Origin of the sequence: Streptomyces sp. NBC_00876, assembly GCF_045207435.1 — a bacterium.
Taxonomy (GTDB): Bacteria; Actinomycetota; Actinomycetes; order Streptomycetales; family Streptomycetaceae; genus Streptomyces.
In genome coordinates this window covers 631,657-687,872 of sequence record NZ_CP108800.1, presented here as the reverse complement: position 1 = coordinate 687,872, position 56,216 = coordinate 631,657, and the positions used below count along the sequence as shown (strand labels likewise).

General features: G+C 70.9%; 53 protein-coding genes and 5 pseudogenes (2 of these 58 only partly in view). 26 read left to right on the top strand and 32 right to left on the bottom strand.

From position 1 onward, the window contains the following. On the top strand, positions 1-48 hold the 3' end of the coding sequence (locus OG782_RS03030; protein WP_406447831.1) for a SpoIIE family protein phosphatase. 2,688 nt of this gene lie to the left of the window's left edge; the window shows 48 of its 2,736 coding nt (coding positions 2,689-2,736); its start codon lies off the left edge, out of view; it ends in the stop codon at positions 46-48. A gap of 39 nt (positions 49-87) precedes the next feature. Here the strand turns inward: OG782_RS03030 and OG782_RS03025 are convergent, their stop codons facing one another. Further along, positions 88-1,161 (bottom strand): DUF3533 domain-containing protein, encoded by a 1,074-nt coding sequence (locus tag OG782_RS03025; RefSeq protein WP_406447830.1) that lies wholly within the window; start codon positions 1,159-1,161, stop codon positions 88-90. A 614-nt stretch (positions 1,162-1,775) separates the two neighbouring features. Between OG782_RS03025 and OG782_RS03020 the strand changes: the two genes are divergently transcribed. From OG782_RS03020 to OG782_RS03010, 3 genes and pseudogenes are all read left to right on the top strand, one after another. Then, a complete protein-coding gene (locus OG782_RS03020) occupies positions 1,776-2,333 on the top strand; it encodes an SMI1/KNR4 family protein (RefSeq protein WP_406447829.1) in 558 nt (185 codons plus the stop codon). A gap of 4 nt (positions 2,334-2,337) precedes the next feature. Beyond that, positions 2,338-2,555, top strand: a pseudogene (locus tag OG782_RS03015) (transposase); the annotation flags it as partial. Between the two features lie 41 nt (positions 2,556-2,596). Beyond that, positions 2,597-2,788: a hypothetical protein gene (locus OG782_RS03010; RefSeq protein WP_406459469.1), complete on the top strand. Its 192-nt coding sequence runs from the start codon at positions 2,597-2,599 to the stop codon at positions 2,786-2,788. Between the two features lie 234 nt (positions 2,789-3,022). Here the strand turns inward: OG782_RS03010 and OG782_RS03005 are convergent, their stop codons facing one another. Both OG782_RS03005 and OG782_RS03000 read right to left on the bottom strand, forming a co-directional pair. Next, positions 3,023-4,438 carry an MFS transporter gene (locus OG782_RS03005; RefSeq protein WP_406447828.1) on the bottom strand — a complete coding sequence of 472 codons (1,416 nt, stop codon included), beginning with the start codon at positions 4,436-4,438 and terminating at the stop codon, positions 3,023-3,025. Between the two features lie 368 nt (positions 4,439-4,806). After that, entirely contained in the window at positions 4,807-5,640 is an 834-nt protein-coding gene (locus tag OG782_RS03000) for an oxidoreductase (RefSeq protein ID WP_406447827.1), read from the bottom strand. 103 nt (positions 5,641-5,743) lie between these two features. Here OG782_RS03000 and OG782_RS02995 point away from each other — a divergent pair, with 103 nt between their 5' ends. Continuing rightward, complete coding sequence (locus OG782_RS02995) at positions 5,744-6,649, top strand: LysR family transcriptional regulator (protein WP_406447826.1); 906 nt, start codon at positions 5,744-5,746, stop codon at positions 6,647-6,649. 479 nt (positions 6,650-7,128) lie between these two features. Continuing rightward, positions 7,129-7,794, top strand: a pseudogene (locus OG782_RS02990) (IS5 family transposase); the annotation flags it as partial. Positions 7,795-7,823: 29 nt separating this feature from the next. Here the strand turns inward: OG782_RS02990 and OG782_RS02985 are convergent. Then, positions 7,824-9,028 (bottom strand): IS3 family transposase gene (locus OG782_RS02985; RefSeq protein WP_406447103.1). Its coding sequence is split into 2 segments (ribosomal slippage): positions 7,824-8,737 and positions 8,737-9,028, totalling 1,206 coding nucleotides; the frame shifts between segments, so codons are not numbered across the junction. Positions 9,029-9,151: 123 nt separating this feature from the next. Between OG782_RS02985 and OG782_RS02980 the strand changes: the two genes are divergently transcribed. Beyond that, on the top strand, positions 9,152-9,604 hold the full coding sequence (locus tag OG782_RS02980) for a hypothetical protein (RefSeq protein ID WP_406447825.1): 453 nt from the start codon (positions 9,152-9,154) through the stop codon (positions 9,602-9,604). A 134-nt stretch (positions 9,605-9,738) separates the two neighbouring features. Here OG782_RS02980 and OG782_RS02975 read toward each other — a convergent pair. Beyond that, a pseudogene (locus tag OG782_RS02975) lies at positions 9,739-10,028 on the bottom strand (transposase); the annotation flags it as partial. Between the two features lie 92 nt (positions 10,029-10,120). Beyond that, positions 10,121-11,254: an alpha/beta hydrolase gene (locus OG782_RS02970; RefSeq protein WP_406447824.1), complete on the bottom strand. Its 1,134-nt coding sequence runs from the start codon at positions 11,252-11,254 to the stop codon at positions 10,121-10,123. 469 nt (positions 11,255-11,723) lie between these two features. Between OG782_RS02970 and OG782_RS02965 the strand changes: the two are divergent. Next, positions 11,724-12,080 (top strand): annotated as a pseudogene (locus tag OG782_RS02965) (carbonic anhydrase); the annotation flags it as partial. A 908-nt stretch (positions 12,081-12,988) separates the two neighbouring features. On the opposite strand, the gene OG782_RS02960 reads toward OG782_RS02965, so the two are convergent. Further along, positions 12,989-13,183 carry a hypothetical protein gene (locus tag OG782_RS02960; RefSeq protein WP_406447823.1) on the bottom strand — a complete coding sequence of 65 codons (195 nt, stop codon included), beginning with the start codon at positions 13,181-13,183 and terminating at the stop codon, positions 12,989-12,991. On the opposite strand from OG782_RS02960, the gene OG782_RS02955 reads away from it, so the two are divergent. From OG782_RS02955 to OG782_RS02945, 3 genes are read left to right on the top strand one after another with little or no spacing between them, the layout of a single operon-like run. Next, complete coding sequence (locus OG782_RS02955; RefSeq protein ID WP_406447822.1) at positions 13,176-14,354, top strand: molybdopterin-dependent oxidoreductase; 1,179 nt, start codon at positions 13,176-13,178, stop codon at positions 14,352-14,354. The two genes, OG782_RS02960 and OG782_RS02955, sit on opposite strands and share 8 nt — an antisense overlap. Continuing rightward, on the top strand, positions 14,351-14,911 hold the full coding sequence (locus OG782_RS02950; RefSeq protein WP_406447821.1) for a hypothetical protein: 561 nt from the start codon (positions 14,351-14,353) through the stop codon (positions 14,909-14,911). Before OG782_RS02955 ends, OG782_RS02950 begins: the two co-directional genes overlap by 4 nt. Before the next feature lie 49 nt (positions 14,912-14,960). After that, positions 14,961-15,347: a trehalase-like domain-containing protein gene (locus OG782_RS02945; protein WP_406447820.1), complete on the top strand. Its 387-nt coding sequence runs from the start codon at positions 14,961-14,963 to the stop codon at positions 15,345-15,347. A 244-nt stretch (positions 15,348-15,591) separates the two neighbouring features. Here the strand turns inward: OG782_RS02945 and OG782_RS02940 are convergent, their stop codons facing one another. After that, the gene (locus tag OG782_RS02940; protein WP_406447819.1) at positions 15,592-17,244 is read right to left on the bottom strand and encodes a nickel/cobalt transporter; all 1,653 of its coding nucleotides are present in this window, start codon (positions 17,242-17,244) and stop codon (positions 15,592-15,594) included. A gap of 425 nt (positions 17,245-17,669) precedes the next feature. Here OG782_RS02940 and OG782_RS02935 point away from each other — a divergent pair, with 425 nt between their 5' ends. The 4 genes from OG782_RS02935 to pyrF all read left to right on the top strand — a co-directional run bounded on the left by OG782_RS02935 (position 17,670) and on the right by pyrF (position 22,300). Then, positions 17,670-19,343: a DUF4331 domain-containing protein gene (locus OG782_RS02935; RefSeq protein ID WP_406447818.1), complete on the top strand. Its 1,674-nt coding sequence runs from the start codon at positions 17,670-17,672 to the stop codon at positions 19,341-19,343. Next, entirely contained in the window at positions 19,340-20,035 is a 696-nt protein-coding gene (locus tag OG782_RS02930; protein ID WP_406447817.1) for a class F sortase, read from the top strand. Before OG782_RS02935 ends, OG782_RS02930 begins: the two co-directional genes overlap by 4 nt. 40 nt (positions 20,036-20,075) lie before the next feature. Further along, the gene (locus OG782_RS02925) at positions 20,076-21,416 is read left to right on the top strand and encodes a tetratricopeptide repeat protein (RefSeq protein WP_406447816.1); all 1,341 of its coding nucleotides are present in this window, start codon (positions 20,076-20,078) and stop codon (positions 21,414-21,416) included. Between the two features lie 182 nt (positions 21,417-21,598). Next, positions 21,599-22,300: an orotidine-5'-phosphate decarboxylase gene (pyrF, locus tag OG782_RS02920; RefSeq protein ID WP_406447815.1), complete on the top strand. Its 702-nt coding sequence runs from the start codon at positions 21,599-21,601 to the stop codon at positions 22,298-22,300. Between the two features lie 26 nt (positions 22,301-22,326). Here pyrF and OG782_RS02915 read toward each other — a convergent pair. Then, positions 22,327-22,557 (bottom strand): annotated as a pseudogene (locus OG782_RS02915) (IS630 family transposase); the annotation flags it as partial. A gap of 624 nt (positions 22,558-23,181) precedes the next feature. On the opposite strand from OG782_RS02915, the gene OG782_RS02910 reads away from it, so the two are divergent. Next, positions 23,182-24,219, top strand: a complete 1,038-nt coding sequence (locus OG782_RS02910) for an NUDIX domain-containing protein (protein ID WP_406458806.1) — start codon at positions 23,182-23,184, stop codon at positions 24,217-24,219. On the opposite strand, the gene OG782_RS02905 is transcribed toward OG782_RS02910, so the two are convergent. Both OG782_RS02905 and OG782_RS02900 read right to left on the bottom strand, forming a co-directional pair. Continuing rightward, positions 24,178-24,888 carry an MBL fold metallo-hydrolase gene (locus tag OG782_RS02905; RefSeq protein WP_406447814.1) on the bottom strand — a complete coding sequence of 237 codons (711 nt, stop codon included), beginning with the start codon at positions 24,886-24,888 and terminating at the stop codon, positions 24,178-24,180. The two genes, OG782_RS02910 and OG782_RS02905, sit on opposite strands and share 42 nt — an antisense overlap. A gap of 91 nt (positions 24,889-24,979) precedes the next feature. Then, positions 24,980-26,344, bottom strand: a complete 1,365-nt coding sequence (locus OG782_RS02900) for a dipeptidase (protein WP_406447813.1) — start codon at positions 26,342-26,344, stop codon at positions 24,980-24,982. A gap of 183 nt (positions 26,345-26,527) precedes the next feature. On the opposite strand from OG782_RS02900, the gene OG782_RS02895 reads away from it, so the two are divergent. Further along, positions 26,528-27,742: a geranylgeranyl reductase family protein gene (locus OG782_RS02895; RefSeq protein WP_406447812.1), complete on the top strand. Its 1,215-nt coding sequence runs from the start codon at positions 26,528-26,530 to the stop codon at positions 27,740-27,742. A gap of 212 nt (positions 27,743-27,954) precedes the next feature. On the opposite strand, the gene OG782_RS02890 is transcribed toward OG782_RS02895, so the two are convergent. Beyond that, positions 27,955-28,407, bottom strand: coding sequence for a nitroreductase family deazaflavin-dependent oxidoreductase (locus tag OG782_RS02890; protein WP_406447811.1), 453 nt, complete (start codon positions 28,405-28,407; stop codon positions 27,955-27,957). Positions 28,408-28,535: 128 nt separating this feature from the next. Here OG782_RS02890 and OG782_RS02885 point away from each other — a divergent pair, with 128 nt between their 5' ends. The 3 genes from OG782_RS02885 (at position 28,536) to OG782_RS02875 (ending at position 31,477) form a co-directional block, all read left to right on the top strand. After that, the gene (locus OG782_RS02885; RefSeq protein ID WP_406447810.1) at positions 28,536-29,258 is read left to right on the top strand and encodes a TetR/AcrR family transcriptional regulator; all 723 of its coding nucleotides are present in this window, start codon (positions 28,536-28,538) and stop codon (positions 29,256-29,258) included. A gap of 147 nt (positions 29,259-29,405) precedes the next feature. Further along, positions 29,406-30,815: a sensor histidine kinase gene (locus tag OG782_RS02880; protein WP_406447809.1), complete on the top strand. Its 1,410-nt coding sequence runs from the start codon at positions 29,406-29,408 to the stop codon at positions 30,813-30,815. Continuing rightward, the gene (locus OG782_RS02875; protein ID WP_406447808.1) at positions 30,812-31,477 is read left to right on the top strand and encodes a response regulator; all 666 of its coding nucleotides are present in this window, start codon (positions 30,812-30,814) and stop codon (positions 31,475-31,477) included. Before OG782_RS02880 ends, OG782_RS02875 begins: the two co-directional genes overlap by 4 nt. Here the strand turns inward: OG782_RS02875 and OG782_RS02870 are convergent. From OG782_RS02870 to OG782_RS02860, 3 genes are all read right to left on the bottom strand, one after another. Next, on the bottom strand, positions 31,438-31,719 hold the full coding sequence (locus OG782_RS02870) for a DUF6332 family protein (RefSeq protein WP_406447807.1): 282 nt from the start codon (positions 31,717-31,719) through the stop codon (positions 31,438-31,440). The genes OG782_RS02875 and OG782_RS02870 overlap by 40 nt on opposite strands. A gap of 143 nt (positions 31,720-31,862) precedes the next feature. Beyond that, complete coding sequence (locus OG782_RS02865) at positions 31,863-32,618, bottom strand: maleylpyruvate isomerase family mycothiol-dependent enzyme (protein ID WP_406447806.1); 756 nt, start codon at positions 32,616-32,618, stop codon at positions 31,863-31,865. Positions 32,619-32,729: 111 nt separating this feature from the next. After that, a complete protein-coding gene (locus tag OG782_RS02860) occupies positions 32,730-33,947 on the bottom strand; it encodes an MFS transporter (protein ID WP_406447805.1) in 1,218 nt (405 codons plus the stop codon). A gap of 166 nt (positions 33,948-34,113) precedes the next feature. Here OG782_RS02860 and OG782_RS02855 point away from each other — a divergent pair, with 166 nt between their 5' ends. Continuing rightward, positions 34,114-35,328: an ROK family protein gene (locus OG782_RS02855; protein WP_406447804.1), complete on the top strand. Its 1,215-nt coding sequence runs from the start codon at positions 34,114-34,116 to the stop codon at positions 35,326-35,328. A 30-nt stretch (positions 35,329-35,358) separates the two neighbouring features. On the opposite strand, the gene OG782_RS02850 is transcribed toward OG782_RS02855, so the two are convergent. From OG782_RS02850 to OG782_RS02835, 4 genes are read right to left on the bottom strand one after another with little or no spacing between them, the layout of a single operon-like run. Continuing rightward, positions 35,359-36,264 (bottom strand): phosphotriesterase, encoded by a 906-nt coding sequence (locus tag OG782_RS02850; RefSeq protein ID WP_406447803.1) that lies wholly within the window; start codon positions 36,262-36,264, stop codon positions 35,359-35,361. Then, complete coding sequence (locus OG782_RS02845) at positions 36,258-36,839, bottom strand: DUF4865 family protein (RefSeq protein ID WP_406447802.1); 582 nt, start codon at positions 36,837-36,839, stop codon at positions 36,258-36,260. The genes OG782_RS02850 and OG782_RS02845 overlap by 7 nt, the downstream gene beginning before the upstream one ends. A 10-nt stretch (positions 36,840-36,849) precedes the next feature. Further along, positions 36,850-37,248 (bottom strand): cupin domain-containing protein, encoded by a 399-nt coding sequence (locus OG782_RS02840; protein ID WP_406447801.1) that lies wholly within the window; start codon positions 37,246-37,248, stop codon positions 36,850-36,852. Between the two features lie 48 nt (positions 37,249-37,296). Next, entirely contained in the window at positions 37,297-37,881 is a 585-nt protein-coding gene (locus tag OG782_RS02835; RefSeq protein ID WP_406447800.1) for a TetR/AcrR family transcriptional regulator, read from the bottom strand. Positions 37,882-38,061: 180 nt separating this feature from the next. Here OG782_RS02835 and OG782_RS02830 point away from each other — a divergent pair, with 180 nt between their 5' ends. Genes OG782_RS02830 through OG782_RS02820 form a run of 3 tightly spaced genes read left to right on the top strand, consistent with a single transcriptional unit; the run spans position 38,062 to position 41,692 of the window. Beyond that, positions 38,062-38,352, top strand: coding sequence for an SHOCT domain-containing protein (locus tag OG782_RS02830; RefSeq protein WP_406447799.1), 291 nt, complete (start codon positions 38,062-38,064; stop codon positions 38,350-38,352). Then, positions 38,349-39,125: an ABC transporter ATP-binding protein gene (locus tag OG782_RS02825; RefSeq protein ID WP_406447798.1), complete on the top strand. Its 777-nt coding sequence runs from the start codon at positions 38,349-38,351 to the stop codon at positions 39,123-39,125. The genes OG782_RS02830 and OG782_RS02825 overlap by 4 nt, the downstream gene beginning before the upstream one ends. Then, complete coding sequence (locus tag OG782_RS02820) at positions 39,122-41,692, top strand: ABC transporter permease (RefSeq protein WP_406447797.1); 2,571 nt, start codon at positions 39,122-39,124, stop codon at positions 41,690-41,692. Before OG782_RS02825 ends, OG782_RS02820 begins: the two co-directional genes overlap by 4 nt. A gap of 101 nt (positions 41,693-41,793) precedes the next feature. Here OG782_RS02820 and OG782_RS02815 read toward each other — a convergent pair whose 3' ends face one another. Further along, complete coding sequence (locus tag OG782_RS02815; RefSeq protein WP_406447796.1) at positions 41,794-42,318, bottom strand: ATP-binding protein; 525 nt, start codon at positions 42,316-42,318, stop codon at positions 41,794-41,796. A 187-nt stretch (positions 42,319-42,505) separates the two neighbouring features. Beyond that, a complete protein-coding gene (locus OG782_RS02810) occupies positions 42,506-42,823 on the bottom strand; it encodes a hypothetical protein (RefSeq protein ID WP_406447795.1) in 318 nt (105 codons plus the stop codon). 223 nt (positions 42,824-43,046) lie between these two features. Between OG782_RS02810 and OG782_RS02805 the strand changes: the two genes are divergently transcribed. Continuing rightward, entirely contained in the window at positions 43,047-44,198 is a 1,152-nt protein-coding gene (locus OG782_RS02805; RefSeq protein ID WP_406447794.1) for a PLP-dependent cysteine synthase family protein, read from the top strand. A gap of 104 nt (positions 44,199-44,302) precedes the next feature. On the opposite strand, the gene OG782_RS02800 is transcribed toward OG782_RS02805, so the two are convergent. From OG782_RS02800 to OG782_RS02790, 3 genes are all read right to left on the bottom strand, one after another. Beyond that, entirely contained in the window at positions 44,303-44,782 is a 480-nt protein-coding gene (locus OG782_RS02800; RefSeq protein WP_406447793.1) for an SRPBCC family protein, read from the bottom strand. Positions 44,783-44,926: 144 nt separating this feature from the next. Continuing rightward, positions 44,927-45,379: an SRPBCC family protein gene (locus OG782_RS02795; RefSeq protein ID WP_406447792.1), complete on the bottom strand. Its 453-nt coding sequence runs from the start codon at positions 45,377-45,379 to the stop codon at positions 44,927-44,929. 53 nt (positions 45,380-45,432) lie between these two features. Continuing rightward, a complete protein-coding gene (locus tag OG782_RS02790) occupies positions 45,433-46,275 on the bottom strand; it encodes a DeoR/GlpR family DNA-binding transcription regulator (RefSeq protein ID WP_406447791.1) in 843 nt (280 codons plus the stop codon). Between the two features lie 186 nt (positions 46,276-46,461). Here OG782_RS02790 and OG782_RS02785 point away from each other — a divergent pair, with 186 nt between their 5' ends. Beyond that, entirely contained in the window at positions 46,462-48,858 is a 2,397-nt protein-coding gene (locus tag OG782_RS02785; protein ID WP_406447790.1) for a hypothetical protein, read from the top strand. Here OG782_RS02785 and OG782_RS02780 read toward each other — a convergent pair. The 8 genes from OG782_RS02780 to OG782_RS02745 form a co-directional block, all read right to left on the bottom strand. Next, the gene (locus OG782_RS02780; protein ID WP_406447789.1) at positions 48,818-51,259 is read right to left on the bottom strand and encodes a right-handed parallel beta-helix repeat-containing protein; all 2,442 of its coding nucleotides are present in this window, start codon (positions 51,257-51,259) and stop codon (positions 48,818-48,820) included. The two genes, OG782_RS02785 and OG782_RS02780, sit on opposite strands and share 41 nt — an antisense overlap. A gap of 292 nt (positions 51,260-51,551) precedes the next feature. Next, complete coding sequence (locus OG782_RS02775) at positions 51,552-52,157, bottom strand: hypothetical protein (protein WP_406447788.1); 606 nt, start codon at positions 52,155-52,157, stop codon at positions 51,552-51,554. A 285-nt stretch (positions 52,158-52,442) separates the two neighbouring features. Further along, positions 52,443-52,778, bottom strand: coding sequence for an MOSC N-terminal beta barrel domain-containing protein (locus OG782_RS02770; RefSeq protein WP_406447787.1), 336 nt, complete (start codon positions 52,776-52,778; stop codon positions 52,443-52,445). 66 nt (positions 52,779-52,844) lie between these two features. Next, positions 52,845-53,333 (bottom strand): DUF6643 family protein, encoded by a 489-nt coding sequence (locus OG782_RS02765; protein ID WP_406447786.1) that lies wholly within the window; start codon positions 53,331-53,333, stop codon positions 52,845-52,847. Positions 53,334-53,826: 493 nt separating this feature from the next. Continuing rightward, on the bottom strand, positions 53,827-54,672 hold the full coding sequence (locus OG782_RS02760; protein WP_406447785.1) for an ABC transporter permease: 846 nt from the start codon (positions 54,670-54,672) through the stop codon (positions 53,827-53,829). Continuing rightward, positions 54,632-55,453: an ABC transporter ATP-binding protein gene (locus tag OG782_RS02755; RefSeq protein WP_406447784.1), complete on the bottom strand. Its 822-nt coding sequence runs from the start codon at positions 55,451-55,453 to the stop codon at positions 54,632-54,634. The genes OG782_RS02760 and OG782_RS02755 overlap by 41 nt, the downstream gene beginning before the upstream one ends. Positions 55,454-55,460: 7 nt before the next feature. Then, entirely contained in the window at positions 55,461-55,925 is a 465-nt protein-coding gene (locus tag OG782_RS02750) for a MarR family winged helix-turn-helix transcriptional regulator (protein ID WP_406447783.1), read from the bottom strand. A gap of 88 nt (positions 55,926-56,013) precedes the next feature. Beyond that, positions 56,014-56,216, bottom strand: the final stretch of a protein-coding gene (locus OG782_RS02745; protein ID WP_406447782.1) for an APC family permease. 2,026 nt of this gene lie beyond the right edge of the window; only the last 203 of its 2,229 coding nucleotides appear in the window; its start codon lies beyond the right edge, outside the window — the gene reads right to left on this strand; the stop codon is at positions 56,014-56,016.

Sequence of the window (56,216 nt, the reverse complement as noted above, 5' to 3'; positions counted from 1 at the left end):
CTCGACGGCGAGGCCCTGCTCGACGAGTGGGGCGACGACGAGTGGTGAGCGCTCACGAGCCGGGGCGCTGTGCCGGTGACTCCCGGCTCAGGAACGGCGACCGGCCCGCCCCGCCGGAGCGCGAGCCCGCGACCCGAGGACTCCGCACAGCAGGGCCACCGCCGCGCCGCCGGCCGCCCAGGCGGAAAGCGTCCACAACGGACCGGCGGCGCCGTTGCCACGGAAATAGCCGATCGAGCGGGCGGCCTCCAAGCCTGCGCCGGGCGGCAGCGACGGGCCGAGCGTTCGCCAGAGAGCCGGCAGCAGCTCGGTGGGGTACACCCCACCCGCACTCGGCATGCCGAGGACGATCACGAGCAGGAGTACCAGACCGATTCCCAGCACTCCAGCCAATTCGTACAGCGCGAGTGTGAGCGCTCCGACCGCGAGAACCAGCAGGGACCCGAGCCCCCACAGCGCCCAGAAGTTTCCCGGTACCGCGTTCAGAAGGGGCCCGGCGACGAGTGCACCGAGTAGCCCGGCAAGGACTGAGTACATCAGCAGCACACCCATGTAAACCGGAGTGCGGCGCGGTCCTGCCGGCCGGCAGCCGGCCCCGAATGCCGGCACCAACGCGCACAGGATGCCGCCCGCACACCAGCCCACGACGAGCGAGAAGGAGGAGAGGGAACGTGGGTCGCCCGATGCAATCGGGACCATGTCCTGGACGCGGACAGTGCGCCCGTGGAGCTTCTCGGCCGCGACGACGTGCGAGGCGAGTTGCCCGGCGAGCACGGGGCCCGCCCCGCCGGCGACCAGCAACAGGTCGGCGCTGCCGCGTGGGGCAAGGACGAGCGCGCCGTCCACCTCGCGACTGCGGATCTGTTTGCGTGCCGCGGCCTCGTCGGCCACCCGGCGCGGATCGACCGGCTCGCCGGGGAGGAGTGCGAGCCGGTAGAACGCGTCGTCGGCCATCCGCGTTGTGGGGCCCGTGACGGCCAGTGGAATGCGGTGCGCGGTGTGATCGCGGAATGCGCCGATGCACGACAGCACAAAGGCGGTCTGCAGCACCAGCACCCCGAGGACCAGTAGCGCCGATCGCCCGCTCATATTGCCTCCGATGCCGCGGAGACCGACGGACGAGTGCCCCCCGAGATCGCCGCCCGGGCTCTGCGCTGCCATACGGCCACCTTCGGCGCAAGCCGGTGCCGCTGCAGCCGGGGCGGTCCGAATGGCTGATCACACGAGGGAGAAGCTCATGCGAACAAACGGCTATGCCGACCGCAGACGCTGGCAGGCGGTGTCCACGGTTCAGGGGGAAGCCGCCCTACCCAGGCAGAACGGGCCAGGCAGCGCCAAACGTCAAAGCCACCCCCCGCTGTTGTTCCTCGTCGGCCGAGTCCGTCCCGCCGTAGGTGGCACGTCCGTGTCCTTATCAGCCCTTGCGTCCTGAACGCTGTTCCAGACACTCACTTGCGACTTCCGCGAGGTAGGGAGTCCCAGGTGCACGGGCGGCCCAGATGCGGGCGAGGAGTCGTCGATCTGCCGGATCTTGGACTCCGCCCCGGTGAGGCTTACCTGGAGCCCCTCGATCTCGCCGAGCCAGCCTTGTTGTTCTGCCTCCGTGATGCGGGCGATGAGGTTGTCGCGGATCTCGACGAGGCGCTCACGCTGGGCGGGGTCCGGACGCAGAAGAGAGCAGTGGACGCAAGCTTCTCTGAACATCCTGTCGCCCACCAGTCCGCCCGGCGGTCCTGACCGTCGACGTGTCAGTGGGCTCTGACAGCATCACGGCCATGACCGATATTGATGACCTTGTGCAACGTGTTGCCACCCGGGCCGCATCGGACAGTAAGGACCTTCCCGAGCCTGTCGACGAAGCCCAGATCGCGGAGGCCGAGGGGCAACTGGGCATCGCGCTGCATCCCCTACTTGCGCGCCTGTATCGCGAGGTCGCTGACGGCGGCTTCGGCCCTGACTATCGACTGTTGCCACTGCTTGGTTCGGGCTCCAGCGTCGTTGGCGAATACCTGACGCGACGTGAGGCGTCCGTTGGAGTGGAGCACCCGGAGTGGCCCGAAGGCGTCGTACCGATCCTGACCTGGGGCTGTGCCATGTACGCAGGCGTTGATTGTCTCAGTGAGGACGGTCAGGTCCTGCTCTTCGAGCCGAACCCGTATAGCGGCGGATCGTGGGAGCAGTGTTGGTTCCTCGACTCCGCCAGCCTCGCAGCGTGGCTGGAGACATGGCTCGCGGGGACGGGCTGGTTCGAGGAGGACGCCTTCGACAGGGACGACGTGGTCGAGCCTCAGCCATGGGCCCAGGCCGTGAGCCGGCTGTCCTCCGGTGCATAGCGAGGTGGATCGGCCTTGGTGGCCGTGTCCGCGTCAGAAGTGCAGCGTTGTTCGGGCATGGGGACTTCGCCGTGGAGCGTGTCGGATGACCTGTGGGAGCGGATGGAACCGCTGCTGCCACGCAAGGAACGCCGGTTTCGGCACCCGGGACGGAAGCCGTTGCCGGACCGACAGGTGTTGTGCGGCATCCTCTTCGTGCTGCACACGGGCATCCAAGCTGAGGAGTGGGCGAAGCGTGCGGCTTCGTGGTGTGCCATCAGCCATTGCAGATGCTCGAGGTGTCTGCCGCGGCGCTTGCGTGGCGGGGTGACGACCTGACCGTAGGTTTGCGCCGCGCGGCCCTGGTATCCGGCGTCGGCAAGGATCTGCAGGTCAATGGTGTCAGCGAGCAAGTCGACCAGGCCGGCATCGCGGGCCTGCGTGATGTCGGCGACGGTGGGCGGCGATCCGCGTAAGCAGGCGCTGCGCCCGCGCCAGGTTGCCTTCGTCCAGGTCCACCTCGAGTTCACCCCACTCGATGAGATGGACTTCCGGTCAGGCGGTATGCAGAACAAGCTGGTCTCGCAGGCGGCCGTGCTCGCCGAACTCATGTGCGGCCGCCGCCTGCTCCAGCGGCACCCGCTGAAGCTCGGTCCGCACCGTTCCGGTGGCGAGGAGATGTGCGGCCCTGCCGTGACACACCGCCCGGCCTACGCCTCCGCACCCCGGCGCCCGTCCCGCGGCAGCGTCAGCGTCGCGCCAGCCGTCAGTACGAGCCCGGCCGCCGCGATCAGCATGCTCCACCGCATGCCGGCCAGGAACGTGTCCGACCCTGCCAGCAGCGCCCCGAAGACCGCCACCGCGATCGCTCCGCCGACCTGGCGGCCGGTGTTGAGCACGGCGGACGCCGTGCCTGCCCGGTCTGCGGGTACCGCGTCGAGCAGCATGGCGGTCAGCGCCGGCACCGTCAGCGCCCCGCCGAGGCCGACCGGCACCATCAGCGCCGCCACCACCCACACACTGGTGTGCGGGCCGACGGTGAGCAGGGCCAGCAGTCCGGCTGTCCCCATCAGTTGTCCCGCCATCATCGGCACCCGCGGGCCGAACAGCGAGGCCAGTTTCGCTGAGGCCAGGTTCACCACGGCGACCAGTGCCGTCATCGGAATGAACATCAGGCCCGCGTACAGGGCGGACTGCCCGCGCTCCTGCTGCAGATACAGGCTGAAGATGAACACCCCGCCGTAGTAGGCGGCGTTGAGCATGAATCCGACCACCAAGGACACCGCCACCACCCGCGAGCGGAACAGCGGCAGCGGGAGCATCGGGTGTGCGCCCTCGGCCTGAGCGGCGAGGAAGGCCGCTGCAGCGGCCGCGGCCACCAGCAGCGATACCACCACGAGCGGCCGGCTGAAGCCCTTGTCGCCACCCTCGATCACGCCGTACGTCAGCGCGCCCATTGCGACAACCGCCGTCAGCTGCCCGACCACGTCCAGTCGCGCGGGCAGCCGTGGGGAGGCGGGCACGCGGGTGAGCAGGGCGAGCGCCAGCAGGCCCGCCGGGAGATTGACGAAGAAGATCCACCGCCAGCCCACGGTCGCGGTGAGCGCCCCGCCGAGTACCGGCCCGGCCGCCACCGCGACCGCGCCGCCCACGGTCCAGATGGCGATCGCCCGGGCCCGCTTCGCCTGGTCGGGAAAGCCCTGCCGGACCAGCGCCAGGGACGCCGGCATCATCACCGCCGCCGCGCCCCCCTGCACCAGCCGCGCCGCCACCAGCCCGCCGAGACTGGGCGCCAGCCCGCATGCGGCCGAGGCCAGCCCGAAGAGCACGAGGCCGCCGCCATACGCCTGCCGGGCCCCGATGCGGTCGGACAGTGCGCCCGCGGAGAGCATCAGGGCGGCGAAGATCAGCGTGTATCCGTCCACCACCCACTGCAGGCCGGACATGCCGCCGCCAAGGCTGCGGCCGATGTCGGGCAACGCGACGGTGACGATCAACGCGTCCAGCGAGATGAGGAAGAAGCCCAGCAGGGCGGCACCGAGCACCGTGGAGGATCCGCCCCGGGCCGCCTCCGGAGCCGAGCCCGTGGTGCGGGCGGCCGGGGAGGACTTGAGCAGCGATTTCATCAGAACACTCCTGAGACGTTCTTGAACGTATGCGACCGAGACTGGAAGCCAGGGAGCGACCACGGACAGACCGGCCTGCAGCGGGGAGCCACGTGCCGGGTGCGACAGGGCTCCGCCGCCGGGCGTAGCGGTACGTGCGGCCAGCCTGCTGCCTGTGTGGGCAGTTGCCGTCACCCCAGGCCGCTGTCATCACTGGGCCGGAATGAGCTGGTCGGAGCGCGTCGCGACGATCGCAGCCGGAAGCTACGCGTCGCCGAGCAGGCGCCCCGTATGGGCAGCACACCGTCCGCAGCGCCCGCCGCCTGGGCGTTCCGCCACGCCTGCGTGGAGACGGTGGGCGGGAACAGGGGCGGAGGCGGCAGGAGGTGTCAGTCGTCGAAGTCGGTGGAGCGGGTGAGCTTTTCCCAGGAGCGGAGTTCGGCGTGGGCACGGTCGAGGTGGTCGGTGATCGCGTCGGCGGCGTCGTTGCCGAGCGGCAGACGCAGCGGCGGTTCGTCGGCGTCCAGAGCTGTGAGGATGGCGGCCGCGGCCTTGGCCGGGTCCCCGGGTTCCTGGCCGCTACCGCCCGGCAGCCCAGAAAGGACGGGACCCACGGTGTCCTGGTAGGCGTCCAGGGCCGGGGAGGGCCGCAGTGCTGCGGCGCCGGCGAAGCCGGTTCGGAACGCGCCGGGCTCGACGATCAGCACCCGAATGCCGTGTGGGACGACCTCGGCGGCCAAGGCCTCGGAGAGCCCCTCCAGGGCGAACTTGGTGGCGCAGTAGGCGCCGACTCCGGCGAAGGCGAACCGCCCACCCATGCTGGTCAGTTGCACGATGGCGCCCGAGCCCCGGCGGCGCATGTGCGGCAGCGCGGCCCGGGTGAGCGCCGCCGGGCCGAAGAAGTGCAGGTCCATCAGATCCCGCAGCTCCGCGTCGGTGGTCTCCTCGACCGCCCCCACCATGCCGCGTCCGGCGTTGTTGACCAGGATGTCGATCCGGCCGTGCCGGGCTGCCACGCCGTCGACCGCGGCTTGGACGCCCGCGATGTCGGTGACGTCCAGCGGTAGCGCCTCGACCTGGTCCGGGTGCGCGGCGACCAGGTCGTCGAGCAGCGCAGTGCGGCGGGCGGCGGCGACCACGATGTCGCCCGCAGCCACCGCCGCTTCGGTGATCGCCCGGCCGAACCCGCTGCTCGCCCCGGTGACCAGCCATACCTTGTTCATGTTCTTCTCCTTGTGGCGGGTGATCCGCTGTTCTCGGCGGTCCGTGTGTGAACTACCTTGCAAGGCATACCGGTTGCCCGTCCAAGATCCGCTGTGATAACCGATGGTTATGGACGTTCACGCACGGGACCTGAGGTACTTCGCCGCAGTGGCCGAGGAGCTGCACTTCACGCGCGCAGCCGAGCGGCTGTACGTCTCGCAGCCCGCGCTGAGCAAGCAGATCAGGATGCTGGAGAAACAGGTGGGGGCCGCGTTGTTCGAGCGCGACCGGCGCGAAGTGCGCCTGAGCGCGGTCGGTGCAGCGCTGCTGCCGCATGCTCAGCGCATTCTCGCCGAGTGGGAGGCAGCCCAGGAGGCAGTCGCCCGGGTCGTGGCCGACCAGGCGGCCGTGCTCGTCGTGGGGATGAGTACCAGCCCGGGGCGCGGGGGCGTGCTGCCGGCGATCCGCTCCCGCTTCACCGCCGCGCGCCCCGACGCCCGCCTCAGACTTCGCCAGGTCCCCTGGCACGACTCGACCGCCGGGCTCGCCGACGGCACGTGCGACGCGGCGTTTGTCTGGCTCCCGCTGCCCGATCCGGACCGCTACCGGTGGGTGGTGGTCGCCGAGGAACCCCGCCTGGTCGCCATGGCCGACACTCACCCGCTCGCCGACCGGGAGATCATCGACTTCACCGACCTGCTGGACGAGCCGTTTCTCGCGCTGCCCGACAGCGCCGGGCCGCTGCGGGACTACTGGCTTGCCACCGACGCCCGCGGCGGGAGGCCGGCACTCATCGGCGCGGAGGTGGCGAGCACCGAGGAGACGTACGAGGCGCTCGTCGCGGGTCTCGGCGTGGTCCTGCTGGCGGCCGGGAACACCCCGCTGATCACTCTCGGCGGAGTCATCACCCGTGCGGTGAGGGGCATCTCGCCCAGCCGCTTCGCCCTGGCCTGGCGCGCCGACGACCGCCGCCCGCTGCTGCACGAGTACGTGCGCGCGGGAGAGCTGGCGACCGAGACAACGGACTGAGGCGGGGAGCAGCCGCGAGAAGTGCTGGGATCCGCTCCCGACGACGAGAGAAGGACCGAAGCTGCCCCGTGCCCGACTCCCGGGTTCGGGAACCACGATTGCCGATGCTCAGTGCATACGTCCCGTTCGACGACGCATCGCCCGCGAGCCCTGTGGGGGCTGCGCCTACCTCGGCGCCGCGACCCTGGAACCGGCGGATCTCCTCGGCCCGGCGGCGGGTCCGGTACACCGTCGAGCGGCGCTCGGGGGTGTAGCGCCAGCCAGTTCTGTTCCCGGGCGGCGCGTCACATCACAACAGGGCAAAAGGTTGCTTGATCCGGCACTATCGCCGCATTTCAGAGGCACACCCGCGCCGTTCTGCCAGCCGTGAACACCGGCCCGACCTGGCTCGACGATCAAACGGTCCAGTCTCAGAGGGCGGTAAATGGCCTGATGTCCGGTTCGGTGTCGCCTGATCGTGTGGCTGCGGGGACTCCCGGCAGGGCAACTACGAGATGCGAGAGATCGTCAACGCGCTCCTGTACCAGTCCCCGACCGGCTGCCAATGGGACTACCTGCCCCACGACCTGCCACCGCCTGGCGCGGTGAAGTACTACTTCTACAAATGGCGCGACGACGGTACCGACGAGGTCATCAATGACCTGCTGCGCCGGCAGGTGCGTGAGAGCCGGGGACGATGAGCCGACCCGAGCCAGGTAGTGCTCGACACCCGGAGCCTGCATGCCGCTGCCGGGGTACCCGCGGCCACGACCGGACGGGACGCCGCCAAGAAGGTTCCGGGCCGCAAGCGCGGGCTGGCCGTTGACGTGCTGGGCCTGGTGATCGCCGTGGTGGTACTGGCCGCCTCCGTACACGACAACGTCTTCGGCACCGCGCTGCTGGACATGGTCGCCACCGGGACCTCCACGGTGATGAAGGCCCTGGTGGACCAGGGGTTCAAGGAGACCGTGGTCGACTACGGCGCCGGCCTGGGCATCGCGGTGGAGATCGTCGAGCGCAACCCGGCCGACCGCGGCTTCGTCCCGCAACCGATCCGCTGGAGAGTCGAGCAGACCAACGGGATCTTGATGCTCCACCGCAGGCTGGTCCGCGACTACGAACACCGCCCGGCCTCGGCCGAGTCACGGGTGTACTGGGCGATAAGCGGGCCTTGACCCCGGATCCTGGACACGGGTTATGCGGCTTGTGCCAGCGTAGTTGGTGAGCGGTGGAGGGCGTTCTCGAAGGCGATCGGTGATCGTTGTCCGAGGCGGGAGTGTCGCCGTCGGGTGTTGTAGCGGTGGAGCCATCGGAAGGCGTCGAGTCGGGCCTCGCGCTCGGTCGGCCAGGTCTTTCGTCCTTGCAGGGTCTCGCGTTTGAAGGTTGCGTTGAAGGACTCGGCGAGTGCGTTGTCCGCGCTGGACCCGACCGCGCTCATGCTTCGCCGGACCCCTGCTGACCTGCAGGCTTCGGCGAAGGCCCTGCTCGTGTACTGGGCTCCGTGGTCGGTGTGCATGATCGATCCGGCGAGGCTGCCGCGGGTGCGGATCGCCGCGGCCAGGGCGTCGGTGACGAGGTCCGCGCGCATGTGGTCGGCGATCGCCCAGCCGGCCAGACGTCGCGAGGCGAGGTCGATGACGGTCGCCAGGTAGCAGAACTTCCCGCCATCGATGGGCAGGTAGGTGATGTCGCCGACGTACTTCGTGTTCGGCTTGTCCGCGGTGAAGTCGCGGCCGATCAGGTCCGGGGCCTTGGCCGCAGCCGGATTGGGGACGGTGGTGCGGTGCCGGCGGCGCAACCGGACCCCTTCGATCCCGGACGCCCGCATGATCCTGGCGACGCGTTTGTGGTTGACCGCCTCACCGCTCATCTCGCGGAGCTCGGCGGTGATCCTTGGGGCTCCGTAGGTGCCGTCCGATTCCTGGTGCACCGCCCGTATCTGGACGGCCAGCTGTGCGTCGGCCGTCTGCCGGGCGGCCCTGTCAGCGGCTGTCCGGCGCCAGTAGTAGAAGCTCGAGCGGCTCACGCCGAGGATGCTGCACAGCCGCTTCACGCCGTGACGGCGCTGGAGGTCGGCGACACACTGGAAGCGGTTCACCAGCGCGTCTCCCCGGCGAAATACTTCGCCGCCTTGCGCAGGATCTCGCGTTCCTCCTCCAGTTCGCTGACCTTCTTCCGCAAGGCGGCGTTCTCCGCCTCCAGCGGCGTGGGCTGCTGAGAGGGTTCCTGCGTCCGCCGTCCCCGGGGACGGCTCACCCCGGCTGCCCGAACCCAGTTCCGCAGCGTCTCCGGGTTGATCCCCAGATCGGCTGCGACCGACCTGATCGTCGCTTCGGGCCGCGACTCGTACAGCGCGACCGCGTCCGTCTTGAACTGCGGCGGGTAGTTCTTCATGACCACGAGATGTCCGTTCTCAGATCCGCAGGATCCAGTGTCTCGTGTGTTCAACATCAGGGGTCAAGGCCCAAGCGACGTGATGGCCCGTCGGCTGACGGGCACCTCCACCCCGTCCTGGCGCGGCGAGTGAGCAGCGACACACAGCAGACCCTCGACGCCCTGCTGGCCCGCCTGGAGGTCCGCGAGCGGCAGATCGCCGTGGAAGCGGAGGCCGCTCACGAGCAGATCGCGCAGCTGACCACGCTGCTGGACGGACTCGCCCAGGCCGCCGAACACATCACGATCACCCGCAACACGCTCCTGGAACTGGCCGACGAGGCGCCCCTGGCGCCGGCAGCGCCGGCTGCGGCCCTGCCGGACGGCCCCGCCCACCAGCAGATCATGGCCGTGTTCGCCGAAGCCGACGCCCCCTTGCGAGCGCGCAGCGTGTGCGAGGCAATGGACCTGAACCTCGCACCGAACAACATCAACAACGTCCGCATCAAACTGAAGCGTTTGACCCGGCGCGGAATCCTTGCCGAAACCGAGCCGGGACTGTTCACCAGGCCACGACAGCAATCGCCCGGAAGCCAGCCCTGACCAGCGCGCCTACTCGAGGTCCATGGCCGAGTCGGCCGATGGCTCACGGCCCATCGCCTCGGACGGCGTGGTTTTGATGCTGCCCGGAGCCCAGCCGAGGACTTCCTCGAAGCTTCGGGCAACGGTCGGGCTGCGCACGCCCGCGACCAGTGGAGCTCGCCGGCCGCGTTCAGCTCGGCGAGCAGGACCCGGTGCAGCCGGTCGAGAACCCCTGCCTTCTGCCACCGGTCCAGCCGCCGCCAGCAGGTCTGTCCCGAGCCGAACCCCAGCTTCAGCGACAGCAGTTGCCAGGCTATGTCGTTGTTGAGACGAACAGGATGCCCTGCAGGCAGAGCCGGTCCGACACAGGCCGCGGTCCCGGCGACCGATCCGGCCATCGCGGCGGCAACGGCTCGATCAACGCCCACAACTCATCGTCCACGATCCACGGTCGAGTACCCACACCCTCACGAACGGCCGAATCGTCACACCGGTTACGCCTAACCAGCCCACATCAACGAGTCCCTGTTACGAGCTCTAGGCCCGGCTTTTCCGGGCCGTCACCCACGCAGCGAAGTCCTCGATCCCGTCGATGAGCGCCTCGAACCGGAAAGAGTGGAAGAGGTCGAACGCATGGTGGGCGCCGGGCAGTTCGACGTACACGACCGGCGATGTGGAAACGGAGCGCAGAGCGTTGACAAGGGCCGTGGGATTCTCGGTGTCCACCATCTCGTCCAAGTCCCCGTGGGCGATGAGGAACGGTGGCGCATCCGCCCGGACGAGGTTCACCGGCGAGGTCGCCGGGTCTCCGTCGAAGTACTCCGCAAGAAAGCCGTTGAGTGCGACGGCGGCGGTCACAGAGGTGTCCGCCTCCTCGAACCCGGGCTGGTAGGCCGGTTCATTGGGGGTGAGTGCGGCCTGCGCTGCCATGTGCCCACCCGCGGAGCTCCCCGTCACGAACACGGCCGCCGCGGAAGCCGCGCCGTACTCTACTGCGTGTTCGCGAGCCCAGACGATGACCTTCTTCGCGTCGATCAGATGGGCGGGATGCTGGAAGTCGGGCCGCAGCCGGTAATTGGCGCTGATGCAGATCCAGCCCTGACTGGCGAGCCGGTAGAGCAGGGGCAGCGACTGAGTGTTCTTCCGGCCCTGATCGTAGTGGCCACCGTGGAAGTGGATCATCACGGAGCCGCCCTCGGGGCGCGAGCGGTGGTGGTAGACGTCGAGGAGGTTGCGGCGGCCTCCGTCCCCGTAGCTGAGGTTGCCCACCCGTTTGACGTCACGGCGGCGGCGAAAGACCGGCCTGAGCAGGATGCGTGCCAGCGGCGGCCGACGGTGCGTCCCCGTACGGGCACCGAGCGCGTCGTCCAAGGCGACACGTACCACGGACGCCGCCCGCATTCCGCGCAGGGTGACCACGACAAGCCCGGCAGCCGCGGCCACTGCCACCCCGACGTTCACCCGGTCGGAGGTCGTGGTGATGTCGCCCTCGGAGAAGGCCAGTGCCGTCGAGGCCACCAGCGCGTAGAGAGCGACGTGCGGGATCTCATTGAAGACCAGTCCGAGCCGGTAGCTGAAGTAGAAGAGCGGTTTCGGCCCGCGTATGCGAGCCAGACAGAACACCACTATGAGTACGGCCAACACCACGCTCACCAGATAGCCCACAGCCACCACATCACCCCGTTCGACAGTCGACCTGACAATCCCCCTCTGTGGTATCACGGTTGGGATGATGCGGGAGGGTGAAGTGCTCGCTGCGAAGGTGCACTTGAGGTAGCTGCCCGTCCAAGCCACAGGCGATTCGCAACGGTGGGGGCAACGGTTCGATCAGCATCCAGAGCTCATCGTCCAGGGTCGAGTACCCACACCCTCAGAACGGCTAGCGGGTCTGCTGCAGGGTTGGGTGACAGGTCGGTCGCGCAGACTGGAGGGCCGGTGTGGAGGGTACGTACAGCGAGGTGACGATCGCGATGGAAGAGCGGATCGCTGGGTATCTCCAGGGAGTCTGAGAAGGGGGTGGTGTGAGCCGGGCTGTGGGCACCCTCACTTCCCCTGTCTCTCCCAGACGAACCGGCGAATCCCGCTCCGCCGCTGTCCAGCTGCCTTTCCACCCAGGGGTACCAGTGATTGTTGTCTGGATCTGCTGGGCTGCCCGCTGGTCGTCGTCCTCGGTCACGACTCCTGCGGCGCGGTTGGCGCGGCGTGCGCCGTTCTGGAGAACGGCGCAGTACCGGCCGGATACGTCCGGGACGTCGTCGAGCGGATGGCTCCCAGCGTCCTGGCAGCCAGGGCGGCTGGACGGGTGCAGCCCGGGCAGATCATCGCCGAGCACGTAAGCAACACCACCAACCTGCTGTTGGACCGCTCCCGCGTGCTTGCCGAGAAGGTCGCCGCCGGCCGGACCGCCGTCGTGGGCTTGCGCGACCAGCTGGCCGACAGCAGCGCACAACTCGTCGCCTCCCACGGCCTCGACGTGCAGGACCCGGTTACGCCCTGACCCTCACGAACCCGCTTCGCGCTCACGCCCGGGAGCGGTGAGGACACTGCCCTGTCACCGTTCAGGCGACGGCCTCAGGGACCCGTGTCGGGAGTCCGGTTGGCGATCATGTCTGCGGCGTCGGCGGTGCCGGACCACCGCTCAACGTCCAAAGGGAAACGTGCCCCGTCCGCGCACTGCAGGCAGAGAGGGCCAAGCCCCGAGGTTACGGCGACCGTGTAGGTCTCCTCGTGCCAGGGACCAGGGCTGGTCTCAGGCGACTCCGCTGTACTCACGACGGTCTGGAAGTCCTGAGCTGCAAGTCCGGGCGTCAGGCTGTGCCGATACAGGAATGACAGCGGACTCCCCGGCGCGGCCGGCTGATCGGCTGGCGATTGAGATTGCGTCACTGCCCGGGGAACGATCAGGCTGATTCTTTGCTCCCGTCACGTTGCCAACGGTCGCACAGCGGGGCCCGGGCTCTTCCTGCACACACGGTCTCGTCACCCATTCATACGGGGAAGTTCGGGTTTTCGGATCTCGCGTTGATAAGTAGAACCGACTGGTGCGAGCTGGTTGGGGAACAAATTATTACGGCTGCCCTCAGGAACGCGGCGGATGCAAATTCCAGGGTTACTGTGCGATGCCATTCGGTGATCTTCCGTCTGATGAAGCACAAGGAATCTCATGGGTGACTCGCAAGACCAGGGCCCGAGGCCCCAGGACGCAGGGCATGGAAGCGCGGACGGTCCCGATACGTCCGGCGTCCACGAGCCGCCGCCTCGGGCCGGAGCCGCACCGACCGGTGGTCCCGGTCAGGCTCGGAACCCGGCCCCGCCCCCTGATGGAGGCGAAGAGGGCCCGCGCAGCGGTAGCGGCCGCCTCTCCTCGGCCGGCCCGCCGAACGGGGATGGAGATGCCGGCACTGGCTATGCATCCTCCGCGCCGAGGACCGGCTCGTCCGCACGGCCGGTGGCCGTGGCGAAGAGCTTGCCGCGGGCCCGTCTGGAGGGGCTGTTGCGGGAGGGGCCGCCGTCCGGTCCGACCCGGCCAGGGTTCTGGCGCAGCCCGTTGCGCGGGCCCTGGTTGACGTCGGTGCTCGGTGCGGTGCTGCTGGTGGGCATCACGCTGATGTTCGTCACGGGACTGCTTTCGTACGCGGCGTACAACCCCGACCTCGGTGCCAACGACAAGACTCCGGACCGGGGCTGGCTGGGTTTCTATCTGTTCTCCTGGCCCACTCATCCGTACTGGCTCTACCGGCTCACCCAGGGCGTTCACATCACGCTTGGCATCGTGCTGATCCCGGTGCTGCTCGCGAAGCTGTGGTCGGTGGTCCCCAAGCTGTTCTCCTGGCCTCCGGTGAAGTCCGTCAGTCACGCGCTGGAGCGGATTTCGGTGCTCTTGCTCGTGGGCGGGGTGCTGTTCGAATTCGCCACCGGGGTACTCAACATCCAGCTGGACTACATTTTTCCCGGCTCCTTCTACCCGCTGCACTTCTACGGGGCCTGGGTCTTCATCGGCGCGTTCGTCGTCCACATCGCGTTCCGGATTCCGCTCATGGTCCGGATGCTGCGCAGCGGCGGTCTCCGCGAGGAACTGCGTAGCCGGCCCAAGGCCGGCGAGAGCTCTCCTTCGGATTCCACGGGTCTGGTCAGCCCTCGCCCTGCCGCGCCGACCATGTCCCGCCGCGGTGCGCTGGGAATGGTGGGGGCCGGCTCCCTCGCGCTGCTCGCCGTGACGGCCGGGCAGAGCATCGGAGGCTGGCTTCGGCCCACCGCGCTGCTCGCGCCGCGCAGCCAGGATCCAGGTTCCGGACCCAACGGCTTCCAGATCAACAAGACCGCGGCCAGCGTGGGCATCCGTGCCGTCGACACGGGCGCGGCCTGGCGTCTGGTCGTTCGAGGCGGGGGCCGCGAGCGGATCCTCACCCGTGAAGAGGTCCTGGCGCTCCCGCAGCACAGTGCGGCGCTGCCGATCGCCTGCGTGGAGGGCTGGTCCACCGAGGACCAGGACTGGAGCGGAGTCCGGCTGGCCGACTTGGCCGCCCTCGTCGGGTTCGCCCACGACCCGCCCGGCGTCTTCGTCCAGTCCGCCCAGCTCAGCGGCTCCTTCCGCTCGACCACACTGCGCGACAACCAGGTCCGCGACCCCCGCTCCCTGCTGGCCCTGCGGGTCAACGGGGCCGATCTGTCACCGGATCACGGCTACCCGGCGCGGATCATCGTCCCGGCCAATCCGGGTGTCCACAACACCAAATGGGTCACCAGGCTGACCTTCGGAGAGAACGTATGAACCGCTTCCGCAGTCTCTACGGAGCCTCACCGCTGCATCTGCTCCTGGTGCTGTGCTCCTTCGCGCTGACCGGCTACGCCGGGATCAGGCTGCTGTCCGGTGCCGAGCCGTGGAAGGTGGTCCTCTGGTTCGTCGGTGCGGCCCTGCTGCACGACCTGGTACTGCTGCCCCTCTACACCGTGACCGACCGCGCCGCCCAGACCCTGCTGGGTGAGCGCCGGGAACCTGCCGCGCCGGGTGAGACTCTCCGCCCGGCAATGCGCTGGATCAACTACGTCCGGGTCCCGGTCTTCCTCTCCGGCGTGCTGTTCCTGACCTACTTTCCCCTGATCCTGCAGCGGGTCAGCCACCGCTTCACCCTGTACACGACGCTCTCCACCGACGTGTACCTCGGCCGCTGGCTACTCATCACCGCCGCCTTGTTCGCGATCTCCGCACTCACCCTGCTGATCCGTATGGGGCGCTCCCGCCCCACACCGCAGACGGGCGTGGGCAGATCCGGCGTGACACCGCCGGGGCCTGACAACGGCGCTCCTGGCCACGAGTCCGCCCCGTGACCAGGCCACTGGGATCGGGCCCCATCCGCGCTCGGCAGGCAGGACCAACGTGAGCACGCGCCCGATCGGTGACTACGCACTGCTGTCGGACTGCCGTTCGGCGGCGCTGGTGTCCACGGCAGGTTCCGTGGACTGGCTGTGTCTTCCGCGCTTCGACAGTCCAGCGGTCTTCGCTCGTCTGCTCGACGAGGAGGCCGGGCACTGGACGATCCGGCCCCGCGGACCGAGCGAGGTCACCCGCCGACTACGTACCCGAGACCCTGGCCCCGGAGACCACCTTCCGAACCCCCTCAGGCACGGTGGTTCTCCTCGACGCCCTCGCGATGGGACACCGCGAGCGCGGACACGCACCGGGGGTGTCGTCCCCCGGCGTCCTGCTGCGCCAGATCACCTGTACCAGTGGATCGGTGACGGTGGAGGCCTGCCAGCCGGGTGAGCGAGCGTACTTGCCTGTAACTCTCGCCCAACCAGCCCGGTTGAGATGGCACGTGTGCATGATTCAGCCCTCGGTATGCGCGCTGCGCGTGTCCGGGTACCAGTCGACCAAGACGCGCGCCCTGACCGCCTCCGCCCAGCCAGGTCGGGGCGGTCGTCGTGCCTGGTCCCGTCGGGTGGCGGTGCACGTCGATGAACTCTGGGCTGCCGGGCCGGAGTCGCTGCCGCAGGCGCTTGGCCACGGACTACAGGGCAAGGGGAAGGCTGCGCGCGACCAGGCTGAGTCCCACGACGAGGACGAGTGCCGCGGTCAGCAGCGCGGTGTAGGGGGCGATCCTGCGCAGGAGTGCGAACGCGGGGCGGGATCCGAGGGATTCGGCTCGGCTGCCGAGCTTGACGAGGAGGATTCCGACGGCGGTGAGGGTGGCCGCCATGCCGATTCCGTAGGCGAGGACGAGTGCCGCGCCGAAGGTTGTGCGGCCCAGTGCGATGGCACCGAGAAGTACCACGAGCGCGGAAGGGCTGGGGACCAGGCCGCCGGCGACGCCCAGGCCGATGAGACCGCGGGTGGTGAAGGGCTGTGTGCCGTCTTCGGCCGGTGAGTGGGGGTGCGCGTGGTGGTGGCCGTGTCCGAACAGGCCGTGTCGTTGCCGCCTTTCGTGATGGTGACCGTGGCCGTGGGAGCGAGTGTGTGGTTCGTGTGAGTGGACAGTGTGACCGTGGGCGTGGGGCATCTCCGTGGTCGCGGATGCGTGGCCATGCGCACCGGCGCCGGCCATGGCCAGCGGCGGCACTTCAGCCGGGCGTGCAACGGTAGCGGCTGCATTGCGGCGGGAGCGGCGGGTGGCGTCGTTGAGGAGTGTGGCGCCGACGAGGGTGACGAGTGCGCCGCTGATGACACCGAGCCAGTTCAGGACCGCGTCGCCGGCCAGGGAGGAGAAGGTGGTCAGGCAGAGGCCGATGATGATGACGCCGGCGGTGTGGGTGATGGTCACGGTCGCGCCGACGGTGACGGCGTCGCGGATGCTGCCGCGGCGGCCTGCGAGGTAGGCCGCCATCACGGTTTTGCCGTGGCCGGGCAGGAGCGCGTGGCCTGCGCCGAGTACGAGTGAGAGCAGTACCGCCAGCAGGCCGATCGGGAGGGTGAGGTCGCGTGCGCCGGTCATCGATGTGAGGCGTTGCGACAGAGCTTCGACGCGGCCTGTGAGACCGCCGCCTTGTCCCGCGTTCGGAGTGTTGCGGAGGAGGGTTCCTGCTGTCTGGCTGCCTTGGCGCGCGGTGAATTGCGCCGTGGTGTCGCCGCGCGGCGTGGAGAGGAGGTCGCGCGGGTAGCTGCGGAGCTCATGGGTGGGTGAGGTCCGGGGAACGGTGGAGTTCTGGAGGCGGGTGCCGATTCCTGTCGCGGTGATCTCGTGCCAGCCGACCCGCTTGCGGTCGGCGCCGGTGTCGACCCGCAGGGTCACCGGCCCCGCTGTCAGATCCAGCGGTGCGCGCAGCCGGCACTCCAGCCGGCCGGTGCGCAGACCGCCTTGGCCCGGTTGGAAGAGGAAGGTCGCCGACCGCGTCGTCCAGACCAGGCGGCGTGGGGCGGTGACCCTGAGCTTCGCGGAGGTCGCGGCGCACTGGGTGGCGGCCCAGGCGGTGCGTTCGCTGCTGCTCGCCTGACGGTCACCGTCGCTGTCGATCGCCGGCGTGGCCTGGAGCGTGGGGATCTCGGCTGTGTCGGTGACCGCCAGCACGTCGACGTGGTCGGGGTGGAGAGTGAATCCGGCGTACTCGTTGATCGAGAAATTACCGAGGGGATGTGCCTCGGCTGCGGGTGCGGCCATGGCGAGCAGCCAGAGCGCGGCGGTGGTCACCAGGGCCGCACGCTGCGCGAGGACTCGGTGAGCGGTCACCGCTGGACGACGTCCGAGCAGGGAATTCATCCGTTTCGCCTCCGGCGGGGACGCAGGGGCACGCCTGGATGGCCGGCGCAGCCTGCAGTCTGAGGGGTGGTCCGCCCGAACGGGCGGACCACAGTGGTACCCGTTTGCTCTCCGTGCGCGCCCGTCCTGGCCGCCTCGTCACCCGCGCGGCTCACAGTGCCCTCTGGCGGGCAGAGGGCAGTGCTTGTCCGGTCCTCGTTCGGCTCTTCCGTCGTGCGAGGACCCCTCACGCATGGTGCCCTTTATGTAGCTCTTAGTCACATTGTGTGACGTTTGCCGCGTGGGTTTCGCCCGGGTTGAGCCCGGCTGCTGCCAGGTGGCTCTTCGAGCGCAGTTCCCAGCCGCCCACCTTCAGATTCCGGAGGGCCGCGGCTCTCACCGGAAACGGATGGCCCATGCAGTCCTGCAGCTCCGCACGATCGAAACGCCCGGCTCGTAGCCTCGAACGAGCGCTCGCAGTCTCAGGAACGCTCGCCCTGGTCAGCGCGATGGCGCTCACCGGCCTGGCACCCGCCACGAGCTCCGCCTCCAGTCACCGCGAGGCGCCCCTGACGTCGGGCGACCCGAAGGCCGACAACACCGACGTCTACGCCTTCACCAGTCCCGACAAGCCGGACACGGTCACGCTGGTCGCCAACTGGATTCCCTTCGAGGAGCCCAACGGCGGGCCGAACTTCTACCCGTTCGCCAACGACGCCCGCTACAACATCAAGATCGACGGGAACGGGGACGGCAAGTCCGACACCACGTACACCTGGACCTTCACCGATCACATCCGGGACGACGCCGATCAGTTCCTCTACAACACCGGTGTCGTGAAGAACCTGGACGACCCGACCCTCAACTTCCGTCAGACGTACACCCTGACGGCCACCGACCGCAGCGGACACACCAAGACGCTCCTCAAGGACGCCCCGGCGGCCCCGTCGAACGTGGGTATCGCGTCGATGCCCGACTATGCCTCGCTGCGCAAGCAGGCCGTTCTCGACCTGCCGAACGGTGGTCAGTCCTTTGCCGGGCAGGCGTCCGATCCGTTCTTCCTGGACCTGCGGATCTTCGACCTCCTCTACGGCGGAAATCTGAAGGAGACCGGGCACAACACGCTCGCCGGCTACAACGTCAACACCATCGCCCTCCAGGTGCCGAAGAAGGATCTGGCCCTCAAGGGCGACGCCACCCGCAACCCCGTGATCGGCGTCTGGTCCACCACCGACCGCAAGGGTGCGGCCGTGGTGGGTGCCGGCGGCAAGGGCGGGGAGTCGTCCTCGACCGGGGACGCCAAGGGGCCGGACAAGGACACTGCACCCGACCAGGGCAGCGAGTCCGACTGGCGTCAGGTCTCACGCCTCGGTAACCCACTGGTCAACGAGGTGGTCGTGCCGCTGAAGTACAAGGACGCCTTCAACGCTCTGAGCCCGGACAAGGACGCCTCGGTCACGCCGGTGGTGGACAAGGTCAAGGACCCGATCGTGCCCAAGCTGATCCAGAGCATCTACGGGATCCCGGCCCCGGCCACGCCGCGCAACGACCTGGTCGAGATCTTCCTCACCGGTATCTGCAAGGCATGCGGCCCGATCAAGGCGGACCTGAACTCCCAGCTGCTGAACGCCGATGTCGACAAGGCCGCGTTCGTGCCGGCCGAGGAACTGCGGCTGAACATGTCCGTGCCCGTCACGGCCAAGCCCAACCGGCTCGGCGTCCTCGCCAACGACCTGGGAGGCTTCCCCAACGGCCGCCGGCTCAACGACGACGTCGTCGACATCGAACTCCAGGCTCTGGAAGGCGCCGCGCAGACCGGCAAGATCGTGGCCGGACTCGCAGCGGGCGACGCGGTCGACACTCCCTACCGTCAGCCCGGCACCTCCTTCCCCTACGTCGCGCTGCCCAACACCGCAGCCGTCAACCAGGCCGACTCCCTGCACCCCGACGGCGGCGTCGGAGCGGGACTCGGCGGCACCGCCTTCGGCGACGGATTCCCCGTCGCGGCCGCCACCGCAGTCGGCGGCGGAGCACTCCTCGCCTGTGCGGGAGCGCTGGCCCTGCGCCGGCGGCGCGCCAACCAGGCATGACAGGCCCCGCCACCACAGGTCGCCCGCCCTCGGACTCCGAGGGCGGGCGACCGCTGCGCGCCCCGGAACACCACCCGAAGCGTCGCCGCCGCATAGCCGCAGCGGTCGCTGTCGCCACGGGCATAGGACTCGGCGGCGCCGGCACCTGGGCCCTGCTTCCCTCAACAACCCACGCCATCAGGGACGTCGACATAGGAGAACTCCCCGACCAGCCGGGGTCGGACACCACCACGACCAGCACCGGACCCGCGGCACCACCCCAGCGCCTGCGTATCGCCTCGATCGGACTCGACAAACCACTCACCGGCCTACGGGTCCAGCAGGACGGCAGGCTTGCCGCGCCCGATGACCCGGCAGATGTCGGATGGTGGAGCGACGGCCCGCGGCCCGGTGACCCGGGCGCGGCCGTCTTCGTCGGACACGTCGACTCCGCCACCGGACCGGCCGCCTTCTACGGCCTGTCCTCACTGCGGCCCGGAGACCGGATAACCATCCGACGCGACGACGACACGGAACTCGCCTTCACGGTCCGGGCACTGCGGAGTTACGAGAAGGACGCCTTCCCGGACAGCCAGGTCTACGCCACCACCGGTCCACCGGCACTCAGGCTCATCACCTGTGGCGGCCCCTACGACCGGGCACAGGGCGAGTACCTCGACAACCTCGTCGTCTACGCCACCCTTGCCCACTAGCCACCGTGCTCGACCACACCCTCCAGAGCGGGAACAGACCATGCAACTCCGCCGACTTCCCACGTACCGACGCATCGTGCTGTCCGCCGCCGTGGCCACCGTTCTCGCCGCGGCTCTCTTCCTCGCAGGCGGACTGGGACTGGCCCCGTGGCACGCATCGCAGAGCGCCCCGAGCACACCTCAAGCCCACACGGGACGCGGCCCCGGCACGGGCGCCGACCCACTGGCTGCCGACATCGCCACACTTCAGGACCGCGCACGACGCAACCCGCGTGATCCCGTCGCGCTCGGCACCCTCGGCCTGAACTACGTCCAGCAGGCGAAGATCACCGCCGACCCGACGTACTACTCCAAGGCGGAAGAAGTCCTCAAGCGCTCACTGGCTCTGGAGAGCGCGGACAACTTCGCCGCGATGGGCGGCATGGCCGCACTCGAAGCGGCCCGGCACAACTTCTCCCAAGGGCTTGACTGGGCCGAGCGAGCCGTCGCCGTCAACCCGTACAACGCCACCCTCTACGGGACGCTCGCCGACGCCTACACGCAGCTGGGCCGCTACTCCGATGCCGCCGACGCCGTGCAGAGGATGGTCGACCTCAAACCCGGCACACCCTCACTGGCCCGCGCCTCCTACGCCGCGGAACTACGGGGCGACACCACCACCGCGCGCACCGACATGCAGCGCGCCCTGCAGAGCGCCGGCAGCCCGGCCGACCAGGCATTCGCCCACTACTACCTCAGCGAAATGGCATTCAACAACGGCGATCCACGTCAGGCACTCACCAACGCCGAACAGGGCCTGCACGCCGTCCCCGGCGACGCCCCCCTGCTCCAGATCAAAGCCAGGGCCGAGGCCGCCCTCGGACAGAACACCGAGGCCATCGCCGACCTCACCCGGGCTGGACAAAGCCTGCCGCTACCCGAATACGTGCTCCAACTCGGTGAGTTGTACCAGTCACTCGGCCGCTCGAAGGAAGCAGACCAGCAGTACGAGATCCTCCGCGCCGAACAGAAACTCTTCGCGGCCAACGGCGTCACACCCGACTCCGACGCCGCCCTGTTCGAAGCCGACCACGGAGACCACGAGAAGGCCCTCAGCCTCGCGCGAAAGAGCGTGAAGAGCCGGCCCTTCCTCGACTCCCAGGACGCCCTCGCCTGGGCCCTGCACGTCAACGGCCAGGACAAGGAAGCCCTGGCCGCATCGGACAAGGCGCTCGCCCTGGGTACCCGCAACGCCCTGTTCCGCTACCACCACGGGATGATCCAGCTGTCCCTGGGCAATACCACCGCAGCCCACGACGACCTCACCAAGGCCCTGGCGATCAACCCGCACTTCAACCCGCTGCACGCCCCGAGGGCACGAGCCGCTCTCAAGACGACGTGAACGACCGCACCATGCACGGCCGATGCCGTCAGAAGATCAGGAACGCGCGAGGGCTACTGGCGGCATGTAGTGCTCCGGCCGCAAAGGTTCACCGGGTTGGACGGCCAGGATTACTGGTGAGGGCGGGCGGCTGCGGTGCAGGCCGCTGACGCCCTCAATGCCACGTGGGTGACAATGACGCCGTGGATCGAAACAGTCAGATCATCGTTGCTTTGGACTTTGACAATCGCCGAGCGGTTGACGAAGTCGTCGACCGGCTGGGCGAGGAGTGCTGTTTCTACAAGGTCGGGATGGAGCTGCTCACGGCGGCCGGGCCGGATCTGATCGAGCACCTTGTGGCCAAGGGCAAGGAGGTCTTCCTGGACCTGAAGCTCTTCGAGATCCCGAACTCTGTGGCCGGTGCGGTCCGTGCCGCTGGTGCTCTGGGTGTCTCCATGGTGACCGTCCACAGCATGGGCGGCACCGGCATCATGTCCGCCGCTGTCGATGCGGCCCGCGACTTTCCACGTCTTCGCGTGCTGGCTTTGACCGTCGTCACCAGTATGACGAGTTCCGATCTCGCTGACATCGGAGTCACCGGCTCAGCCTCGACCGAGGAACAGGTGCTGCGGCTGGCACGCCTGGCGGAAGGTGCTGGTTGCCATGGCGTGATCGCATCGCCGCAGGAAGCCGGGCCACTGCGTCGTGCGCTGGGAGCCGGCACCCTGATCGTCACGCCGGGAGTCGCGCTTCCTGGTGAGTCCCCAGGTGAGCACGCCCGGACCGGCACACCGCGTGCGGCCATTGCCGCAGGTGCGTCACATATTGTCGTGGGCCGGGCCGTCACCCGTGCCACGGACCCTGTGGCTGCATTCCGGCTCGTCCGCGCCGGCCTGGAGCCGTGAGCGGAAACAATCACCGAACTCGATGGTCAGGCTGCTACCGAGGAGAACGGCAGACCGCCCCAGCGGATGCCTTTCCCGCTGCGAATGCGGGCGCGTTCCTTGCGTTGGGCGGCCAGGACGTCGGGGAGACGGGCGTTGATGTTGCGCCAGCGTAGACAGGCGTGCAGGGCCCGGGTCTGGACGGTGTGGTTGGGGTGGTTGGAGTTCGCCGGGGTGAACTGCCGCAGCGGCCCGAAGTGCGCCTCGATCGGATGGGCCGATCGCAGTCCGGTCAGCCACGAGGCAGTGTTGCCAAGCACGTCTACCGGGGGCAGGGCTTCGACCTCGTCACCAAGTTGCGGACACGCCCTCGTGGGTCGACGAGAGCCCGGGGCTTCCGTCACGCGAGGGCCGGCCAGCGAAGTCCCATCGCACCACAGTTCCCAGCCGGTCTCTCACGCACATCGCTGTCGTTCCCGCCCCGGGTTGCTGGTTGCTCGCCCGCGTAATTCGCACGGTCAGAGAAGGGGCTTGCTCGCCGGACGGGGGTGGAGTGACAGGGCGCGCCTCAGTAGCTACATCGGTCCTGGGGGTAGCCCCGAGTGTGCCGGCTGATCATGCCGGCGCACCGGAAGTCTCCGAGATCACTGACATAGTCAGGGAGACGTGATGCCGCGGTTGCGTGGTGGGACGGATGAGGAATGGGCCTTGCCGGGTGGGGGAGCGCCCATGGAAGAGTGGATAGTTGGGTATCTCAGGGATGGGCATTTCCAGGGAGTCTGGGAGAAGGAGGTGGCGGGAGCCGGGCCGTGGGCACCCTCATTTTCGGTACCTCTCCCAGCTGCCCCTGCGAATCCGGCTTCGCCGCTGTTCAGCGGCCTTCCCATCTTGGAGTACCAGTGATTGTCGTCTGGATCAACGGTGCGTTCAGCTCGGGCAAGACAAGCGCCGCGCGCGAACTGATCGATCTGATCCCGAACAGCACCTTCTACGAACCGGAACTGACCGGCGCGGGGCTGCGATGTCTGCTGCCCCAGAAGAAGCTCGCCGAGGTGACCGACTTCCAGGACCTGCCGATCTGGCGGCGTCTTGTGGTGGACACCGCGGCTGCCCTGCTCGCCGAGGTCGGTGGGGTGCTGGTGGTGCCGATGACACTGCTGCGACAGGAGTATCGCGACGAGATCTTCGGAGGGCTCGCTGCCCGGCGCATTCCGGTGCGCCATGTGCTGCTCTCACCGGAGGAAACGATCCTGCGGCAGCGTATCGCCGACCGAGTGGAATTCGCCGACGATCCGGAGCACAGCGGTCGGGTCCGGCAGTGGGCGGTGGAACACATCGCGCCCTACCGGTCGGCGCTCGACTGGATCACCGGGGACGCCCACACCATCGACAACAGTGCGCTCACCCCGCACGAGACCGCCGAGCTCATAGCCGAGGCCCTGCGCACCGGAACGGCCCCGGCCTGCGAGATCGTGCAGACGCCCGATCCCACGGCGGAGACCGTCGCCGCCGGGGTGCTGCTCTTCGACGAACACGACCGGTTCCTGCTCGTCGACCCCACCTACAAACCCGGCTGGGAGTTCCCCGGAGGCGTGGTGGAGTCGGGCGAGGCCCCGGCGCGGGCCGGGATCAGGGAGGTCGCCGAGGAGATCGGGATCCATCTCGATCGGGTGCCGAAACTTCTCGTCATCGACTGGGAGGCGCCGGAGCCACCCGGATACGGCGGGCTGCGCCTGCTCTTCGATGGCGGCCTGCTGCCGCGTCAGCAGGCCGAACGTCTGCGGCTGCCCGGTGATGAACTGCGCGGCTGGCGGTTCGTCACCGAAGCGGAGGCGGCCACCCTGCTGCCGCCCACCCGGTACGAACGGCTGCGCTGGGCCCTGCGCGCCCGAGAACAGTCAGCCGTGCTCAATCTGGAGGCCGGCGTCCCGGTCGGCTGAGGCGCGCAGTACTGCCGCGGCGTCGACGGTGAGCGGGTCGCCGTGCCCGAAGCAGACCGTGGCCGGTTCCAGCTCCGCCAGCCGCTGGAACGAGGCCACGGCCCGCTCGCGGTCGATATTGAAGACGCCGAGCATCACCTGCTCCACCCCGGCCACGCAGTCTCCGGTGAACAGCACCCCGTGCAGGGGGAGATGGATACCGATGGAGCCCGGGGTGTGGCCGGGGGAGTGAACCACCCGCGCCCCGCCGCCGAAGGCGATCGTCGAGCCGTCGGACAGCTCGCGGTCGACCCGGGTCGGCGGGGCCTCGGGCACGGTCAGCGCGTGCTCGTACAGCGGCCGCTCCCAGTCGAGCAGCACCGGCGCGCCGATCTCCTCCTCGCCCCGGATCACGGGCGCGTCGAGCCGGTGCGCAAGAATCTCGGCGCCGTAGCGGTCGGCGAGTTCCCGGGCGGCGCCGTAGTGGTCGCGGTGGCCGTGCGTGATGACGATCCGGGAGATACGGCCGGGGTCATGACCGAGGCCGCGCACCGCGTCCTCGATGGCCGGCGCGGCGTTCACGTCGCCCGCGTCGATCAGGGTCAGGTCCGTTCCGTCGCACCATAGGTACGCCTGGCCGATCGGGAAGCGGAACATGTACAGCTGGGGAAGCACTTCGACGAGATCCATGCGGCGAACGTACGCAGCAGCGGACGTCCGCCGCACGGATCTACGCTCTCGGCGAGCTTCGCCCAACGCGTAGAGCGGCCCGGAGGCCCGCTCAGACGCGCTTCGACGCGGCGTAGTTCTGGAGGAACAGCGCCTCGGTGACCGACAGTCGCTCCAGCTCCTGGGGAGACACGCTCTCGTTCACCGCGTGGATCTGCGCCTCGGGCTCGCTCAGCCCGATCAGCAGGATCTCCGCCTCGGGGTACAGCTCGGCCAGCGCGTTGCACAGCGGGATCGAGCCGCCCATGCCGGAGGACTGCATCTCCTGGCCGGGGTAGGCGATCCGCATGGCGTCCGCCATCGCGGTGTACGCCGGGCTCGAGATGTCGGCGCGGAACGGCTGTCCCTGGCCGACCTGTTCGACCGAGACCCGCGCGCCCCACGGAGCGTGCGCCCGCAGGTGCGCGGTCAGCAGCTTCGTCGCCTCGCCGGCGTCCTCGCCCGGCGGCACCCGCAGGCTGATCTGCGCCCGTGCGCTCGCCTGCACCGAGGGCGTCGCGCCGACCACCGCGGGGCAGTCGATCCCGATGACGGTGACGGCGGGCCGCGCCCAGATCCGGTCGGCGACCGTACCCGTGCTGATCAGCCCGACCCCGTCGAGGACCTTGGCGTCCTTGCGGAACTCCTCCTCCGGGTACTGCAGGCCGTCCCACGTCGCGTCCGTGGTGAGGCCGTCTACGGTCGTCGTGCCGTCCTCGGCGCGCAGCGACGCGAGCAGCTGGATCATCGCTGCCAGCGCGTCGGGTGCGGCGCCGCCGAACTGCCCGGAGTGCAGGTTACCTTCGAGGGTGTCGAGCTGCACCCGCAGCATCGTCATCCCGCGCAGCGTCGAGGTGACGGTCGGCAGACCGACCCGGAAGTTGCCGGTGTCACCGATCACGACGGTGTCGGCGGCGAGCAGCTCGGGGTGTGCCTGCGCGTACTGCTCCAGACCCCCGGTGCCCTGCTCCTCCGAGCCCTCCGCGATCACCTTCACCGAGACCGGGACCCCGCCGTTCGCCTTGAGGGCGCGCAGCGCGAGGAGGTGCATGATGAAGCCGCCCTTGCAGTCGGCCGCGCCCCGGCCGAACCAGCGGCCGTCACGCTCCGTCAGTTCGAACGGCGGGGAGATCCAGGCGGACTCGTCGAGCGGCGGCTGCACGTCGTAGTGGGCGTAGAGCAGCACGGTGGGCGCGCCGGCCGGACCGGGCAGGAAGCCGTAGACGGACTGGGTCCCGTCCGGGGTGTCGAGCAGGGCGACATCCTGGAAGTCCTCGGCGCGCAGCGCGTCGGCGACCCACGCGGCGGCCGCCTCGCACTCGCTCTTCGGGAACACCGCGGGGTCCGCCACCGACTGGAAGGCCACCAGCTCGGTCAGCTCCGCCTTGGCGCGGGGCATCAGTGAGGCGACGGTCTCGGAAATCGGCCGGCCGGTCATGGGCACGCTCCTCGTAGGTGCGACGTTATGTGTACGTATCCGGGTACATGCACGCCTGGAGTGCGGCATTGCGCGTACGACGGGGACTCGGCCGATCCTCCCACAGCAGGGGTCGGCCGGAACGCGCCGTAGGATGCCGTGAGCAGCTTGGGCCACTGGTCGGATCGGGAGCAGAAGCACATCGTGAGCAGCGAGAACGCAGACGCCGGACATGAGCACGAAGAGTCGTCCGTGTGGGACGTCGTCGTAGTCGGCGCCGGGCCGGCCGGAGCCTCCGCGGCATACGCGGCGGCGGTCGCCGGCCGCCGGGTGCTGCTCCTGGAGAAGGCGGAACTGCCCCGGTACAAGACGTGCGGCGGCGGAATCATCGGGTATTCGCGCGATGCGCTGCCGCCCGGATTCGAACTGCCCCTGCGTGACCGCATCCACGCGGTCACGTTCTCGCTGAACGGCAGGCTGGCGCGCACCCGCCGCTCCAAGCGCATGCTCTTCGGCCTCATCAACCGCCCCGAGTTCGACGCGGGTCTGGTCGAGGAGGCGCAGAAGGCCGGTGCGGAACTCCGCACGGGAGCGACGGTGTCGCGCGTGGAGCAGCATGGCGCCGCGGTGCCGGACCGGCGCACGGTCGCGGTCGTCCTGTCCGGGGGCGAGACCGTCCTGGCCCGTGCGGTCGTGGGCGCGGACGGAAGTGCCGGTCGTATAGGAGCCCATGTCGGGGTGAAGCTCGACCAGGTGGACCTCGGCCTGGAGGCCGAGATCCCCGTGCCGCAGACGGTCGCGGAGGACTGGGCCGGACGGGTGCTGATCGACTGGGGCCCCATGCCCGGGAGTTACGGCTGGGTCTTCCCCAAGGGGGACACCCTGACGGTCGGCGTGATCTCCGCGCGAGGCGACGGCGGCGGCACCAAGCGCTACCTCGAGGACTTCATCGCGCGGCTCGGTCTGGCCGGCTTCGAACCGAAGATCTCCTCCGGCCATCTGACGCGCTGCCGCAGCGACGACTCGCCGCTCTCGCGCGGCCGGGTGCTCGTGTGCGGGGACGCGGCCGGTCTGCTGGAGCCGTGGACCCGTGAGGGAATCTCGTTCGCGCTGCGTTCGGGACGGCTCGCCGGTGAGTGGGCGGTGCGGGTCGCGGAGTCGCACGATGCCGTGGACGCCCGCCGTCAGGCGCTCAACTACGCGTTCGCCATCAAGGCCGGACTCGGCGTCGAGATGAGCGTGGGACGGCGCATGCTGAAGCTCTTCGAGCGGCGCCCGGGTGTGCTGCACGCGGTGCTGACGGGCTTCCGCCCCGCGTGGAACGCGTTCGCGGGTATCACCCGGGGCACGACCTCGCTGGCCGAGCTGGTCCGATCGCACCCGCTGGCCCAGCGGGCGCTGTCGGCGATGGACCGTTAGGAGACGGTTGGAGGAGCAGCGGCGCGGGAGGTCCGGCCGGATCGCGGATCGCAGTGCTCCTGATTGCGACGCTCCGGTTCGCGGTGCTCCGGTTCGTAGTCTTCCGGACTGCCGTGCTCCGGACCGCCGTGCTCCGTCCTCCGGATCGGAGCGTTGCGGAGGTCCGGCCGTGACCGACCGCGGCGGGGGCGGGGCCGGCCCGTCCGGCCGGGTCAGCTCCCGACGGTGATCCGGAAGACGGGGTGGTCGGGGCAGGCGGCCAGCAGTTCGGCGTCCGTGGACTTCGCCGTGATGCCCTTGAAGTACTCGTTGACCTCCCAGCCCCAGCGCTCCAGGTAGGTGCGGATGACGAGTGCCTTGTGCTCGTCATCCGCGATCTCCACGGCGGTGAAGGCACGGTTCCTGCGGCCGACCCGCAGCTCGCCGCCGCCGGCGGCCCGCATGTTGCGCACCCACTGCGAGTGCCCCCGCGCCGAGACGAGGTACTGCGCACCCTCATGGGTGTGCGGGTTCACGGGGATGCGCTGCATCTTCCCGCTCTTGCGGCCCCGCACCGACAGCTCCTGCGATCCGAGCAGGCTCACTCCGTGCCGCGCCAGCCAGCCGATGACGTTGTTCATCCGGATGGCGAACGGGCTTCCCTGAAGGTAGTACGGCTGCGACATGGGGACCCCACACGTTTGGGAGAGCGGTGCTCTCGCTTGAGATCAGTGTGCACGGATGCAGTGCTCAAAAGCAAGAGCACCGCTCTCGTTATTGGTCGGTGCTCTGAAGTCATGGCAGACTGACGTGCATGAGCGCTATCCGGGGAGCCAGGGAACGGGCCCGTATCGAGGTCACCGCCGCCATCAAGGACGAGGCGAGGAAACAGCTTGCCGCCGAGGGGGCGGCGAAGCTCTCGCTGCGCGCGGTGGCGCGCGAGCTGGGCATGGTCTCCTCGGCGCTGTACCGCTATTTCCCCAGCCGCGACGAGCTGCTCACGGCGCTGATCGTCGATGCGTACGACGCCGTCGGCGAAGCCGCCGAACACGCACACCGGACAGCGGTCGCCCGGAGGGCCGGACCCGCCGGATCCGCCGTCCATCTGTCCCGCTGGGTCGCGGTCGCGTGCGCCGTACGCGACTGGGCCTTGGCGCACCCCCATGAGTACGCCCTGATCTACGGCTCGCCCGTGCCCGGCTACACCGCACCGCAGGCCACCGTCGGCCCCGCGTCCCGCGTCGGTCTCGTCCTCATCGCCGTACTCGAGGAGGCGCACCGCGAACAGGGGCTGGCGCTGCCGCCCCTTGCCGACGAGCTCCGTCCCGAGGCCGAACGGCTCGCCGCCGATCTCGCCCCCGATCTGCCCCCAGCGGTTGCCGCACCGCTCGTTGCCGCCTGGTCGCAGCTCTTCGGACTGCTGTCGTTCGAGATCTTCGGCCAGTTCAACCGCGTGGTGGAGGCCCGTGAGATCTTCTTCCGCCAGGCGGTCACCGAGCTGGGCCGGACGGTCGGGCTGCTCACAGGCCGCAGCTAGGGTCACTCGTTCGGACCGCGCCGGATCAGGCCGGATCAGGCCGGATCGGATCGGGCCGGCGCCGTTCGCCGTACTCCGCAGGGAGTACGTGTGATCGCCACGCCCGGCGGACGCCCGTGCGGTGCTGCGCCGTCTAGCGTGGCCGGCATGGAAGAGCAGCGCTCACAGACAAGTGCCGGTCCCCCGGGGGAGCAGGGCGGAGTGCCGCGGCGACCGTCCGGGGCGCACGGCGGGGCCGGCCGGCCCGGAACGGCCGCGGGTTCCCGAGGCGCCCGGGGCTTCTGGGGGCACAGCGAGCCGCCCCGCTGGCTGACCGGCGCGCGGGGGCGGTCGTCCGCCCGGCTGCCCTGGCCGTCGACGATCCTGCTCGGTGTCGTCGTCATCGCCGGTTCGGCCATCGCGGCCCGGGGCCAGGTCGACGAGAAGGCCCCGCTCGACCTCTTCGCCCGGCTGCTGCTCCTGGCCGCCGTCGCGGTGCTGCTGTTCCGTCACCGGTACCCCGTTCTGGCCGTCTTCGGGGCCTCTGCCGCCGCAACGCTCTACCTCGGGGCCGGCTACCCCTACGGTCCGGTCTTCCTGGCCGTGGCTGTCGGCTGTTTCAGTGCCGTCGTCGCCGGACACCGGAAGGCGGCGTGGTCGGCGGTCGGCATGGTGTGGGTGGGCCACCTCCTGGTCGCGCACTGGCTCTACCGCTGGCTGCCTCCCGCCGATGACTCCGCCCCGCCCTGGGGGCAGGAAGCGGGCGTGGCGGCCTGGGTGGTGGCCATCGTCGCCGCCGCGGAGTTCGTGCGGGTACGCCGTGAGCAGTGGGCCGCCCAGCGTGCGGAGCGCGAGGCCGCGGAGCGACGACGGGCCGACGAGGAACGACTGCGCATGGCCCGTGAGCTCCATGACGTCCTCGCGCACAGCATCTCCGTCATCAACGTCCAGGCCGGTGTCGGACTCGCGCTGCTCGACACCGACCCCGAGCAGGCCCGCACGGCGCTCACCACCATCAAGGCCGCCAGCAAGGAGGCGCTCGGCGAGGTGCGGCAGGTCCTGGACACCCTCCGTACGCCCGGTGACGCGCCCCGGGCCCCGGCCCCCGGACTCGACCGGCTGCCCGAGCTGGTCGAACAGGCCGCGAGCACCGGGCTGGCCGTCACCGTCGAGACGGCCGGGGTACGCGGAGCGGTGCCGCCCGGGGTGGACCTGGCCGCGTTCCGGATCGTGCAGGAGGCGCTGACGAACGTGGTGCGGCACTCCGGTTCGCGTACCGCGGACGTCCGGATCGGCTACGAGCCCGGCCACATCCGGCTCCGTGTCGACGACGAGGGGCCCGCCACCGGTACGGACGCCGGGGGCAGCGGCAACGGACTGGCCGGGATGCGGGAGCGGGCGGCGGCGCTGGGTGGCACGATCGAGGCGGGCACCCGTCCCGACGGCGGCTTCCGGGTACGGGCCGAGCTGCCGATGCCACCCGGCGGTTCCGGCGGTTCCGGCGGTTCCGGCGGTTCTGGCGGCTCCAGTGGTTCCGCCGGTTCCGGCGGGGCGGCGTACCGGAAGGAGACACCGTGATTCGCGTACTGCTCGCCGATGACCAGCTGTTGGTCCGTGCGGGGTTCAGGGCCCTGCTGGACGCACAGCCGGACATCGAGGTGGCGGGGGAGGCGGCGGACGGCGAGGAGGCCGTCCGTCTGGTGCGCGAACTGCGGCCGGACGCCGTGCTGATGGACATCCGGATGCCGCACCTCGACGGCCTCGCCGCGACCCGCGCCATCACCACGGACCGCGCGCTCAACGGCGTGAAGGTGGTCATGCTCACCACCTTCGAACTCGACGAGTACGTCTTCGAGGCGATCCGTTCCGGAGCCTCCGGCTTTCTGGTCAAGGACACCGAGCCGGAGGAACTGCTGCGGGCCGTCCGGGCGGTGGTCGGCGGCGACGCCCTGCTGTCCCCGGGGGTCACACGCCGCCTGATCGCCGAGTTCGCCGCCCGCTCCAAGGAACCCGCGGCCACGACGGAGCTGAGCGAACTGACCGACCGGGAGAGGGAGGTGATGGCGCTCGTCGGCATCGGCCTGTCCAACGAGGAGATCGCCCGCCGGCTCGTCGTCAGCCCGCTCACCGCGAAGACCCACGTCAGCCGCACCATGGTGAAACTCGGCGCTCGCGACCGGGCCCAACTGGTGGTGATGGCCTACGAGTCGGGGCTCGTACGTCCGGGCTGGCTGGGCTGACCCGGCGGCACGGGGCCGCGCCTGCCCACCTCGTGGAACCGGTCGCGGTGGCCGTACCGCCGGAGCACATCGACGACGCGCCCCATGAACACCAGGCCCGCCACGGCGGCCGCGATCACGAGGAGCACGGACCGCCCGTCGCCGTGCGGTGCCAGAAACAGGACGGGCGCACAGACCGTGATGAAGGCGGCGACGGCCAGGAGGCCTCCGGTCACGACGGCGAAGCCGATTTCGACGGTCATGGCATCACGGTCTGCCTGGCTCCGGTGTCCCATGTCCGAAGTGTCACAGGTACGGTGGCCGCCGGACAACCCGCCCGCTGGCCCCCGCACCCGCCCCCGCCGGACGTGGCGGGGCCGGGCACCCGCCGCTTCTCCGCGCGGGCTCAGGACCAGGTGACCGCGGAGTTCTCGCGCCACAGCCGGGCGAGGTCCGCGTCGCCCGTCACGGTGAGATCCGTGAGCGGCAGCCGGTTCCAGAGCGCGAGGTAGAGCTGTTCGGCGGTGGCGCTCAGCTCGCAGTCCACGCGGGACCGGGCGGCCGGTCCGTCCACGCGCGCCGCCGCCGGGGGCTCGGTGGAAAGCTGTACGTTCCACACCGCCGCGGCGTCCGTGGCCCGCACGCGCAGGGTGCGCGGCACCTCGGTGCGCACCCTGCTCTTCGGGCGGGCGTGGAACCCGCGCAGCAACTCGTCGACGCCGTCCAGTGCGTGGGCGGATGCCACGGGGGACAGCGGGCCGCCGCGCGCGGACTCGGCGTCCACCCGGTGGATCGTGGTCTCGTGCGCCTGCCGCCGCGACCAGAAGGCCAGGGACGAGGGCGCCGCGAAGAACGTCCAGCACTCCACGTCCTCCGGGGCGCTGTCCAGTGCCTCGACCAGGAGCCGGTGCCCCTCGCGGAACCGGCCGATCAGCTCGGCCCCGTCCAGGTCCGGCTCGCCGTCGCCGGGTACGTAGGAGGTGTGGCCCTCGGTCACGAGGGCGGCGGCCCAGGTGTGCACCATCGCGGTGTGCCTGAGCAGATCGCGGACCTGCCAGCCCGGACAGGTCGGCACCGGCGCCCCGGTGCCCGCCTCCTGGGCCGCGTCCGCCAGCAACCGGCCCTCGGCGGCCAGGGATTGGATGTGCTCCGTGATCTTCATGGCAGGGATTCTGCCAGGGGATGAGACGCCCTGGGGGTGGGCGTGGCGGGGCTCGCACGACCGTCGTGCGCCGGGAGAGGCGTTCATGCCTGAGCCGGGCCGCCAATCCGCTCAGGTGTGTGCCGCATTGCGGGCGCCGTACCCCAGGGCCGCCGCGGCCACAGCCAGCAGGGCCACCGTGGTCAGGGCCACGGGCAGCGAGAACCAGTCGGCCAGGAACCCGATCGCGGGCGGCCCGAGCAGCATGCCGCCGTAGCCCAGCGTCGAGGCCGCGGCCACTCCGCCGGGGCCCGCGAGCTCGCCGGCCCTGCCGACCGCCACCGGGAAGATGTTGGCCAGGCCGAGTCCGGTGACGGCGAACCCGAGCAGCGCGAGCCAGGTGGTCGGGGCGAGCGAGCCGAGCAGCATCCCGGCTGCCGCGGTACCGCCGCCGGCGACGAGCGTGCGGGTCTGCCCGAGCCGTTCGAGCAGAGCCGTGCCACTGAGCCGGCCGGCTGTCATGGCGAGAGCGAACAGTGAGTAGCCGGCCGCCGCGACCCCGGGGTGGGCGTGCAGGTCCTGCTCCAGGTGGAGTGCGCCCCAGTCGGCCAGGGCGCCTTCGCCGTACGCGGTGCAGAGCGCGATGACCCCGAACAGGAGCACCACCCGGCGCGCCCGCCCGTCCAGGCGCTGGGGGCTCTTCCCGCCGTCGGCTGTCGTCGGGCCGGCCTTCGGGGACGGGTACCGCAGCAGGACCGGGCCCACGGCAGCGGTGACCAGCAGTCCGATTCCGGTCAGGATGAAGAGATGCGCGGAGGCCGAAAGGCCACCCGCCACGAGCCCGCCGAGCCCGGCGCCGATCATGCCGCCGAGGCTGAACGCGGCGTGGAAACCGGGCATCACCGGACGCCGCAGAGCGGCGACCAGATCGACCGCCGCACTGTTCATCGCCACGTTCATCCCGCCGTACGCGGCACCGAACACCAGCAGGACCAGGCCGAGCGAGAGTGCCGAATGGGTCTGCGCGGGCAGGGAGATGCCGAGCGACAGCAGGACTGCGCTGACCACGGTCACCGGGTGGCTGCCGAAGCGGCGGCAGAGCCGGCCGGTGAGCACCATGGTGATGACGGCGCCGGCGGATACGCCGAGGAGTGCGAGGCCGAGGGTGGCGGCCGATGCGCCGGTCTGGTGCTTGATGGCCGGGATGCGGACCACCCAGCCGGCGAAGAGGAACCCGTCGAGGGCGAAGAACAGGGTCAGCGCGGTACGGAGGCGGGCCGACGGGGGTGGGGCGGTGTTGCCGCCCGGTCCCCCCGGCAGTGCCGTCCGCAGTTTGTTTAGGTGCGGCACAAACTCAGCATAGGGGTCCGCGGACAACGCGCGCAAGACAGCCGTCCGCCCGGCCCGGATGCCGCCCCGCGGGAGCTCGCCCCATGCCGTGGACCGGGGCGGCGCAGGGGAGAAGCAGGCCACCACGGCGTCGGCACCACCTCCGGATCATGGGAGACTCGCCCCCATGAACGGCAAGGTGACCACCACCCGGACGAAGTTGGAGAGGGGCCGCAGCGCACTCGGGCCCGCACTGGAACTGGTCCATACCGGACGCGCACCCACCCGCGCCGTCCTCACCTCCGAGCTGGGCGTCACCCGTGCCACGGCGGGTGCGGTCGCCGCGGAGCTGGAGGCGCTCGGACTGATCCGGGTCGACTCCAGCCCCGGCTCGGCCGCGGGCTCGCAGGGCCGCCCCTCGCACCGGCTGGCCGTACGGGAGTCCGGGCCGGTGGCCGTCGCCGCCCAGGTGCACGCGGACGGCTTCCGGGCCGCGCTGGTCGGACTCGGCGGCCGGCTCGTCGCGACCGCCCCCGGCTGCGTCACCGTCACCGCGGACCCCGCACAGGTCATCGGCGAAGTCGTGGACGACTGCGCACGGTTGCTGCGGGACAGCGGGCTGCGGTGCGTGGGAGCCGGCCTCGCCGTGCCGTCCGCGGTCGCCGAACCCGAGGGCACCGCCCTCAACCCGCTCCACATCGCCTGGCCCGCGGGCGCCCCGGTCCGCGAGATCTTCGCCACATGCATCCGTGAAGCGGGCATCACCGGGCCGGCGTTCACCGGGAACGACGTCAACCTCGCCGCGCTCGCCGAGCACCGCCACGGAGCCGGCCGCGGGGCCCAGCACCTGCTCTGCGTGGCCACCGGCCACCGCGGTGTCGGCGGCGCGCTCGTGCTGGACGGCCGCCTGCACACCGGGAGTTCGGGGCTCGCCCTGGAAGTCGGCCATCTCACGGTCAACCCCGAGGGCCGCCCCTGCCACTGTGGAGGCCGAGGCTGCCTCGACGTCGAGACCGACCCGCTCGCCTTCCTCGTCGCCGCCGGACGCACCCCCGGCCCCGAGGAGTCGCTGCTCAAGCAGTCCGGCGACCTGCTGCGCAACGAGTACGAGGACGCTGCCGTGCGCAATGCCGCCGAGGAGCTGATCGACCGCCTCGGCCTCGGCCTCGCCGGCCTGGTCAACATCCTCAATCCCGACCGGATCATTCTCGGCGGACTGCACCGGGCCCTGCTCGACGCCGATCCGGAACGGCTGCGGGCCGTGGTGGCCGACCGCAGCCTGTGGGGACGCAGCGGCAGCGTTCCGATCCTGCCCTGCACCCTCGACCACAACAGCCTGGTCGGGGCGGCCGAGCTGGCCTGGCAGCCGGTACTGGACGACCCCCTGGGCGCGCTCGCCTGACGGCCCGGGGCCGGCGCTGCCGCCCGTCCGTCAGGCGGCTCGCGCCGGCTCTTCGAACGCGAACGCCCGCGCGGGGTTGGTGACCAGAACGGCCTCCATCGTGTCCGCCCCGAGCACCTCGGTCAGCCGCGGGCGCAGCCGGTGCAGCAGATGCGGCATGCCCGGGGTCTCCGGCACGGTGGTGTCGCCGCCCAGCAGCAGCTGCCCGCCGAACCCGGCCCCGGCCAGCGCCGCCAGCTCCTCGGGCAGCCGCCAGTCCGTCGCGTGGTGGGCCCGTGACGGACCGTCGAACGCCAGGAACGCCCCGGCCCGCGCCGCCTCCCGCTGCGCGGCGCCGTCCGGCGACCGGCCGGGATGGCCGAGGATCACCCGGTGTGCGGGGACCCCCAACGTGCCGCACAGCAGGTCGAGTACGTCCGGGGCGGCGGTGCCGAGCTCGAGATGGACGGCGATCGGCGCCCCCGTACGGTGATGCGCCTCGGCGGCCGCCGTCATGGTGAGCCGGGCGTGGGCGTCGACCGTGTGGAAGGCGCCGGCGACCTTGATGAGTCCCGCCCGCACCGAGGTGGAGCCGATCCCCTCGGTGAGCTCCGAGACGAAGAGCGAGGCGAGACAGCCCCTGATCCGCTCGAGCAGTCCGGCCGGGTAGTGCACGGCCTGGTGGAGCCCCGTCGCCGCCACCACGTGCGTCCCCGTCGAACGGGACAGCTCCGCCAGCACCTGCGCGCCGCGCCCCATGCCGTACGGCGTCCACTGCACCACGGACCGGCCGCCGAAGCCGTGGAAGGCCCGCAGCCGTCCGGCGGCGGCCACCGGATCGTCGAGCTCCCGGCCCGGCAGCACGGGACTGCGCAGGAAGAGGTGGTCGTGGGCGTCGCACACCCCCAGCTCGCCCGCGGGGATGTCCCCCAGGACGGTGCGGACGGCGGCTACCACTGGCGCCCCGCCCCGAGCCGTTCGGGCTCCGGCCGGCTGAGGTGGAGTACCTCGTAGCGCTCACCGGGCTCCTGCGGCGCGGGATGGTCCCAGAGTGTGAAGTGGAGCAGTTCCCAGTGGCGGGGATCGACAGCCAGCGCCGTGGCGACCGCGCCGGGCGCCTTCGCGAGCCGCCGGCTCTCCTCCAGGGCGGCCCCCACCGCGTCCGCCGGAGCGGTTGAGGGCGGTACGGGGGAGCGGTGGCGGGTGGCAGAGCGGGGGAGCGCGGCCGGCGACGGGCCCTCCTCGTACGCCAGACCGGTCCAGTGCTGCACCTCGGGGCGCCCGAAGTCCCGCACGATGCCCTGGAATCCGGGACCCCAGAGGAAGGAGTTCATACCCTCGGGCCCGGCCCACAGATAAAGCGGTGCGTACTGGTTCACCGGGGAGTCCTCGCCGCGCTCCCGGATCAGGTAGGCCTTGATGCCGAGCCCCGGGAAGGCGTTCATGAGGTGGCCCTTCGTCGCCACCCGGTCGCGGATGATGCCCATGTCGTAGTCGGCGGGCAGCGTGATCTCGTACTGCATGGCGTGCATCGCTCGCTCCTCAGGCCGCCGGGTACTCGGGGACGCCGGCGTCGGTGTGCCAGTGGATGGTGGCGCCGTCAACGGCCGCCTCGACGACGGCGAGATGGGTCATGAAGGTGCGCGGTGACGCGCCGTGCCAGTGCCATTCGTCCGGCTCGATCCACACCGTGTCGCCCGCCCGGATCGCCTCCACCGGGCCGCCCCTGCGCTGCACCAGGCCCTCGCCCTCGGTGACATGCAGGACCTGGCCGTGCGGATGGGTGTGCCAGCCGGTGTGCCCGCCCGGTGCGAAGTGCACGCTGAACAGCCGGAGCCGGGAGGGGGGTTCGGGAGCGGCGATCTCGTCCAGCCAGACGGCGCCGTTGAAGTGGGCGGCCGGTCCGGACCGCGTGCCCGGGCGGTTCCTGGTGATGCGCATGCGCGGGGTGCTCCTCGGGATGTCGGCGTGACCCAGGGGGTCAGGGAGTCAGGCGGCGTCGGGGCGGGGGGCCAGCAGCGCGAGCAGTCCGCGGGCGGCCGCGTCGAAGGCGTCCGTCGATCCCGAGGCCCGGGCCAGCACATAGCCGCCCTGAACGGTCGCGACGACGGCCGCAGCGATGTCCTGCGGCACCAGGGAGGAGCTGAACTCGCCCCGGTCCACGCCCTCCTGGACGATCGTGGCGAGCCGGTCGCGGAGCCAGCCGATCGTCTCCTCGACGGGCGCCCGCAGCGCGTCGCTCGCGATGACCTCCGGGTCCATCGTCAGCCGCCCCACCGGGCAGCCGCGCAGCACGTCGCGCTCACGCAGCAGATAGCCCGAGATCCGCTGGTACGCCGAACCGGGTGCGTCCAGCAAGCGCCCCGCCGTCCCGCGCAGTTCCTCGGCCGTGCGGCGGATGGCCGTCAGCGCCAGATCCGGCTTGCCGGCGAAGTGGTGGTACATGCTGCCCTGGCCCGCGCCCGCGTGCTGCTGGATGGCCTTGGGGCTGGTGCCCACATAGCCGCGCTCCCACAGGAGCTCCTGGGTGGCCTCGATCAGACGGTCCGGAGTGCTCATGGGATCACTGTACATACTAGTAGGTACAGAATCCAGGACCGGTGTTACGACGGGCGGGAGCAGCCGCCGGACCGTCATCTACTCCCGAGGGGGTACGCGCACTGCCGCTGGCCGTACGACGACGCGACCCCCTCCCCGGAGCCAGGATCGGAACCGAGGGAAAAGACCTGAACCCGGACCGAGGAGCTGACCGAAATGAACACCCTGGCCTTCGACGGCGGACCCGGACCATGGGTCCTCCTCTTCCCGCTCGTCTGGGCAGCCGTCGTCATCACCGTCGTCACCGTCCTGCGCCGCACCGTCTGGCGCGGCCGCCGCGGCCCCTGGCAGGCCCGCGCGGTGCAGGGCGGCCCCGCCGAAACCTCACCGATCACCATGCTCGGGCGGCGCTTCGCCGCCGGGGAGATCGACGAGGACGAGTACTGGCGCCGGCTCTCCGTCCTCGACGAGCAGTTCGGCATCCACGGCAAGGGAGGTGCGGCATGACCACCACCGCTCCCGTCACCGGCACCACGACCGCCGCCCGGGTCGCCGACGCCGTGAAGGTCTACGGCACGGGCGACACCGAGGTCAGGGCCCTGGACGGGGTGAGCGTCGGCTTCCCGGCCGGCCGCTTCACCGCCATCATGGGGCCCTCGGGCTCCGGCAAGTCCACCCTGATGCACTGCGCCGCCGGACTCGACACCCTCACCTCCGGCACCGCCTTCATCGGCGACACCGAACTCGGCGCTCTCGACGACCGCAGGCTCACCCTGCTGCGCCGCCGGCGCATCGGCTTCGTCTTCCAGGCCTTCAACCTGCTGCCGACGCTCACCGTCGCCGAGAACATCACGCTCCCCCTGGACCTGGCGGGGGAGCGGCCGGACCGGGCCCGGCTGGACGCGCTCATCGACACCGTCGGACTGCGCGACCGCCTGCACCACCGGCCCGGCGAACTCTCCGGCGGCCAGCAGCAGCGCGTCGCCGTCGCCCGCGCCTTCGCGGGCGGCCCGGACGTCGTCTTCGCCGACGAACCCACCGGCAACCTCGACTCGCGCGCCGGCCAGGAAGTGCTCCGGCTGCTCGGCCGCACCGTCCGGCAGACCGGCCGCACCGTCGTCATGGTCACCCACGACCCGGTCGCCGCCGCCCACGCCGACGAAGTGGTCTTCCTGGCCGACGGCAGGCTCGTCGACCGTATGCAGAACCCCACCGCCGAACGCGTACTCGACCGCCTCAAGGCCTTCGACCCGGCACCGAGCACCCAGGGGACGCCATGACCAGCACCCGCGCCACCGTGCGCATCGGCCTCTCGTCGCTCCGCACCCACCGGCGCCGGTTCGCCGGCACCCTGACCGCCGTCCTGCTCGGCGTCGCCTTCCTCACGGGGACCCTCGTCATGGGGGACACCCTGCGCGCGAGCTTCGACACGATGTTCGCCAACGCGGCCAGCGGCACCGACGCCGTCGTCCGCAGCACCAACGTCGTCACCGTCTCCGGCGAGTCCGAAGGCACCCGGCAGCCCGTGTCCACCGGCCTCGTCCGGCGCATCGACCAGCTGCCCCAGGTCGCCGCGGCCGCCCCCGACATCCAGGGCGCCGGCCAGCTGATCGGCGCCGACGGCAAGCCCATCGGCGGCCAGGGCCCGCCCACCCTCGCCGGAAACTGGATCGACGACCCGAAGCTCAACCCCTACCGGCTCGCCGAAGGACACGCCCCGTCCGCACCCGGCGAGGTCGTCGTCAACCGCGGCACCGCCGACAAGGGCGGGCTGAAGATCGGTGACACGACCGTTCTGCGCACCCCGGACCCGGTCCACGTCACCGTCGTCGGCCTGGCCACCTTCGGCGGCGAGGACGGCATGGGGCAGGTGACCTACACCGGCATGACGCTCGCCGACGCCGAGAAGTACCTCACCCCGAAGCCCGGCCAGGCGTCGGGCATCCAGGTGCGGGCCGGCCCCGGCACCAGTCAGCGCGAACTCGTCGACGCGCTGCGGCCCGTGCTGCCCCCGGACACCGAGGCCATCACCGGCCAGGCCTCCACCGCCGAGAACCAGGACATGATCTCCGGCGCCTTCCTCAGCCTGTTCACCACGTTGCTGCTGGTGTTCTCCGGCATCGTGCTGCTGGTCGCGACCTTCTCCATCCACAACACCTTCGCCATCGTCGTCGCCCAGCGCACCCGGGAGAACGCCCTGCTGCGCGCCCTCGGCGCCTCCCGACGGCAGATCCTCGGCTCGACCCTCGTGGAGGCGACCGTGGTCGGCGTGATCGCCTCCGCAGCGGGTCTGGCCGGCGGCATCGCGATGGCCGCCGGACTCCAGGCTCTCTTCCCGGCCATCGGATTCCCGTTCCCCGACGGAGCCCTCGTCATCAGCGGCCTGTCCATGGTGCTGCCGCTCGCCGTGGGCGTCGTCGTCTGCGCCGGCTCCGCCCTGGTGCCCGCCGTCCGTGCCGGACGCACCGCGCCCCTGGCCGCCCTGCGCGAGACCGCCGTCGACGACTCGGCCGCCTCCCGGCCCCGTGCCCTCGCCGGGCTTGCGCTGCTGCTCGCCGCGGTCGGGGTGATCCTGACCGGCGCCCTGGCCGCCCCGTCCGTCTGGCTCTCGGCCGTCGGCGCGGTCCTGGCGCTCGCCGCCTTCGTCGTACTCGGCCCCATCGCCTCCTCGTACGCCGTGCGGATCCTCGGTGCGCCGCTCGGCCGGCTGCGCGGCGCCACGGGCCACCTGGCGCGGCGCAACGCCCTGCGCAGCCCCAGGCGTACCGCGTCGACGGCCACCGCCCTCATGGTCGGTGTCGCGGTGGTGTCCCTCTTCACGGTGTTCGGCGCCTCACTGAAGGCCACCATGAACCAGACCGTCGACCGTTCCTTCGCCGGTGACGTCGCGATCAGCGCGCCTTCCTTCGGGGCCGGAGGCAGCGGACTCAGCCCGCGGCTCGCCCCGGCCGTCGGCCGGCTTCCGGACGTGGCCACCGCGGTCGGCCTGGGCAAGGGCGTCGCAGAGGTCGACGGCTCCGGACGCGCTCTCACCGTCACCGATCCGGCAGCCCTGGCCAGGGTCTTCGACCTCGGCAGGATCGACGGGTCCATGAAAGCGCTCGGTACGAACGGCCTCGCCGTCTCCGACACAGAGGCGGGCAGGCGCGGATTGCACGCCGGCTCCACCGCACGGCTCACCTTCACCGACGGCAAGGAGCGGACCTTCACCGTCCGGGCCGTGTACGGGCAGTCGGAGCTGGCCGGGGACTACGTCATCACCCGGCAGGCCTGGGCGCCCCACCGCGGCCAGGACTCCGATTCGCTGATCGCCGTGTCCTTCAAGGAAGGGGTGTCCACCGCCGACGGCAAGGCCGCCGTGGCGAAGACGGCCGCCGCGTACGGCAACCCCGACGTGCAGACCCGTGGTGAGTACGCGCAGTCCTCGGCCGGCGGCATCGACATGATGCTCACCCTGGTCTACGCACTGCTGGCCCTCGCGGTACTGATCGCGCTGCTCGGCATCGCGAACACACTGACCCTGGCCATCCACGAACGCACCAGGGAACTGGGCCTGTTGCGGGCCGTCGGGCAGACCCGGAAGCAGTTGCGGGCCATGGTCCGCTGGGAGTCCGTCCTGGTCGCGGCGTTCGGTACGGCGGGCGGACTGCTGCTGGGCGGCTTCCTGGGGTGGGTGCTCGTCAAGGCGTCCGAAGGGGCGGGCGACACCGCGTTCGCCTTCGCCCTTCCGCCGGTGCGGCTGCTCGTGGTCGCCCTGGTCGGCATCACCGCCGGCGCGCTGGCCGGCCGGCGTCCGGCCCGGCGGGCGGCGCGGCTGGATGTGCTCCGCGCCATCGCCGCCGACTGAAGGCGCGGCAGGAGCAGACCAGGAGTACTGGAACGGCACGACAGGAGACGGCACGACAGGAGCGGGGCGCCCCCGGGAAGGGGCGCCCCGCTCCCGCTGTCTCAGCCGACGGCCACCGAGCGTGCCACCGAGGGCGACGCACCCTCCGGCGTCATGATGCCGCTCAGGTCGAACGGCCCGTCGGTCGTCGCCCCGTACAGCACATGCGGTGGCTGCGTGGCGAACAGGGAGGGTGTGGGAAGCGTGAACCAGACCACCTTCCCCGCTCCGCCCCGGGGGCGGCGGACACCCCAGCTCTCACTGACCGCGGCGATCAGTGCGAGTCCGCGCCCCGAGGTACTGGAGTCGTCGGCCTTGCGCACGGTCGGCATCCGTGGGTCGTGGTCATGGACGGACACCGTCAGCCGTTCGAGCAGCAGCTCGATCTCGACGGTGCATGATTTGTCCGGCTGTGCATGCCGGTGGACATTGGTCAGCAGTTCGGTGACGCCCAGCGCTGCCTGGTCGATCAGAGGATCGAGATGCCAGTAGCGCAATTGCGCCGAGATGATTCTGCGGACCTGACCGATCCGCGACGGCAGGGCCTGGAGCTCCACCGTGCAGTGCCTGCTTGGCTCGCTGATCACGGCTGCGACTCCCCGAAATAGGTCCGGAAGAAGACGAAGGAACGGAGCCGGCAGATGGCTGGCTGCCGGGTCCGGGCCGGCGGCCTGGGTCACAGTGTCACCGCCGGTAAACCATGAGTGACGTGACTCCAATGTCGCTCAGGGCATACGGCTCCGCAACTCGCGGTGTCCCTCCGGCGCCGCTCCGTCAGCCCCGCCCGCCGCCCGCGCTGCGCAGCGCCTGGAGGAACCGGTGCGCGGGACCCGCGTCGTCGGGTTTCCCGCCGAGCCGCCGCATCGTGAGCCGGTAACGCGTCCCGTTGACCCGCGCCACCGTCGCGTCCGCGCCCGCGAACCACGGCCTGCCCACGCTCACCGTCCCCACCGGTGCGCTGTCGATCTCCCGGCCGTAACTGGTCAGCAGGGCCACGCGGCCGTCCTTGACGGTCACCTGCCCGGCCCGGGTGAGTGAGCGCGCCCACCGGTCGATGCGTACGCCCGTCTCGCTGAACTCCGTTTCGGACATGGCCCCTTCGCCCCCTTCGTCATACCCCTGAGGGGAAGTGTGCACATCCCGGGCCCCGTGCACCAGAGCGGACCCCGCCGCAATGACGCATATGTGCCACATCGCGCCGCCACCGCCCCACCCGCAACACCAAGGCAGGGCTATGGGGTATCAAAGTCAATGTTTGCGCAGGTAGGGGGCATATCGTGAGGCTAAGGGCCGTCGTTCGAGGAGAAGCGCGCAGATGGACACAAGTGAGCACGGGCACGACGGCGAAGCCGCGGCGACCATCGACATCGACCGTACCGACCCGGCGTACCGCGCCTGGCTCAAGGAGGCCGTCCGCAAGGTCCAGGCGGATGCCAACCGCTCCGCCGACACGCACCTGCTGCGCTTTCCGCTGCCCGAGAGCTGGGGCATCGATCTCTACCTCAAGGACGAGTCGACGCACCCCACCGGCAGTCTCAAGCACCGGCTGGCGCGTTCGCTCTTCCTCTACGGGCTCTGCAACGGGTGGATCCGCCCCGACAAGCCCGTGATCGAGGCATCGAGCGGCTCGACCGCCGTCTCGGAGGCGTACTTCGCCAAGCTGATCGGCGTTCCGTTCATCGCCGTGATGCCCCGCACCACCAGCCCCGAGAAGTGCCGGCTCATCGAATTCCACGGTGGCCGCTGCCACTTCGTCGACGATTCCCGCAGGCTGTACGAGGAGTCGGCCACGCTCGCCGCGGAGACCGGCGGGCACTACATGGATCAGTTCACCTACGCCGAGCGCGCCACGGACTGGCGGGGCAACAACAACATCGCGGAGTCGATCTACCAGCAGCTGAGGCTCGAGCGGTTCCCCGAACCCGCCTGGATCGTCGCCACCGCGGGAACGGGCGGCACCTCGGCGACCATCGCGCGGTATGTGCACTACATGCAGCACGACACCCGGATCTGTGTGCCCGATCCGGAGAACTCCTGTTTCTTCGACGGCTGGACGCACCACAACCCCCTCGCCACCAGCGACTGCGGCTCACGCATCGAGGGCATCGGCAGACCGCGCATGGAGCCGAGCTTCGTCCCGGGAGCCATCGACCGGATGATGAAGGTCCCGGACGCGGCGACTGTCGCGGCCGTGCGAGCCCTGGAGCGGTCCATCGGCCGCAAGGCGGGCGGCTCCACCGGCACCGGGCTGTGGAGCGCGTTCAAGCTGGTTGCCGAGATGGTCGCGCAGGGGCGCACCGGCAGTATCGTCACCCTGATCTGCGACCCGGGCGACCGTTACCTCGACAAGTACTACTCCGACTCCTGGCTGGCCGCGCAGGGCCTGGACATCGCCCCGTACACCCGGACCATCGACGACTTCCTGGCCACCGGCAACTGGCCCGGCCAGGAGGCGGTCCGGGCCTGAGCCGCCGGACGTCGCGCGGGGCCGGGGGCCGTGCCCCGGGCTGCGGCGCGCCTCAGGCGGGGTGCGCCGCAGGCAGGGGGCGCGCCTCGGACCGGGGGTGCGCCTCAGTCCGAGGGTGCGGAGAGCCGTCGGCCGAGATTGCGCACCGCGTCCCGGAACGACTTGCCCACCGCTCCCCGGGCCCGCCGCATCGTGAACCGGAACAGCGGCGAACCGTCGGCGGCGAAGGTCCACTGCACACGCGTTCCGGTGCCGGACGGGGTCAGTGACCACTCCTCCAACAGGGCACGCAGGCCGGGGGCGTTGGACTCGTCGACCCGGTAGGCGTACCGCTCGCCGGGATCCGTGGCGACGATCGTCTCCCGGAACGCGATCCCGCCGCGCAGCCGCACCTCGCGGCCCGCGCCCGCATCGAGGGGGCGCGCCGCGGTCACCTGGGTGAACCAGCCGGGCCAGCCCTCGACGTCCTCGGCCAGCGCCCGGTACACAAGATCCGGGGGTGCGGACACCTCGGCTGCGAAGACCAGCCTCAGTGGAGCGGAGTCGACGAAGTCGAGCCCCACGGAGCGGAGTCGGCGGGCCATGGATCGCACCTCCTGTGCGGCCGGCGGCGGACGGGCTGCGCGCACACCATAACTGTCGCACCGTCAGATGTCGTCATGTGCGGGGACGTCCGTCCGGCCGGGATGCGGTACGCGGGTGCCTCGGACCCGCGTACCGCATCCCGGTCAGCCGTACCGTGGCGCCGGCGGGTCGAGCATGGAGTCGAGCACCCGGCCGAAGATCCGCCGCCCCGCACCGGCGATCAGGGGATCGCCCCACCGGGGCAGCAGATGTACGCCGAGCTCCTCCACCCACACCACATGGGAGCCGGTATGGGTGGGATACACATCGATGGACGCCCGGCCCCGCACCACCCGGCCGCGCTTCTCCAGCCGGCACATCCCCGCCCGGCTGCCGGCCGGAGGAGACCAGCGGACCACTTCCATCGGATCGTCGAACGCCAGCGGACCGACTCCGGTGCGCGCCACGAAAACCGTCCCGACCCGGGTCGGCGACCCGGCCGGCACCGTGATCGTCGTCAGCGGCACATGCGCGGCGTGCCGTTGCCAGTCCGTCACCCGGCGCCAGGACTCGGCTGCGGGCAGAGGGGTGAAGCGCTCGATGCGGAAGACGGCCACAGGGCGATCCTAGGCGGTGGCGGCCGCGCCGCGAGCTGAGCGGAATCCGCCGTTCAGGCCTGCGCGGGCGCGCCGTCCCCGTTGCGTCCCGCCACCACCAGACCGGGCAGGTGCTCCTCGATCTCCGCACGGGCGGCGTCCGAAAGCCCCGCGTCCGTGACGAACGTGTTCACCTGTCCCAGCGCGGCGAACGAACTCAGCCCCACCGTGCCCCACTTGGTGTGGTCGGCGACCACCACCACACGCCGGGCCGACTGCACGAAGCGGCGGTTGGTCTCCGCCTCCGCCAAGTTCGGCGTGGACAGGCCGGCCTCCACCGAGATCCCGTGCACACCGATGAAGAGCACATCGAAGTGGAGCGAGGCGATCGCCCGGTCGGCGACCGGGCCGACCAGCGAGTCGGAAGGCGTGCGTACCCCACCGGTGAGCACCACGGTCGCGGCGCCGGGCCGGGCACCCGGTGTTCCGGGCCGCTGCGCGGCATGGAACACATCGGAGACCCGCACCGAGTTGGTCACCACCGTCAGGTCCGGTACGTCCAGCAGATGCTGGGCGAGCGCATAGGTCGTGGTACCGCCGGAGAGCGCGATAGCGCTGCCGGGCACGGCCATCGCCGCGGCCAGCCGGGCGATGTCCTCCTTGGCCGTGAGCTCCAGCGTCGACTTGGCCTCGAAACCGGGCTCGTGCGTACTCGCCTCGACCACGGGGACGGCGCCGCCGTGCACCTTCTCGATGACACCCTGCCGGGCCAGCGCGTCCAGGTCGCGCCGCACGGTCATGTCGGACACGTTCAGCTTCCGGGTCAGCTCGTTGACCCTGACCCCGCCGCGCCTGCGTACCTCATCGAGGATCAGCGCACGCCGCTGCTCCGCGAGCAGATTCTGGTTCTCGCTCAACGCCGGGTCCGGTCCTTCCCTCTGGCCGTGCAGGAGTCCGTTCGGACGGGCTCATCCTGCCACGCGGTGTCGCAGGCCGTCGCACGGGGGAGATTCCGTAAGAGCGCTGCGGACACCGGCGCCCGCCCGCCATCGTGGTGACCGGGCATCAGCCGCCTTCCCCCCTCCCGAGAGCGAGCCACGCCTGTGCCACCTCCCACCGAGACCCCGCAGAGTACCGGGCCCGCACTGGAACTGCTGGTCCACGGCGTGGGCGGAGCCACCCCCCAGGAGATGCTCGTCGACCCGCGTACGGTCCGCGTCACCGGTGACGCCACCGCCGCCATCTACCGGCGCGCGGGGGACACCGACGCGGAAGCGCACCCCGAACGGTACCGGGACCGGCCCATCGCCGAGGCGTACTGCTGGTCCAACCTCACCTCGGGCAACGGATCCCGCGCGCTGTGGCTCCTGCTGCTCCCGTTCATGGTGATCAACCTCGCCCACTGGATGCGCCCGGCCGCCAAGGGGCGGCCCCGCGCGGTCCGGCTGTACGGCGCGCTCGTCCGGCTCCTCGCGCTCAGCCTCACCGTCCTGCTCACCGCCGCGGCCTGCGAGGTCGCCCTCGACCTCACCGCCTGGCAGTGCGCGGGCGTACCGGACTGTTCCGGCCGGCGCTCCTGGCTGGGATTCCTGTCCTCGGCGCAGGGTGGCTGGTGGTCCCAGCCGGGCCGCCGGCTCGCGCTCGCCGCGCTGGTGCCCACCGCACTGGTCGCACTGCTCTGGTACCTGTCCAACCGGACCTGGAGCGCCTACGAGTCCCAGCGCCCGCTCACCGGCACCGGCCCGGACCCGGACGACAGCGCGTCACAGACCGCTCCCGGTACGGGCGCCGGCCCCGCGCCGGCCGTCCGCCCCGCGCTCGGACGGCCAGGATTCTGGTACGGGCGCCGGCTCGTCGCGCGACTGCGCGCCGCTCACACCGCCGCCGGATTCCTGACCGTCACCGCCTCCGTCACCGGCGCCGCGGCCCGCCACGACCGTTCCGCCGCCGGGCCGGTGCCCGAGGTGTTCGGCCGGCTGATCGAGGTGGCGCTCGTCCTCGGGACGCTCGTCGTGCTCTGGGTCGTCTGCCGCCGCGGCCGCAGCGAGCGGCGCCTCGACAACCGGCTCGACCGCGCCGTCACCACACACCTGCCCCGCGCCGCACTCGTCCTGCTCGTCCTGGCCGCCGTGCACGCCGCCTGGTCACGCCCCGGCTGGGTCTCCGCGGGCCCCCTCCCCGGTGACGTCACCTTCCGCGTCGTCACCCTCGCCCAGGGCGCACTCGTCGTCGCCCTCGGCGCGGTGTCGCTGGGCCTGTACCGGCGCAGCCCCGAGCCGCGCACCGTCGTCCACGGGCTCGGCGGACCGGCCGTCGCGATGCTCGCCTGCGCGCTCGGCGGCGTGATGAGCGGCGGGGTGGCGCAGCGTGTAGCCGACTGGCTCGACGGTCCCGGCAGCCCCGGCATGGGCAGCGGCGCCGTCATCGCAGGACCCCCGGTACTGCTCAGCTGGCAGGCCTCCGTCATCCCCGTGCTCCTGGTCCTGCTCCTGGTGCCGGGCATCGTGCTCGGCGTACGGACGTATCTCGCCGCCCGCCGTCTGGAGCCCGTGGTCGACCTGGAGTACGAGGAGGCACGGCCCGACGCCGCCCGGACGAAGCAGATCGCCCGGACCCGGGCCACGGCCGCGCTCACCGACTCCGCACCCGGCATGCTCGCCCTGGTCTCCGGCGCCACCCTGCTGCTCGGTGCCGCGGCGGTCGGCGGGGCCTGGGCGACCGGACAGGTCCCCGGACTCGCCATGGAGGGCAGCAGCCCGTTCCTGGAATCGGTGGCCGAGGCGGCGCAGTCGACCGGCTCCTGGCTGGTCGGCTTCGGCTTCCTGGTCTTCGTCACCTGCGGGCGGCGCGCCTACCGCGACGCCTCCGCCCGGCGCACCATCGGCATCCTCTGGGACGTCGGCACCTTCTGGCCGCGCGCCGCGCACCCCTTCGCACCACCCTGCTACGCGGAGCGCGCCGTGCCCGACCTGACCTCACGCATGTCCGGCTGGACCGCGCGCACCCGCGGCAGGCTCGTCATCTCCGGCCACTCCCAGGGCAGCGTCCTGGCCGCCTCGGCGGTCTGGCAACTGCCCGCCGAGACCCGCGCCCGGGTCGCCCTGCTCACCTACGGATCGCCGATCGAGCGGCTCTACGGTCGCTGGTTCCCGGCCTACTTCGGTCCCGCGCAACTCCACGGGCTGCACCGGTCGGTGCACTGCTGGCGCAATCTGTGGCGGGCCACCGACCCGATCGGCGGCGAGATCCGGCTCGGCGAGGAGTCGGGGCCCGAGGTGGACCGGGGCCCGCTGAAGGACCCGCTGGTCTACGGGAGGACTGCCGAACACCCCTTGCCCGAACCGGTGCTCGGCCACTCCGACTACCAGGCCGACCCGGTCTTCGCCGAGGAACGGGCCGTTCTCCTGGCACGCCTCGCCCCGGCCCTGCCGCACCAGGCGGACGCGTCCCGCGCCGGACTCAGGGGAGTTCCGGGAGGTCCTCCGGATACAGCAGGGTGAGGTCGTCCGTGCTCGTCTCCGCGAGCTGGGCGACCCGGCCCGCATGCCGCTCCACCATCGACTCGAAGGTCTGCCGGGCGGTGCGTCCATTGCCGAAGGCCGGCCCCTTGGGGAGCTCGGTGAAGTACTTCAGCAGCGCCTCACCGGTGCCGGAGGCCAGGCTGTACTCCTGCTCCTCGGTCTGCTGCTCGACGATCCGCAGCAGCTCGTCCGGCTCGTAGTCGCTGAAGGTGATGGTCCGCGAGAAGCGGGACGCCACCCCGGGGTTGACGGTGAGGAACCGCTCCATCTCGTGGGTGTACCCGGCGACGATGACGACCACCGCCTCCCGGTGGTCCTCCATCAGCTTCACCAGCGTGTCGATGGCCTCCCGGCCGAAGTCCCGGCCGGAGTCCTCGGGGGACAGGGCGTACGCCTCGTCGACGAACAGCACCCCGCCGCGCGCCCGGTCGAAGGCCTCCTGGGTACGGATCGCGGTCGACCCGATGTGCTCCCCGACCAGATCGACCCGGGACACCTCGACCAGATGCCCCCGCTCCAGCACTCCGAGCGAGGCCAGGATCTCGCCGTACAGCCGGGCCACCGTGGTCTTGCCGGTGCCGGGGGAACCGGTGAAGACGAGATGGCGGCGGACCGAAGCCGCCTTCAGCCCGGCCTGCTGACGCCGCCGCCCCACCTCGATCATGTCGGTGAGGGCGCGCACCTCGCGCTTGACGCTGTCGAGGCCGACCAGCGTGTCCAGTTCGCCGAGCACCGCATCGGACGTACGCACCGGCTCGGCCGGCGCCGGCGCCGCCACTGCCTCCACGGCACGGGGCGGGGGAACCGCGCCGAGCAGCCCCGGCGCCGACTGGGTCGCCGTCAGCACGGCGGGCGGCGGGGGAGTGGCGGTGCGCAGCCCGCTCTCGTCGCTGCTGCAGTCCTCCACGACCGGTCCGCTGCCGGTACCGTCGCCGTGGGAGCCGAGCCCCCCGCCCTCGGCGAACTCGTAACCGCCGCGGGCGCACCGCTCCGTACGGCAACGGGTCAGCGTCGTACGGCAGCCGTCCATGACATGGAAGCCGTAGCCCTCGCTGCCGGTGACCCGGCAGCTGTGGAAGGTCCCGCGGCCCTCGGCCGAGACGTAGAAACCGGCCTCGGCGGGAGAGGTGACCGTGCAGCGCTCGATCGTCGGATCGGCCCCCTTGGTGACGATCACGCCCGTCTGGACCGCGTCGATGGTGCAGTTGTTGAGCGTGCCGCCGCTCCCGTGGTCACGGAACCAGGCACCCGTGGACGCCTCCCGGATCCGGCAGTCGTCGAGCTGCGCCGTCGCCCCGTCGCTGACCGATATGGCGGTGTTGCGGACCTGGGAGAGATCGCTGTCCACGACATCGGCGCGCGAGCCCCGGTCGAGGACGAAGAGCGCGTCCGGCACGTCGTGGACCCGGCAGGAATCCAGTATCACGGTCGCCCCGTCGCTGACCCAGACGGCCGGATAGTCGCCCGTACTGTCATGGATCTCGCACTGGTTGGCGTCGACACGGGTGCCCGGGTCCCAGACGGACAGCCCGTTGCGGCCGAACCGGCGCACCGTCGAGCGGGTCAGGGTGAGGACCGAACGCGAACGCAGATCCACCGCGTTCTCCGGGATGTCGTGGATATCGCAGTCGGCCAGGGTGAGCACCGCGTCGGTGTCCAGGGTGACGCCGTCCGAGGAGGTGCGGTGCACCGTGCAGTCGGTGAGGTGGGCGGCGGCGCGGGCGGACACCTGTATACCGCTGCCCTTGATCTCGTAGATCTCGCAGCCGACGGCCTCCAGACCGCTGCCCTCGCCCGTGACGGCCAGACCCGCGCCCGAGGCGTGATGGACGCGGCAGCGCTCCAGCCGGGGGTGACCGCCGTCGCGCACCGAGACGCCCGACTGTCCGGCCGAGACGACCTCGCACTCCTCGAACACACCGCCGGCACCGTCGAGCACGGCGATGCCGACACCCGCCGGATTGTCGACGGTGCAGCGTCGCACGGTGGGCCGGGCCGCACCGCGCACCTCGATCCCGGCGGCCGAACGGGTGACGATCCGCAGATCCGTGATCTCCGGGGCGCCCTCCTCGATCAGCACGGCGGGGGCCGCCGAGTCCTGCCCCTCCACATGCAGATCCTGGACGACGGCGGAGGCCCGAAGGGTCAGCGGTACGCCGTCGACGGGGGCGATCCGTACCGAACCGACCGAGCCCTCGGGCCCCCGCAGCGTCACCGCGCGGCCGATGACCAGATTCTCCCGGTAGGTGCCCGGCGCGACGGTGAGCACATCACCGTCCGCCGCCGCTTCCAGCGCCGCGGTGAGAGAGGCGTATTCGCCAGTGCGGCGCCGCCACCGCGATGTGCCGGTGTGCGTCACCTGGACCGTGCCCTGTGCCATGGCGCTGTCGTGCCCCCGCCTCGTGCGTGTGTGATGCCCGTGTCGCCTGCCTCGCGGCAGCGGACACCCGGGGTCCGCCTGCCAAAGCGACGGGCGGGCCGGTCCACCGTAGCGCGCGCGGAGGGCGGGAGTTGACCCGATCCGCAGGTCCTGGGAGGGCGCCGAGGATCTTGGCCCTGCTCGCGGAGTCCCGCACGCACGTCTGCGGCGTCGCCGCGACGGCCCGGTGGGGCCGCTTCGCCGCCCGGCAGCCGCACGCCGCTCGCCGGTCCGGCCGGGATCCGCGGAGCGCTCAGCTGCCGGTGCCGGTCCTGCCCCAGTCCGGACCGGCCTTGGCCCATGCCCGGTCGAGCAGGTCGTACCGCCGCCGCACCATGCGCCATACGATCAGACGCCGCACGCACTCGATCAGCAGGACGGCCAGCAGCGCCGCGCCGAACCCGGCCAGGGCGGCATGGGTGTGCGCCGTCGGCGCGTCCATCGGACGCACCGCCGGATCGCCTTCCCGGTCGGTCCAGACGCGCACCCGGGCCCCGGGCGCCGTATCGCGCGAGGCGGTCGTCACGACGGCGCTGCGCCCCGTACCGTCCGGGGCGTGCCAGCGGGCCAGCACCGAGGTCAGCGCCATGCGGTCCGTGGCTACCTCGGGGTCGGCCACAAAGCGCCGTGAGGTCACCCGGCGCACCACGACGGCGGTGGTGAGATGACGGCCCGACTGCTGGGCGCGCACCGACTCCTGCAGCGCGTGGTCCGTGCGCGACCCGCAGAACCAGCCGATCGCCGGAGCCGCCAGGACGAGCAGCATGAACGCGACCAGAGCCACCCATGCCTCGCGCCGGTCCGTGGCACGGCGCAGCGGATTGTGCCGCCAACGCCAGACTCCCGTAAGTGCTCGCAAGGTCCTGCACCCCCTTCCGTATCCGTCTTAACCCGATACGGTGCGGTCCGCGCGCCGAGGAGGCGGACAGAGCGCGACCTCACGCTGTCCAACGCACCGCCCGTCCTCACGAGTTCCCGGCCGGGCGGGTGCGCCTGCCCGCGCGCAACGTCACGTCGCCGGCCGGGATCCGGGTCCCGCCGTCCTGCGGCCACGCAGCGGTGCCGTTCACGGCCACGGCGGGCCGGAAGAGGTCCATCGGCAGCGGACCCTCGGCCGGGTGATCGCCCCGGGCGACGAGCCTGTTCAGCGCGTCGAGCCGGGCGCGCAGCCTCCACCACCTCTACCCGGGCCGAAGGGGTGGACCGCGACGGCCGTCTCCTGCGGCTCCGGGACCTCCACGTCCAGCTCCGCGCTCCCCGGCTCCGACAGGTTGATGCCGCCGTCCGGCAGGGGATCGGCGTGGATCAGTGCCAGGCGGGGCTGCTGACGTTGTGTGATGACCGTGCCCCCGGCGTCGGTCAGCATCCGGCGACGGTCGCCGCCGAGTCCCCATGGCTCGACTGCGGCCTCACCGACCGTGCACGCGGCGAGCGACCTGACCGGGTGGATGTGGACGGCAGCCAGTACGGGATCGAGCATGCCTCCACCCTGCCGGACACCGCCTCGCAGCCCGCCGCCGCGCGCGGGCCGGCGCCGCGAAAGGTCCTAGTACCCCCGGCCCTGGTACGGGCGGTTGTACGGGTCCTCGTACGGGGACTGAACGGGAGCGGGCCGCGGCGACGCCGGCCGCATGGACTCGTACCCGGTACCCGGCGCGGGCCGCTGGTGCTGCTGCTGCTGCTGTTGCTGCGGCGGCGACTGGTACCCGCCGCGGCCGGCGATCGGCTGCTGCGGGATGTACGGCGCCGGAGCGTGCTGCAGATGCGCCGGCTGCATCGGCGCGTAGCCCTGCTGTGCCGTCGGCTGCGGGTAGCCGTAGGACTGATGGGGCTGGGAGGGTGCCGCGGGAAGAGCCGGCAGGGCCGCCGGGAGCGCCGGCAGATAGCTGTTGCCGGTGTCATAGGCGGCAGGCACTCGGATCGGTGCGATCTGAGGGGTGCCCCGCTCCGCGACCAGGGAGTCGTAGATCGGAGTGTCGGGGAACGACGGTGCGGCGTAGTAGCCGCCGCCGTAGGTGGAGCGGGGGGAGGTCATGGCACCTAAGTTAAGCCCACGATGTGCTGATTGGGGAGTCCCAATCTTGGGGTCATCCGATTTACGCTAATTCTGAGGGCCCGGCCTGCTAAAGCGGCGATAAAGGTGCCCCTTGCAGAGGCATTCCCCGGAGTGATCGGTGCAGCATCGGCCCGGGCCCGTCGCCACGCGCCGGGATTCGGCTGTGGGGCCGGGCAATGTCGTCGCGTTCACCGGGCGAAGGTGAACGCGAGGCGGACGGGATGGTCCTCATGGGGATTGCGTACGGCCATTGGCGCGAGGCGCCCGCAGTGGATCGTGAGATGCCCGGGGCGGTGTGTTGTGGCGTTTCTCGGCCTTGCCCCTATCCGGCGGGTCGGGGATGCCTGCTTGTCGGGCCGCTACGAAATCGGGTGGGGTTCCGGCAGCCCGCAGAACCGCGGGAACACACCGTCCCTGCCGTACCGCGCCGATTGCGGAATCCGCAGGCGCCGCGCCGACTTCACCGGCTCGGTCAGCGGGCCAGCCGGCCCATCAGCGCCGAGGCGGAGACGATGCCCACCAGCGCCGCGAAGCAGAGCACTCCGAGATCAAGTGGAAGGTGGGCCGGGGTGCCGATCAGCAGGCCGCGCAGGGCATCCACCTCGTAGCTCAGCGGATTGGCCCGGCTCACCACCTGGAGCCAGCTCGGCATCAGGGCCACCGGATAGAGCGCGTTGGAAGCGAAGAACAGCGGCATGGTGATCGCCTGGCCGATACCCATCAGCCGGTCCCGGGTGAGGACGATCCCGGCGATCGTCATCGACAGGCAGGCGAAGAAGGCCGATCCCAGGACCACCACCAGCGCCACCCCCGCCAGACGCAGCGGATTCCAGGTGAGTCCGACCCCCAGTACGGCGGCGATGAGGATCACCACCACGGCCTGGATCAGCGCCTTCACACCGGCGGCGAACGCCTTGCCGGTGACGAGCGCGGACCGGGGGGTCGGGGTGACCAACAGCTTGTTCAGCACCCCCGCGTCGCGCTCCCAGATGATCTGGATGCCGTAGAAGATGGCGATGAACATCGCGGACTGGGCGATGATCCCCGGGGCGAGAAAGTCGAGGTAAGGAACGTTTCCCGTGGGGATCGCGCCGATCCGGGTGAAGGTCTCGCCGAAGATCAGCAGCCAGAGGGCCGGCTGGATCGCCCTGGTGTACAGCTCGGTCCGGTCATGGCGGATCTTCTGGAGCTCCACCGCGCACATCGCGGCCACCCGCGAGGGCAGCACGGACCAGCCGGTGCGTATCCGGGAGGGCTCGATGGGCAGCGGTCCGGGTTCAGCCGAGGCGGGACGCTGTGCGACGTGTGCTGCGCACATCACTGAAGTCGCCTCCCTCGTCGTCGGGGCCGTTGCCCGCGTAGTGGCGGAAGACGTCCTCCAGTGTGGGCGCACGGCCGGCCGGAGCGACGCGCTCCAGACCGGACTTCAGGCCGGCCGGGGTGCCGAGGGCTCTGATGCGGCCCCGGTGCATCAGAGCGAGACGGTCGCAGTAACGGCCCGCCTCGTCCATGTAGTGGGTGGTGACCAGTACGGTCATCCCGGTGGCCGCACGTGCCTGGTTCAGCCGCTCCCACACAGTGGTACGGGCGATCGGATCGAGTCCGATGGTCGGTTCGTCCAGAATCAGCAGGCGGGGCGAACTCACCAGTGCCTGGGCGAGTTCGAGACGCCGGACCATGCCGCCGGAGTACGTACCCGCCATCCGGTCGGCCGCGTCCCCGAGACCGACTGCGTCGAGGGCCCGGGCCACCCGAGGGGGACGTTCGCGGCGCGGTACGTCGTAGACGCGGGCGAAGAGGGTGACGTTCTCCCGCCCGGTGAGAGCGGAGTCGGCGGACAGCTGCTGAGGGACGTAGCCGAGCAGGCGGCGCACGCCCATCCGCTCCCTGGCCACGTCGTGGCCGAAGACCCGGATCATCCCGGGCGGCACGGGCAGCAGTGTGGTGATCGCCCTGATCGTGGTGGTCTTGCCCGCACCGTTGGGGCCGAGCAGTCCGAAGACCTCACCCGCGGTGACCGAGAAGTCCACCTCGTCCACGGCGCGGGTGGCGCCGAAGCGGTAGACCAGTCCGGTGCATTCGATGGCGCTTCCGGTCATGGCCGGATCATCTCCGTGTTCGGGTACGCGATTCCTCATGGAGCAGGGCGGCGAGTCTGCGCAGCGCGGGCACGGCGGCGGCCAGCGCCGTCCGGTCGCGTGCGGACAGCCGCCGCCACTGCTCCCGGTAGACGGCGGCCCGTCGGTCGTCCCAGTCCCGCAGCCGTTCGGTGGCCCGGGGCGTGACGCTCAGCGATGCGGCACGGGCGTCCTGCGGGTCCCGTTCCCTCACCATCAGCCCCAGCCCGGCGAGTTGCCGGACCAGGGTCGACACCGAGTTGTCGGCGAGGCGCAGTTCCCCGGCCGCCTCCGAGACGCGGATGCCGGGGTTCGCCCGGACCAGCCGGAGGAGTTCGGCCTGGGCCGTCGGCATCGGCGGGCCGGTCAGACCGCCGCGCAGGCTGCGCCGTACGAGCCGGTTGACGGCGGCCAGCAGGGCACCCAGTTCCGCAGGGATTCCTATATCCGGCATATATGAATAATACCTCTCATGCAGAGGTAATCGCTGCGGGCAAGGGGGTCGCCGGCCCGCCCGGTTGCCGCCGCCGTCCGGCCCCGGACTACAGGTGGAAGGGCACGGTGGTGATGACGATCTTGGGCAGGGGGCGCAGGGCGCGGCGCAGGCGGGTGGCGGTGCGGCTGTGCAGGAGTTGGTGGCGTCGGTGCCGGGTGACGATCTCGGGGAGGATGACGGTGAGGGTGAGATCGGGGTGCTGGCGGTGGAGTGCTTCGATGTAGTGGACGAGCGGGGCGACGACGGCCC

Bases quoted from the DNA above. Each gene is read 5' to 3' on its own strand.
- OG782_RS03025 (WP_406447830.1), bottom strand. From the start codon at position 1,161: ATGGCAGCGCAGAGCCCGGGCGGCGATCTCGGGGGGCACTCGTCCGTC.
- OG782_RS03020 (WP_406447829.1), top strand. From the start codon at position 1,776: ATGACCGATATTGATGACCTTGTGCAACGTGTTGCCACCCGGGCCGCA.
- OG782_RS03005 (WP_406447828.1), bottom strand. From the start codon at position 4,438: ATGAAATCGCTGCTCAAGTCCTCCCCGGCCGCCCGCACCACGGGCTCG.
- OG782_RS03000 (WP_406447827.1), bottom strand. From the start codon at position 5,640: ATGAACAAGGTATGGCTGGTCACCGGGGCGAGCAGCGGGTTCGGCCGG.
- OG782_RS02995 (WP_406447826.1), top strand. From the start codon at position 5,744: ATGGTTATGGACGTTCACGCACGGGACCTGAGGTACTTCGCCGCAGTG.
- OG782_RS02960 (WP_406447823.1), bottom strand. From the start codon at position 13,183: ATGCCCACCAGCAGCACCGCACCGAGCACCGACGTCAACCAGGGCCCG.
- OG782_RS02950 (WP_406447821.1), top strand. From the start codon at position 14,351: ATGAACCGCTTCCGCAGTCTCTACGGAGCCTCACCGCTGCATCTGCTC.
- OG782_RS02935 (WP_406447818.1), top strand. From the start codon at position 17,670: ATGCAGTCCTGCAGCTCCGCACGATCGAAACGCCCGGCTCGTAGCCTC.
- OG782_RS02930 (WP_406447817.1), top strand. From the start codon at position 19,340: ATGACAGGCCCCGCCACCACAGGTCGCCCGCCCTCGGACTCCGAGGGC.
- OG782_RS02925 (WP_406447816.1), top strand. From the start codon at position 20,076: ATGCAACTCCGCCGACTTCCCACGTACCGACGCATCGTGCTGTCCGCC.
- OG782_RS02905 (WP_406447814.1), bottom strand. From the start codon at position 24,888: ATGGATCTCGTCGAAGTGCTTCCCCAGCTGTACATGTTCCGCTTCCCG.
- OG782_RS02900 (WP_406447813.1), bottom strand. From the start codon at position 26,344: ATGACCGGCCGGCCGATTTCCGAGACCGTCGCCTCACTGATGCCCCGC.
- OG782_RS02890 (WP_406447811.1), bottom strand. From the start codon at position 28,407: ATGTCGCAGCCGTACTACCTTCAGGGAAGCCCGTTCGCCATCCGGATG.
- OG782_RS02885 (WP_406447810.1), top strand. From the start codon at position 28,536: ATGAGCGCTATCCGGGGAGCCAGGGAACGGGCCCGTATCGAGGTCACC.
- OG782_RS02880 (WP_406447809.1), top strand. From the start codon at position 29,406: ATGGAAGAGCAGCGCTCACAGACAAGTGCCGGTCCCCCGGGGGAGCAG.
- OG782_RS02870 (WP_406447807.1), bottom strand. From the start codon at position 31,719: ATGACCGTCGAAATCGGCTTCGCCGTCGTGACCGGAGGCCTCCTGGCC.
- OG782_RS02865 (WP_406447806.1), bottom strand. From the start codon at position 32,618: ATGAAGATCACGGAGCACATCCAATCCCTGGCCGCCGAGGGCCGGTTG.
- OG782_RS02855 (WP_406447804.1), top strand. From the start codon at position 34,114: ATGAACGGCAAGGTGACCACCACCCGGACGAAGTTGGAGAGGGGCCGC.
- OG782_RS02845 (WP_406447802.1), bottom strand. From the start codon at position 36,839: ATGCACGCCATGCAGTACGAGATCACGCTGCCCGCCGACTACGACATG.
- OG782_RS02840 (WP_406447801.1), bottom strand. From the start codon at position 37,248: ATGCGCATCACCAGGAACCGCCCGGGCACGCGGTCCGGACCGGCCGCC.
- OG782_RS02835 (WP_406447800.1), bottom strand. From the start codon at position 37,881: ATGTACAGTGATCCCATGAGCACTCCGGACCGTCTGATCGAGGCCACC.
- OG782_RS02830 (WP_406447799.1), top strand. From the start codon at position 38,062: ATGAACACCCTGGCCTTCGACGGCGGACCCGGACCATGGGTCCTCCTC.
- OG782_RS02825 (WP_406447798.1), top strand. From the start codon at position 38,349: ATGACCACCACCGCTCCCGTCACCGGCACCACGACCGCCGCCCGGGTC.
- OG782_RS02820 (WP_406447797.1), top strand. From the start codon at position 39,122: ATGACCAGCACCCGCGCCACCGTGCGCATCGGCCTCTCGTCGCTCCGC.
- OG782_RS02810 (WP_406447795.1), bottom strand. From the start codon at position 42,823: ATGTCCGAAACGGAGTTCAGCGAGACGGGCGTACGCATCGACCGGTGG.
- OG782_RS02805 (WP_406447794.1), top strand. From the start codon at position 43,047: ATGGACACAAGTGAGCACGGGCACGACGGCGAAGCCGCGGCGACCATC.
- OG782_RS02800 (WP_406447793.1), bottom strand. From the start codon at position 44,782: ATGGCCCGCCGACTCCGCTCCGTGGGGCTCGACTTCGTCGACTCCGCT.
- OG782_RS02780 (WP_406447789.1), bottom strand. From the start codon at position 51,259: ATGGCACAGGGCACGGTCCAGGTGACGCACACCGGCACATCGCGGTGG.
- OG782_RS02770 (WP_406447787.1), bottom strand. From the start codon at position 52,778: ATGCTCGATCCCGTACTGGCTGCCGTCCACATCCACCCGGTCAGGTCG.
- OG782_RS02765 (WP_406447786.1), bottom strand. From the start codon at position 53,333: ATGACCTCCCCCCGCTCCACCTACGGCGGCGGCTACTACGCCGCACCG.
- OG782_RS02760 (WP_406447785.1), bottom strand. From the start codon at position 54,672: ATGTGCGCAGCACACGTCGCACAGCGTCCCGCCTCGGCTGAACCCGGA.
- OG782_RS02755 (WP_406447784.1), bottom strand. From the start codon at position 55,453: ATGACCGGAAGCGCCATCGAATGCACCGGACTGGTCTACCGCTTCGGC.
- OG782_RS02750 (WP_406447783.1), bottom strand. From the start codon at position 55,925: ATGCCGGATATAGGAATCCCTGCGGAACTGGGTGCCCTGCTGGCCGCC.